Raw genomic sequence first — 57157 nt, forward strand, 5'->3', positions numbered from 1 at the left:
TCGGTGTACATAGTTTGCTTCCCCGCCGCCCGCCCCATACCGTAAGCACACGGGACGGTGTACTTAACACCGTCGTCCCAGGCATGCACGGCACCATCGACCCAAGGGAACGACTATGGGAAAGCTCGACGGCAAGGTCGCGGTCATCACCGGCGCCACCAGCGGCATGGCGCTGGCAGGCGCGAAGCTGTTCGTCGACGAGGGAGCGCACGTCTTCATCACCGGCCGCCGCCAGGACGCCCTGGACGAGGCCGTGAAGCAGATCGGCCGCAACGTCACCGGCGTCCAGGGCGACGCCGCCGACCTGGACGACCTGGACCGCCTGTACGACACCGTCAAGCGGGAGAGGGGCAGCCTCGACGTGCTGTGGGCCAGCGCAGGCGGGGGCGAGCCCGCCCCGCTCGGCGAGATCACCGAGGCCCAGTTCGACACCTGGTTCGGGCTCAACGCCCGCGGCACCCTGTTCACCGTCCAGAAGGCTCTCCCGCTCTTCAACGACGGCGGCTCCATCCTCATGACCGGCTCCAACGCCTCCCTCGGCGCCTTCCCCGGCTGGAGCGTCTACGCCGGCAGCAAGGCCGTCCAGCAGGCATGGGCCCGCATCTGGCTCAACGAGCTCAAGGACCGCCGCATCCGCGTCAACGTCCTGACCCCCGGCCAGGTCGCCACCGCCAAGCAGGAAGAACTCTTCGACGAGGCCGCCAGGCGCCAGTTCGAGTCCCTCATCCCCCGCGGCCAGATGGGCCGCCCCGACGAAATCGCCACCGCCGCCCTCTTCCTCGCCTCCGACGACTCCAGCTACGTCAACGGGATGGAACTCGTCGCCGACGGCGGCACCACCGCCCTCTGAACCGGACAACACACGACCAGGGCAGGACATCTCATGAGCAGCATCAGCATCATCGGCACCGGGAACATGGCCCGCACCATCGGCGCGCGGGCGATAGCGGGCGGCAATACCGTCGAGGTCATGGGCCGCGATCAGTCCAAGGCCGCCGACCTGGCCAAGGCTCTCGGCGGCGGCGCCACGACGGGAGAATGGGGCACCGCCCCGACCGGGGACATCGTCATCGTGGCCCTGTTGTATGACGGTGTCGTTCCGGTCGTCGCCCAGTACGGAGACGCTCTCGCGGGCAAGGTCATCGTAGACATTTGCAATCCCTTCAATTCCACGTTCGACGGGCTGGCCCACCGCGAGGAGACCTCGATCGCGCAGGAAGTCGCCAAAATGGCCCCGGCCGGCGCCAGCGTGGTGAAGGCGTTCAACACCATCTTCCGTCATGTCCTGGAGAAGGGGCGGCCCGACGTCTTCCTCGCCGGCGACAATGCGCAGGCCAAGGCAAGTGTGGAGGCGTTCATCGAGAGCCTCGGGCTGCGCCCGCTGGACGTCGGCGGCCTGAAAATGGCGCACTGGCTGGAAGGAGCGGGCGTGGTCACGGTGGGCCTCGCCAACCACGGGGTGGGGAACTTGAACTTCGCCCTCAGCATCACCGAACTCCCCGCCTGAGCAAACGATTGACGGAGCCTTTTCGGAGCGGCTGCCGATCGGGGGGACGGAGCCGGTGCGAGGGCGGGGTGCGCAACGCACAGGGCTCCCGTGCCGTTGAGGGAGGCGTTCGACGTCTCAACTCAGCAGCACAGGAGCCCTGCTGGTTCCCCACCCGGCCGCACTCGAACTCCCGGACCATCACCATTCTTAAGGGTCACGATGCTCATCGTCATCCGTGAGGGTGACAGGCGCTGCAAACGCTCACCGCACCGGCGCGCACTCGTCGCGCTGGTGTACCTGCACCGCCACGACACCCTCGCCCGGATCGCGGCCGGCTTCGGGATATCCGTCGGCACCGCTCACGCCTACGTCACCACCGTCGCGAGCCTGCTCGCCGACCGGGCCCCGGGCCTACTGAAGACGCTGCGCGAGCACGATCCCGAGTTCGTCCTTCTGGACCCAGTCTCATGGTGCGCGTTGTCTCCATCGTCAACCGCTGTCCCGTGAGGGCGGTTTCGCCTCGCTTCTATGGTCTCAGGCCCCACCGACAATGGTATGTCCATGTTGTCCTGGTTTCCCCGAGCCGGGCCCTGGGGATGTCATGGCTGCCCCTCCCCCGGGGCCTGCGAAGTGTCCGGGCCCGTGCCAGCAGGCGCCAGTGACCCGCCCGAGACCTTGCGGGAGTGCATGTACCTGCGTGTACTGCTTCGCCCGCAAGACGCACAGTTATCTGGACCTCGACACGGGCGTCGGCTTCGACACCCAGATCGTGGTCAAGGTGAACGCGCCCGACGTGCTGCGCCGCCAGCTCGGCGCCGCCAGCTGGCGGGGCGAGCACGTGGCGATGGGCACGAACGTCGACTGCTACCAGCGCGCCGAGGGCCGCTACCGCCTGATGCCGGGCATCATCTCGGCGCTCACCGAGCACGCGAACCCGTTCTCGATCCTCACCAAGGGCACCCTGATCCTGCGGGACCTGGACCTGCTGGTACGGGCGGCCGGGGTGACGGACGTGGGCATCTCGGTCTCGGTCGGCTTCCTCGACACCGAGCTGTGGCGCACGGTGGAGCCGGGCACGCCCGCGCCCGAGCGCCGCCTGGACGTCGTGCGCACCCTCGGCGCGCACGGCATCGGCTGCGGGGTGCTGATGGCGCCGGTCATCCCGTTCCTGAGCGACCGTCCGGACCAACTGCGGGCCACGGTACGGGCGATCGCGGCGGCCGGCGCCACCTCGGTCACACCGCTGACGCTGCATCTGCGCCCGGGCGCCCGGGAGTGGTTCATGTCCTGGCTCGGCCGGCACCACCCGCACCTGGTGCGGCGCTACGAGCGGCTGTACGCGGCGGGCGCCTACGCGCCGACGTGGTACCAGCGCCGGATCACCCGTCAGGTGCACGAGCTGGCACGGGAGTACGGCATCGGGCCCACGCGCGCGGGACTGGCCCGGCGGATCCCCCCGGCGCCCGCCGGCACGGCCCCGGGCGCGCCGGACGCCGCGGCCGAGCCGGTCCAGCTGACCCTCCTGTGACCGGAGCCGGGCGACGGCGTGCACGACCGTGTCCGGGTGGGAGCGTTCGAGGGCATCGGATGGCGCAATCGGGTCACGTACGCCCGTCCTACGTTAGCTCCGGGCCCCTGCGCCGGGACGATGCGGCGAGCGGCGTGATCATCACGGTCCGCCGACCCCGCCGTCCCGGGAGGACCCATGAGAAGACGCGCAGCCGTGCTGTGCGCTGCCGCCGCCGTGCTGGTGGGCTCGGTCACCGCCGCCCCCGCGCACGGGACCCCGGCCGCCCCCGCCGCCGGGCTCGCCTGGAAGACCTGCGGATCCGGCGACTACCCGACGCTCCAGTGCGCCTACCTGAAAGTGCCGCTGGACCACGCGCACCCGCAGGGCCGGCAGATCACGCTCGCCCTGTCCCGCGTCCCGCACACGGCGAAGACCTTCCAGGGCCCGCTGCTGGTCAACCCCGGCGGCCCCGGCGGCAGCGGGCTGCGGCTCGCCGGATTCGTCGCCTCCGCGCTGCCGAAGGACGTCGCCGCCCAGTACGACGTCGTCGGCTTCGACCCGCGCGGCGTCGGAAAGTCCTCCCCCGCGCTGGACTGCCAGCCCGGCCACGCCAAACCGGTGCGACCCGACTCCCTGCCCACGACACCGGCGCTGGAGGAGGCGAACCTCGCGCGCGCGAAGGCCTTCACCGCCGCCTGCTTCCGCAGACACGCCGACGTCCTGCCGTACATCGACACCGTCAGCGCCGTACGCGACATGGACGCCATCCGCGCGGCCCTCGGCGCCCCGAAGCTCAACTACTTCGGCTACTCGTACGGCACCTACCTCGGCGCGGTCTACGCCAAGCTGTTCCCCACGCGGGTGCGCCGCCTGGTGCTCGACTCCATCGTCGACCCGACCGGCGTCTGGTACCGGGACAACATCGGCCAGGACTACGCCTTCGACGACCGCCACCGCGCCCTGATGGCCTGGATCGCCCGGTACGACGCCACGTACCACCTCGGCACGGACCCCGCCGCGGTCGAGGCCCGCTGGTACGCGATGCGCGCCGCCCTGGCGAAGAAGCCGGCCGCCGGCAAGATCGGCGCCGCCGAGCTGGAGGACACCTATGTCCCCGGCGGCTACTACGACGGCTACTGGCCCTACCTCGCCGAGGCGTTCGCGGCGTACGTCCGCGAGGGCGAGACCGGGCCGCTGGTGGAGGCGTACGAGAACCTCGGCGCCGTGGACCACACGGGAGACAACGGCTACAGCGTCTACTCGGCGGTGCAGTGCCGGGACACCTCCTGGCCCGGCTCCTGGAACCGGTGGCGCACGGACACCTGGCAGGTGTACGGCAAGGCGCCGTTCTTCGCCTGGAACAACACCTGGTACAACGCGCCGTGCGCCTTCTGGCCGGGCGCGCGGCGCGCGCCGCTGAACGTCGCCAACACCGAGCTGCCGCCGGCGCTGCTCTTCCAGGCGACCGAGGACGCGGCCACGCCGTACCCCGGCGGTGTCCGGGTGCACCAACTGCTCGCCCGCTCCAGCCTGGTGGTCGAGCAGGGCGGCGGCAACCACGGGATCACGCTGGGCGGGAACCGCTGTCTGGACCGGTATCTGGGCGACTATCTGGCGGACGGCCGGGTGCCGCGCAGTACCACCGACGTGGCCGACGCGGTGTGTGCGAAGTCCGCCGACCCGAAGCCGCTGAAGGGGCGGGCGGCGTCGCCGTCCTCGCAGGGTGCGACGCTTCACCGGTTGCTCGGGACGCGCCCCTAGAGGCGCCGGTGGCGGCCCCTTCCGGGGCGTTGTCAGTGCCGTGGGCCATCATGGACCCATGAGCGAACCGATCCGCATCCCCGCCCCCGAGGGCGTCGCGCCCGCCGCCCAGTACAGCCATGTGGTCAGCGCGAGCGGGCGGCTCGTGGTCGTGTCCGGTCAGCTTCCCCTGGACGAGAAGGGGGAGTTGGTCGGCGCGGGCGATGCCGCGGCGCAGGCCCGGCAGGTGTTCGAGAACCTGCGGCGGTGCCTGGCCGCCGCGGACGCCGGTTTCGAGCACGTCGTCAAGCTGACCTGCTTCGTGACGGACACGGCGCATCTGCCGGCGATCCGCGCGGCCCGCGCCGCCCACATACCCGACGACCGGCTGCCGGCGTCCTCCGCGGTCCGGGTGGCGGGGCTGGTCGCGCCGGAGTTCCTGATGGAGATCGAGGCGCTCGCGGTGGTGGCCGGGTGAGCGCCCGGGGCAGCGACCGCTGACCGTGTGTCATCTCGCCTCCCTCTGCTGGGGAATGCGCGCCAGGGCGTGCACGGCCGCCTCCGCGAGGGCCGGGTGGGCCAGCGCCTCGTTCAGGACCCGGCGGGCGCGGGCATCGCCGAGGGTGCCGAGGCCCTCCACGCACGCGAGGGCGACCCTGCGGTAGGGGTCGTGCGGGCGCAGCCGGCGCTCCAGGGTGGTGATGAGCGCGGGTACGGACTCCGGGGCGCGCAACAGGGCCAGCAGGCGCACCGGGTGCAGGGCGTAGGCGACGCGCAGTTCGTTGGTGGCGAGGGCGGCGGCGGCGCGGGCCGTGCGCGGATCGCCGAGGCGGGCCAGGGCGTGCGCGGCGGAGGCGCAGCGCGGGGGGTCGCGGTGGTTGAGGAGCAGGACCAGCGACTCGAAGGCGCGCCGGTCGCCCGCGCGCCCGAGGCGGAACGCGGCCAGTTCCCTGGCCCACAACGGCTGTCCTGGAGCGGTGAGCACCTCCGCGAGTTCGTCGTCGTCCTGCGTCGCCAGCAGCCGGTCGAACCCCGCCGAGCCGCGCGACTCCTGCCGTAAGCGCTCCGTGAGCGATCGCAACTCTTCGTCCACGAAGTCCAGCGTAGGCGGGTGGCGACCGCGGGGGGAGCTACATCACACAGTCCGATGCGAGCACCCCTCTGGCGCGCTCGATACTGGCCGGTTAAGCTCAGACGAGCGAGTTACCCACTCGCATCTTCCGCTGGCGACGGTTTGGTGACGCAGCCGTCGCACGCGCAGTCGGTTCGGTACGTCAGTACCGATGGACGACCGGGCTCCGGGACAGGGCCGGTCGGACTCCCGCCGTTCGTACGGGCGTTGTGCGCGCCCGTGGCACCGGCAGCACCGGGCGTGTGCGCTCGCAGCCCGGCAACACCCGCATTCCTCACGCCCCGTGGTGCGTCTTCGGCGCACCCGGCGCGCTCCTCGTCGTCACCCTCTTTTCTGGAGTCCCGCGATGGCCACTCCCCTGTCCCCCCAGTCCGCCGCCCCCGCCACGCCGAAGACGATCGCCGTCGTCGGTCTGGGCACCATGGGCACCGGCATCACCGAGGTCCTCGTGAAGGCCGGCCGCGAGGTGATCGGCATCGACGTCAGCGAGGCGCAGGCCGCGCGCTGCGTCGCCGCCCTGGAGTCCTCCACCGCCCGCGCCGTGGAGCGCGGCCGGCTCACCGAGCAGGAGCGCGCCGACGCCCTCGGCCGGCTGCGCACCGGCACCGACCTCGCGGCGGCGGCCGACGCCGACCTCGTCATCGAGGTGGCCCCGGAGTCGTACGAGGTCAAGCACAGCATCTTCCGCGAGCTGGACGGCGTCGTCCGCCCCGACACGATCCTCGCCACCGGCACCAACGCGCTGTCCGTGACCCGGCTCGCCGCCGACTCCGCGCGCCCGGAGCGGGTGCTGGGCCTGCACTTCTTCAACCCGGCGCCCGCGATGAAGCTGGTCGAGGTGGTCTCCTCGGTGCTGACCGCGCCGAGCGCCGTCGCCGCCGTCACCGACCTCGCCGTCGAGCTGGGCAAGGAGCCCGTCGCCGTCGGCGACCGCCCCGGCTTCGTCGCCGACGGCCTGCTGTTCGGCTACCTCAACCAGGCCGCCGCGATGTACGAGGCCCGCTACGCCTCCCGCGAGGACATCGACGCGGCCATGCGGCTCGGCTGCGGCCTGCCGATGGGCCCGCTCGCCCTGCTGGACCTGATCGGCATCGACACCGCGCGCACGGTCCTGGAGGCCATGTACGCCGAGTCCCGCGACCGGCTGCACGCCCCCGCGCCGATCCTGAAGCAGCTCAGCGAGGCGGGCCTGACCGGCCGCAAGTCCGGGCGCGGCTTCTACAGCTACCAGGCGCCGGGCAGTGCCACGGTCGTCCCGGACGCCCTGACCCCGGCGGACGGGGGCACCGGGGCCGCCGGCCGCACCGTCCGCTCGGTCGGCGTCGCCGGCTCGGGCACCATGGCCTCCGGCATCGCCGAGGTGTTCGCCAAGGCGGGCTACGAGGTCGTGCTGGCCGCGCGCAGCGCGGAGAAGGCCCAGGCCGCCAAGGCCCGGATCGGCAAGTCGCTGTCCCGCTCGGTCGACAAGGGCCGGCTGACCGCCGAGGCCGCGGCCCAGGTCCTGGACCTGATCACCCCGGCCGGGTCCTACGACGCCTTCGCCGACGTCGACCTCGCCGTCGAGGCGATCGCCGAGGACCTGGAGGTCAAGCAGCAGCTGTTCCGGACGCTGGACAAGGTCTGCAAGCCCGGCGCGGTCCTCGCCACCACCACCTCCTCGCTGCCCGTCGTCGCCTGCGCCCGCGCCACCTCGCGCCCGCAGGACGTCATCGGCATGCACTTCTTCAACCCGGCGCCCGCGATGAAGCTGGTCGAGGTCGTGCGGACCGTGCTCACGGCCGACGACGTCCACGCCACCGTCCGCGAGGTCTGCGCGAAGGTCAGGAAGCACGCGGTGGACTGCGGCGACCGGGCCGGCTTCATCGTGAACGCGCTGCTGTTCCCGTACCTGAACAACGCCATCAAGATGGTCGAGGAGCACTACGCGTCCCTCGACGACATCGACGCGGCGATGAAGCTCGGCGGCGGCTACCCGATGGGCCCCTTCGAGCTGCTGGACGTGGTCGGCCTGGACGTCTCGCTGGCCATCGAGAAGGTCCTGCACCGCGAGTTCCGCGACCCGGGTCTGGCCCCGGCCCCGCTGCTGGAGCATCTGGTGGCGGCGGGCTGCCTCGGCCGCAAGACCGGCCGCGGTTTCCGCGAGTATGCCCGCCGCTGACGGCGTCGGCGACTGGTCCCACGCGGAGCCGGACTGGGGCGGACTGCTCGACCCCGCTGCGCATCTCCTCTCCACCCGGGCGGGCGGTCCCCCGCCCGTCCCGGGTGGGGAAACCCCCACACCTGCGCAGGGAGCTGCGCACATGCAGTACGTTCGGGGCATGTCCCAGCCCGCCAAGTCCTCACGTACACCAGCTACGCCCGACGCGCCGGAAAGTGCCGCAGGCAGTCGCGCCGCCGCCCAGCGGCTCAAGATGCGCCGAGAGCTGGCGGCCGCAGCCATGGAGCTGTTCGCGACCAAGGGGTACGAGGCGACCACCGTCGACGAGATCGCGGCCGCCGCCGGCGTGGCCCGCCGTACCTTCTTCCGCCACTTCCGCTCCAAGGAAGAGGCGATCTTCCCGGACCACGACGACACGCTGGTCCGCGCCGAGGCGGTCCTCAACGCCGCCCCGGCGCACGAGCATCCCCTTGACACCGTGTGCCGCGGCATCAAGGAAGTCATGCGGATGTACGCGGCGCAGCCGGCGATCTCGGTCGCCCGCTACAAGCTCACCCGCGAGGTGCCCACCCTGCGTGAGGCCGAGATCGCCTCGGTGGCCCGTTACGAGCGCCTGTTCACGCGCTACCTGCTCGGCCACTTCGACGAGCACGCGCATGCCGACGACGCCAACGACGACCCGCTGCTGGCCGAGGTCGCCGCCTCCGCCGTCGTCACCGCCCACAACCACGTGCTACGGCGCTGGCTGCGGGCGGGCGGGCAGGGGGACGTGGAGACGCAGCTCGACCACGCCTTCGCGATCGTGCGCAAGACGTTCGGCACGGGGATCGGGGCCGGCCGCGGCCCGGCGCCGCGCACTCCCGCCGCCCCCGCCACGTCCTCGGTGCAGGGTGAGGTCCTGGTGACGGTGGCACGGACGGACGCCCCGCTGGAGGAGGTCATGCGGACCATCGAGGAGGCTCTGAAGGAGCGCTGAGCGGCTTCTCCTCCCGCCTGCCGGCTGTGATGACGGCCACCCCTCGGGGTGGCCGTTTTGCCATGTCAGGGCCCGTTTTCGAGCAGAATTCCAGACGCGTTCGATCGATCATCGCTCATTTGTTGCGTAAAGATTTCATCTGAGGGCTTGTTCTGGCACTCAGTGCCTTGCCACCTGACACGCGGTGTCATACGTTGAAGGTGTCCGGCCTGTCCCGGCGAGCCCACCAGCTCGTGTGCCGGACGCCTGCGTCACAGGCAACCTCCCGCGCCACAAAGCGCTGCCGAAGCACCACCGCGCCGAACCGACGGCACCTTCTCAGCACCACAGACCCTCAGCAGCACCGACGAACCCTCAACGCCCCTCCCTCAGGGGCGTTCACCGCCGGAGGCAACACCGTGACCGTGAAGGACATCCTGGACGCGATCCAGTCGAAGGACGCCACGTCCGCCGACTTCGCAGCCCTGCCGCTCCCCGAGTCGTACCGCGCGATCACCGTGCACAAGGACGAGACGGAGATGTTCGCGGGGCTCGCGACCCGCGACAAGGACCCGCGCAAGTCGATCCACCTCGACGAGGTGCCCGTGCCCGAACTCGGCCCGGGCGAGGCCCTGGTGGCCGTCATGGCCTCCTCGGTCAACTACAACTCGGTGTGGACCTCGATCTTCGAGCCGCTGTCCACGTTCGGCTTCCTGGAGCGCTACGGCAAGGTCAGCGAGCTCACCAAGCGGCACGACCTGCCGTACCACATCATCGGCTCCGACCTCGCGGGCGTCGTGCTGCGCACCGGCCCGGGCGTGAACGCCTGGAAGCCCGGCGACGAGGTCGTCGCGCACTGCCTGTCCGTCGAGCTGGAGTCGAGCGACGGGCACAACGACACGATGCTCGACCCCGAGCAGCGCATCTGGGGCTTCGAGACCAACTTCGGCGGCCTCGCCGAGATAGCGCTCGTCAAGTCCAACCAGCTGATGCCGAAGCCGGGACACCTGAGCTGGGAGGAGGCGGCGGCCCCGGGCCTGGTCAACTCCACCGCCTACCGCCAGCTGGTCTCCCGCAACGGCGCCCAGATGAAGCAGGGCGACAACGTGCTCATCTGGGGCGCGAGCGGCGGACTCGGCTCGTACGCCACACAGTTCGCGCTCGCCGGCGGCGCCACCCCCATCTGTGTCGTCTCCTCGCCCCAGAAGGCCGAGATCTGCCGGAAGATGGGCGCCGAGCTGATCATCGACCGCAGCGCCGAGGGCTACAAGTTCTGGAAGGACGAGCACACCCAGGACCCGCGCGAGTGGAAGCGGTTCGGCAAGCGCATCCGTGAACTCACCGGCGGCGAGGACGTCGACATCGTCTTCGAGCACCCCGGCCGCGAGACCTTCGGCGCCTCCGTCTACGTCACCCGCAAGGGCGGCACCATCGTCACCTGCGCCTCGACGTCCGGATACAACCACGAGTACGACAACCGCTACCTGTGGATGTCCCTCAAGCGCATCATCGGCTCCCACTTCGCCAACTACCGCGAGGCCTGGGAGGCCAACCGCCTCATCGCCAAGGGCAAGATCCACCCGACCCTGTCGAAGGTGTACGCGCTGGAGGAGACCGGGCAGGCCGCCTACGACGTCCACCGCAACCTGCACCAGGGCAAGGTCGGCGTGCTGTGCCTCGCACCCGGGGAAGGTCTCGGTGTGCGCGACGAGGAGATGCGCGCCCAGCACATCGACGCCATCAACCGCTTCCGCAACATCTGAGGACACGAGGACACCCGGGGTCATAGATGACAGAGCGTCAGCCCGCCGAGAGCAAGCGGGAGAAGGACCGGCCGTGGCTCATGCGCACGTACGCCGGCCACTCCACGGCCGAGGCGTCCAACGAGTTGTACCGGCGCAACCTCGCCAAGGGCCAGACCGGCCTGTCGGTGGCGTTCGACCTGCCGACGCAGACCGGCTACGACCCGGATCACATCCTCGCCCGCGGCGAGGTCGGCCGGGTCGGCGTGCCCGTCTCGCACCTCGGTGACATGCGCCGGCTGTTCCAGGACATCCCCCTGGAGCAGATGAACACCTCGATGACGATCAACGCCACCGCCATGTGGCTGCTGGCGCTCTACCAGGTCGTCGCCGAGGAGCAGGGTGCGGACATCACCAGGCTCCAGGGCACGACCCAGAACGACATCGTCAAGGAGTACCTGTCCCGGGGAACGCACGTCTTCCCACCGGGTCCCTCGCTCCGGCTGACGACGGACATGATCGCGTACACGGTGTCCCACATCCCCAAATGGAACCCGATCAACATCTGCAGTTACCACCTGCAGGAGGCCGGCGCCACGCCGGTGCAGGAGATCGCGTACGCGATGTCCACCGCGATCGCCGTCCTCGACGCGGTGCGCGACAGCGGCCAGGTGCCGCCGGAGCGCATGGGTGACGTCGTCGCCCGGATCTCCTTCTTCGTCAACGCGGGCGTCCGCTTCGTCGAGGAGATGTGCAAGATGCGGGCGTTCGGCCGCATCTGGGACGAGGTCACGCGCGAGCGGTACGGCATCGAGAGCCCCAAGCAGCGCCGCTTCCGCTACGGCGTCCAGGTCAACTCGCTCGGCCTGACCGAGGCGCAGCCGGAGAACAACGTCCAGCGCATCGTGCTGGAGATGCTGGCCGTCACGCTGTCCAAGGACGCCCGCGCGCGTGCCGTCCAACTCCCCGCCTGGAACGAGGCGTTGGGCCTTCCCCGGCCCTGGGACCAGCAGTGGAGCCTGCGCATCCAGCAGGTGCTCGCCTACGAGAGCGACCTGCTGGAGTACGACGACATCTTCGAGGGCTCGAAGGTGATCGAGACGAAGGTGGACCAGCTGGTCTCGGACGCCTTCGCGGAGATCCGCCGGATCCAGGAGATGGGCGGCGCGATGGCCGCCGTCGAGTCCGGCTACCTGAAGTCGCAGCTGGTCTCCTCGCACGCCGAGCGCCGGGCCCGGATCGAGTCCGGCGAGGAGAAGATCATCGGTGTCAACGCCTTCGAGGGCACCGAGCCGAACCCGCTGACGGCCGATCTGGACACCGCGATCCAGACGGTCGACCCGGCGGTCGAGGCCCGCGTCATCGGCGCGCTGCAGCACTGGCGCGACACGCGCTACCAACCGCCCTTCAACCACCCGCGGCCCTGCAAGGCGCTGGAGCGGCTGAAGGAGGCCGCCAAAGGCACCGCGAACCTGATGGAGGCCACGCTGGAGTGCGCCCGCGCCGGGGTCACGACCGGCGAGTGGGCGGGCGCCCTGCGTGAGGTGTTCGGCGAGTACCGGGCACCCACCGGGGTCTCCTCGGCGCCCGTCGCCGTCCCCGTCGAGGCCGGCTCCGCGCTCGCCGACGTCCGCGCCCGGGTCGACACCACCGCCCGCGACCTCGGGGTGGGCAAACTGCGCTTCCTGGTCGGCAAGCCCGGCCTGGACGGCCACTCCAACGGCGCCGAGCAGATCGCGGTGCGCGCCCGAGACGCCGGCTTCGAGGTGGTCTACCAGGGCATCCGGCTCACCCCGGAGCAGATCGTGGACGCGGCACTGGCCGAGGACGTGCACGCGGTGGGCCTGTCGATCCTGTCCGGCTCGCACGCCCAGCTCGTCCCGGACGTGCTCCAGCGGCTGCGTGTGGCCGGTGCCACAGATATACCGGTGATCGCCGGTGGCATCATCCCGAATGGTGACGCCGAGCAGCTCAAGGCCGCCGGAGTAGCCGCTGTCTTCACCCCGAAGGACTTCGACATCACCGGAATCATCGGCGCCATCGTCGACGAGATCCGGAAAGCGAACAAGCTCGACCCCCTGGAGGTCCCCGCATGACGACCGTCAACCGTCTCCGCCCGCGGCGCTCGTGCCTGGCAGTACCCGGTTCGAACCCGCGCTTCCTGGAGAAGGCCCAGGGCCTCCCCGCCGACCAGGTCTTCCTGGACCTGGAGGACGCGTGCGCGCCGCTCGCCAAGCCCGAGGCGCGGCACACCATCGTGAAGTTCCTCAACGAGGGCGACTGGACGGGCAAGACGCGCGTCGTGCGTGTCAACGACTGGACGACCGAGTGGACGTACCGCGACGTCGTCACCGTCGTCGAGGGCGCCGGCCAGAACCTCGACTGCATCATGCTGCCGAAGGTGCAGAGCGCCGAGCAGGTCGTCGCGCTGGACCTGCTGCTGACCCAGATCGAGAAGACCATGGGCTTCGAGGTCGGCAAGATCGGCATCGAGGCGCAGATCGAGAACGCACAGGGCCTGAACAACGTCAACGCGATCGCCCAGGCCTCCCCGCGCGTCGAGACGATCATCTTCGGCCCGGCCGACTTCATGGCGTCCATCAACATGAAGTCGCTGGTCGTGGGCGAGCAGCCGCCCGGCTACCCGGCGGACGCCTACCACTACATCCTGATGAAGATCCTGATGGCCGCCCGCGCCAACAACCTCCAGGCGATCGACGGCCCCTACCTGCAGATCCGCAACATCGACGGCTATCGCGAGGTCGCCCAGCGGGCCGCGGCCCTCGGTTTCGACGGCAAGTGGGTGCTGCACCCGGGCCAGGTCGAGGCGTCCAACGAGATCTTCTCGCCCTCGCAGGAGGACTACGACCACGCCGAGCTGATCCTGGACGCGTACGACTACTACACGTCCGAGGCGGGCGGCAAGAAGGGCTCCGCGATGCTCGGCGACGAGATGATCGACGAGGCCAGCCGCAAGATGGCCCTGGTCGTCTCGGGCAAGGGCCGGGCGGCGGGGATGACCCGTACGTCGAAGTTCGAGATCCCGGAGGCCTGAGCGCGATGCAGTTCGGACGCACGTACGAGGAGTTCGAGGTCGGGGCGACGTACAAGCACTGGCCCGGGAAGACGGTCACGGAGTACGACGACCACCTGTTCTGTCTCCTCACCATGAACCACCACCCGCTCCACATGGACACCAACTACGCCGAGAAGACGACGGACTTCGGCAAGAACGTGGTGGTCGGGAACTACATCTACTCACTGCTGCTCGGCATGAGCGTGCCGGACATCTCCGGCAAGGCGATCGCCAACCTGGAGATCGAGTCGCTCAGGCACGTGGCTCCCACGTTCCACGGGGACACGATCTACGGGCAGACGACCGTGCTCGACAAGTGGCCCTCGAAGTCGAAGAACGACCGCGGGATCGTCTACGTCGAGACCAAGGGCTACAAGCAGGACGGCACGCTCGTGTGCACCTTCCGCCGCAAGGTGATGGTGCCGACCGAGACGTACATCAAGGAGCGCGGCGGCGAGCAGCCGGGCCGCCCCGAGCTCAAGGAACAGGGGAAGTAAGCGATGGCCCGTCTCGCCCAGACCGCCGGTCTGACCGACGTCCAGCAGGAGATCCTCTCCACCGTCCGGGACTTTGTCGACAAGGAGATCATTCCTGTCGCGACCGGGCTGGAGCACCGCGACGAGTACCCGCAAGCCATCGTGGACGGGCTGAAGGAACTCGGCCTGTTCGGTCTGATGATCCCCGAGGAGTACGGCGGCCTGGGCGAGTCCCTCCTGACGTACGCGCTGTGCGTCGAGGAGATCGCCCGCGGCTGGATGTCCGTCTCCGGCATCATCAACACCCACTTCATCGTCGCGTACATGCTCAAGCAGCACGGCACGCAGGAGCAGAAGGACCACTTCCTGCCCCGCATGGCCGCCGGCGACATCCGCGGCGCCTTCTCGATGTCGGAGCCGGGCCTGGGCTCCGACGTGTCGGCGATCACGTCGAAGGCGGTCAGGGACGGCGACGAGTACGTCCTGAACGGCCAGAAGATGTGGCTGACGAACGGCGGCACGTCCTCGCTCGTGGCCGTGCTCGTCCGCAGTGACGAAGGCCACCCGGAGGGCACGGCCCCGCACAAGTCGATGACGACCTTCCTGATCGAGAAGGAGCCGGGCTTCGGCGAGGTCCGCCCGGGCCTCACCATCCCCGGCAAGATCGACAAGATGGGCTACAAGGGCGTCGACACCACCGAACTGGTCATGGACGGCCTGCGGCTGCCGGCCGACCGGGTGCTCGGCGGCGTCACCGGCCGCGGCTTCTACCAGATGATGGACGGCGTCGAGGTCGGCCGGGTGAACGTGGCCGCCCGCGGCTGCGGCGTCGCCCAGCGCGCCTTCGAGCTGGGGGTGAGCTACGCCCAGCAGCGGCACACCTTCGGCAAGCCGATCGCCCAGCACCAGGCGATCCAGTTCAAGCTGGCCGAGATGGCGACCAAGGTCGAGGCCGCCCATGCGATGATGGTCAACGCTGCCCGCAAGAAGGACTCCGGGGAGCGCAACGACCTGGAAGCCGGGATGGCGAAGTACCTGGCCTCCGAGTACTGCAAGGAGGTCGTCGAGGACGCCTTCCGCATCCACGGCGGCTACGGCTTCTCGAAGGAGTACGAGATCGAGCGTCTGTACCGCGAGGCGCCGATGCTGCTCATCGGTGAAGGTACCGCCGAAATCCAGAAAATGATCATCGGCCGCAGGCTGCTCGAAGAGTATCGATTCCAAGGCTGATTGTCCGGGTACGGGGTGTTTTCTTCGAGAAGAAGATCACACCCTGTACTCATTGTTCAGCCGGTCTTCGGCCGCCGACTCGTCTTCCTGGCTTGCCCAGTTGCGGCCCGCGCCCGGTACGATCCCCGGAAAGCCGCCGTCCCCCGTCATACCGCGCGGCATCATCCGCTACGAAGGTCATCCATGCCCCACAGCCAAACCTCTGCACATCGAGACAGCCTGGCCGGCGTACGCCTCGCGCGCGGAGCATCGCCGTGGCTCCTCCCGACCGTCGCCACCGCAGCCCTCAGCCTGGCCCGCGCCCGCCGCTCGGGCGCCGCCAAGGCCGTCGCCGTGCCCGCCACCGCGCTCGCGGCGGGCATGCTGTGGTTCTTCCGCGACCCCGAGCGCGAGATCGCCCGGGGCCGGGTCATCTCGCCCGCCGACGGTGTGGTGCAGAGCATCATGCCGTGGAAGGACGGGCGCACCCGCGTCGCGATCTTCATGAGCCCGCTGAACGTCCACGTCAACCGCGCGCCCCTCGCGGGCACGGTGACGTCCGTCGAACACGTCCCCGGCGGCTTCGTTCCGGCCTTCAACAAGGAGAGCGAGAACAACGAGCGCGTAGTCTGGCATTTCGACACCGAACTCGGCGACATCGAGATGATCCAGATCGCCGGCGCGGTGGCCCGCCGCATCGTGCCCTACATCCCCGAGGGCACGAAGGTCGAGCAGGGCGACCGAATCGGTCTGATCCGCTTCGGCTCGCGTGTCGACCTCTACCTGCCCGAGGGCGTGGAGGTCGCGGTCGAGGTCGGACAGAAGACCGTGGCTGGGGTGACTCGCATTGACCGTGATTGATCCGGAGACCCAGGCGGGCTGGGTGCCCGAGGCCGACGAGGTGGACGAAGAGGAGGAGATGCCTCTCTCCCTCCGTCTGTCGATAGCGGACACCCTCACCCTCGGCAACGCCACGTGCGGCTTCATGGCGGTGTACTTCACCACCACCGGCATCCTGATCCCGCACCTGACGGGCAACGACGAGTCCGCGGGCATGGCGCGGCACAGCGCCGCCACGGCCGTCATCCTGATGCTCTGCGCGGCCGTCTTCGACCTGTTCGACGGACTGGTGGCCCGGAAGCTGCGCTCGTCCCCCATGGGCGCGGAGCTGGACAACCTCTCCGACCTGATCAGCTTCGGGCTCGCGCCGGCGTACTTCGTCCTCGTCTACGGCATGGTCGCCGACGACGCGCACCAGCGGATGGCGGCGCTGGGCGCGATCGTGGTGCTGCTGGCGGTCGTACTCAGACTCGCCCGGTTCTCCTGCGTGACGATGAAGGACGGCATGTTCCAGGGCATGCCGAGCCCGTTCGGGGCGCTGACGGTCGTCTCGATCGTGCTCCTGGAGCTGCCTTTCGTGGCGACGCTGCTGGCGATCCTCGGCACCGCGTGGCTGATGGTGAGCCGCGTGGAGTACCCGAAGCCGCGGGGCCGCCTCGCCGGGGCCATGCTGTCCTGGATCGTGCTGAACATGGGCCTGCTGGCCGCCTGGGCCTTCGACGCGCCCAGCGGGCAGCTGCTGCTCCAGACGGGCTGCGCGCTCCAGCTGGTCATGGGCGCGGTGATCCCGCTGTTCGCCACGGCGCGCCGGGTGAACAACTTCCGCGACAACCGGCGCGAGGCGCGGGCGGCGCAGTTGCCGTAGCGGCGCTCGTACGTGGGGCCCCGGACCGTTTGCCGGTCCGGGGCCCCTTTGCATGTGCGCGCCCCGCCGGGCGCTCAGCGCACGTAGTCCTCGGCGATCCGCGCCGCGACGCGCTCCAGGATCGGGCCCGCGTCCGCGATGCACCTGGCCACGTCCGGCTCGACCGCGGTCAGCGGGTAGGCGCGCTCGATGCCGGCCCGCAGCAGCGCCTCCTCGGGAAGCGCCAGCCGGCCGCACACCGCGACCACGGTCCGGCCCGCGGCCCGCGCCGCCGAGGCGACCCCCGCCGGAGCCTTCCCGTGCAGCGTCTGCTCGTCCAGCGACCCCTCACCGGTGATCACCAGTGAGGCCCGCTCCAGCGCGGGCGCGAAGCCGAGGACGTCGAGCATGACCTCGATGCCGGGGCGGAAACGGGCGCCCAGGAGCAGGGCGCCGTAGCCGATGCCGCCCGCGGCGCCCGCGCCCGGCGCCGCCGCGTGCTCGGCGGCCCGCGGCCCCACGGCCGCCTCCAGCACCTTCGCATAGTGCGCGAGCGCCGCGTCCAGGGTGTCCACGTCGTCCGGCGAGGCGCCCTTCTGCGGGCCGTAGACGGCCGGTGCGCCCTTCGGCCCGGTCAGCGGATTGTCCACGTCGCTCGCCAGGACCAGTTCGACCGAGGAGAGGCGGGGGTCCAGGGCGGACAGGTCGGCGCGGGCCAGGTCGGCGAGGCCGCCGCCGCCCGGGGGCACCGGCTCACCGTCCTCGTCCAGGAACCGGGCGCCCAGCGCCGACAGCATCCCGGCGCCGCCGTCCGTCGTGGCGCTGCCGCCGACGCCGAACACGATGGTCCGCGCGCCCGCGTCCAGCGCGGCCCGCAGCAGCTCTCCGGAGCCGTACGTCGAGGCGGTCAGGGGCGCGAAGACACCGGCCGGCAGGCGCTGGAGGCCGCTGGCCTCCGCCATCTCCACGACCGCGGTCGTGCCGCGCAGCGCGTACGCGGCCGTCACCTCCTGGCTCAGCGGCCCCGCGACCCGCACCTCACGCCGCTCGAAACCGGCCGCGACCGCCGCGTCCACGGTCCCGTCGCCGCCGTCGGCCACGGGCAGCGCCTCGACCTCGACGTCCGGCACGACCCGGCGCAGCCCGGCCGTCACCCGCTCGGCGACCTGCACGGCCGTCAGCGACCCCTTGAACTTGTCCGCGGCGACCAGCACCCGACAGGGCTCGTCCACGCTTGCGTCCGCCACCTTGCTTACCCCTTGCTCTCCGGGCCCCGCGCACGTCAGGGCCAGTCGCGCCGCTGCGACCATAACCGCAAGCGGCCCCCGTCGTCATGCCCCGACCGAAGGCTGGGCAGCAGCTGGGAGGCGGCCGGGAGGGCCCTGGGGAAAACGGGTACACCCCAGCCATGACCCTCCAGCCCGCCTCCGCCCCCCAGCGCACCGGGCCCGGCCTCGCCGACCGCATCCACGGCGGCTGGCTCGGCCGGATCGCGGGCAACATGCTCGGCAAACCGGTCGAACAGGGCGAGGTGTGGACCCGCGACCGCATCGACCGCTATCTGCGCCGGGCCGGGGCGCTGCCGCTCACCGGCTATCTGCCCGAGCCCGTCGACCCCGCCGACCGGGCGGTGCTGCGCCCGGAGTGGCGCGCCTGCGTGCGCGGGCGCATCGAGGGCAGCTGCCGGGACGACGACGTGGACTACACGGTCCTCGGCCTGGACCTGCTGGAGACCCACGGCCCCGGCTTCAGCACCGAGCAGGTGGGCGGTCTGTGGCTCCTCCGGCTGCCGTATCTGCAGACCTTCACCGCGGAGCGGGCGGCGTACCGCAACCTCGTCGCCGGGCTCAGGCCGCCGCTGACAGCGACGTACCACAACCCCTACCAGGAGTGGATCGGGGCGCTGATCCGCGCCGACATCCACGGCTGGGTCTGCCCCGGCGACCCGGTCCGCGCCGCCGGCCTGGCCCGCCGGGACGCGGTGCTCTCGCACACCGGCAACGGGGTGTACGGCGCGATGTGGGCGGCCGCGCTCATCGCGGCGGCGTTCACCGCGCCGAGCGTGCGGGACGCGGTGGAGGGCGGGCTCGGCGTGATCCCGGCGGGCTGCCGGCTCGCCCGGACCGTACGGCGGGTCGCGGCCCTGCACGAGTCCGGGATGTCCTGGGAGCAGACCCTGGCCACGCTGTCCGAGGAGACCGCCGGGCTCGGCTGGATCCACACCGTCCCGAACGCCGCCGTGCTGACCGCCGGGCTGCTGTACGGCGACGACGACTTCACCCGGACCCTCGCCCTGACCGTGCGCGGCGGCCTGGACACCGACTCCAACGGGGCGACCGCCGGCTCGGTGGCCGGGGTCCGCACCGGCGCGGCCGGTATCCCCGCGCCGTGGACGGAGCCGCTGCGGGACACGGTACGGAGCGCGGTGTCCGGCTTCGACGACGTACGGATCAGTGCGCTGGCGGAACGCACCCTGCGCCTGGTGACGGCCGTGCCGTAGCCGTGCCGCGGCTGGTTAGGCTGCCGCAATGACCACGACTGATGACTTCGCCGCGTACATCGCGAGCCTGCCGCGCGTCCTCGCCGGTGCCGCCGTGCTCTTCCGGGACGCCGAGGGGCGGGTGCTGCTCGTCGAGCCCAACTACCGCGAGGGCTGGGCGCTTCCGGGCGGCACGATCGAGTCCGACGACGGCGAGGGCCCGCGCGAGGGCGCGCGCCGCGAGACGCTGGAGGAGATCGGCCTCGACCGGGTGCCGGGCCGGCTGCTGGCCGTGGACTGGGTGCGCGGCGCGGCCCGCCCGCCGCTGGTGGCCTACCTGTACGACGGCGGTGTGCTCACGGAGTCCGACCTGAAGTCCATCCGGCTCCAGGAGGAGGAGCTGCTGTCCTGGCGCCTGGTGGCGCGCGAGGAGATCACCGACCACCTGCCCGGCGCGCTCGGCCGCCGCGTGCTGGTCTGCCTGGACCTCCTCGCGGACGGCTCCGGCACCGCGGAACTGGAGAACGGCGACCGGGTGGCCTGAGGGGTTGCCTCCCGGGTCCTGCTTCCCGGTTTGCGCGCCGGTCCGGCGGAGCCGATGCTGAAGAAGAGGCATGCCGACCGATCGGGTGGACCGAACGCAGGGGCTGCGGAGCGTGCGGGCGACCGCGGCCGCGCAGAGAGCGGGTTCCAGATGAGGCTTGTCGTCGATCTCAACCGCTGCCAGGGATTCGCCCAGTGCGTCTTCCTCGCCCCGGACGTCTTCTCCCTGCACGGGAACGAGGCGCTGCTGTTCTCCCCCCGCTTCGACGAGGCCCAACGCGACCGTGTGGAGAAGGCCGCCGCCGCCTGCCCGGTCCAGGCCATCCTCGTCGACTACTCCGACGAGCCGGTGCAGCAGGCGAAGCGGGTCGAGCCCCATGTCGGCTGAGACGGACGCCGAGGTCCTGCGGCGCCAGGGCCGCATCGTCGTCGTCGGCGCCTCGCTGGCCGGTCTGCGTGCGGCGGAGACCCTGCGCGAGCAGGGCTTCACCGGATCGCTGGCCATGATCGGTGACGAGCCGTACGAGCCCTACGACCGGCCGCCGCTGTCCAAGCAGGCGCTGCTCGGGCGGGCCCGGGCCGAGGACACCGCGCTGCCGCGGCGGCGCGACATCGCCGCAGACTGGCGTCTGGGCGTCGCCGCCGAGAGCCTCGACCGGGACGCCAGGCAGGTACGCCTGGCGAACGGCGACACCGTCCCCTACGACCGTCTGCTGATCGCCACCGGCACCAGGGCGCGGCCCTGGTTCCACCCGGAAGAGGCCGCGCTGGACGGGGTGTTCGTGCTGCGCACCCGCGACGACTCCGCCCGTCTGCACCGCAAGCTGACCGGCGGCGTGTCCCGGGTGCTGGTGATCGGCGCCGGTTTCACGGGCTCCGAGGTCGCCTCCGTCTGCCGGGAGCTGGGCCATGAGGTCACGGTCGCCGAACGCGGCCCGGCTCCCCTGGTGGGCGCACTCGGCGGAGTGATCGGCGCGGTCGCGGACCGGCTGCAGCGCACACACGGAGTGGACCTGCGCTGCGGCGTCAGCGTCACCGCGCTGGAGGGCGACGACGTGGGGCGGCTCAGGCGTGCCCATCTGTCCGACGGCTCGACGGTCGACGTGGAGGTGGCGGTCGTCTCGCTCGGTGCCCTGCGGAACACGGAATGGCTGGCGGGCTCCGGGGTGGCCGCGGGTCCCCGGGGGGTCGCGTGCGACGCCGGGTGCCGGGTGTTCGACGTCAACGGCATCGTCACCGACGACATCTACGCCGCCGGTGACGTCGCACGCACCCCGCACCCGCTGTTCGACTACCAGTTCCTGGCGCTGGAGCACTGGGGCAACGCGGTCCAGCAGGCCGAGATCGCCGCCCACAACATGGTCTGCGCCGGTCCCGAGCGCCGTCCGCACCTGTGGCTGCCCATGTTCTGGTCCTCCCAGTTCGGCGTCAACATCAAGTCGGTGGGCGTGCCCTCGCTGGGCGACCAGATGGTCGTCACCCTGGGAACGCTCACCGGGGAGCGGTTCGTCGCGGTCTACGGGTACGGCGGCCGGGTCATCGCCGCGGCGTCCTTCGACGGGGGCAAGTGGCTGGGGTTCTACGAGCAGCAGATCGCGGCCGGCGCGCCGTTCCCGCCGGAGTACCACACGGTCGACCGGCGCACCGAGAGGCTGCTGCCGGTCGACCCGGAGTTCCCCGACCCCCATCTGCCCAGCCACGGGGCCACCGTCACGCTGACGGGTCACTCACCGAGCGAGCGGCGTGTCGAGTTCGTTCCGTCGCATGCCTGATCACCGGCCCTGTGCCGCCGGAGCCCCGCAGGAGACACCATGACGCCCGACAGCATCTCCGCGCAGATCACCGACTACGCCAACCGGGCCGATCCGTACCCGCTCTACGCGGAACTGCGCAAGACACCGGTCCTGCGGGAGGACGACGGCACCTACCTGGTCAGCACCTACTACGAGGTACGGAGCCTCGCCAACGACCCGCGGCTGAGCAACGACACGCGCAACCGCCCGGCGGGCTACGCCCGCACCGGACAGCCCGCGGAGGAGTCCGGCCTGCCGCCCGGCTTCATCTTCACCGACCCGCCCGTGCACGACCAGCTGCGCGACACGATCAACCGGCCGTTCGGTCCCCCGCACAGCCCCCGATTCCTCGACGGTCTGCGCGGAGAGCTGGCCGAGGTCGTCACCGAGCTGCTCGACGCCTTCGAGGGCAAGGACCAGGTCGACATCGTCGACGACTTCGCCTACCCCCTGCCCGTCACGGCCATCTGCAAGGTCCTCGGCGTGCCGCGCGAGGACGAACCGCGCTTCCACGGCTGGGCCGACGCCCTGGCGTCGGCGCTCGATCCGCAGGCCGGCGAGGAGGGCCAGGAAAAGGGACAGCGGGCACGGCAGGACCTGGGCGCCTACCTGGCCGGCCTGATCGAGACCAAACGCCGCGACCCCGGCCCCGGGATCCTCAGCGCGCTCGCCCCCGACATGACACCGGCGGACCTGGAGGCCACCGCGGTGCTGCTCCTGGTCGCCGGCCACGAGACCACCGTCAACGCGATCACCAACACGACCCTCACCCTGCTGCGCCACCCCGACGTCCTCCAGCGCTTCCAGAAGGAGCCGGACCTCGCCGTCCCGCTCATCGAGGAGGTACTGCGGTACGAGCCCCCGGTGCAGTTCGTCACCTGGACCACCGCCCTGGCCGACATCGACGTCGCCGGCACCACGATCCCCAAGGGCTCGCCGGTCTGGCTCATGCTGGCCGCGGCCAACCGCGACCCGAGGCGCTTCGACGACCCCGACCGGTTCGATCCCGACCGCAAGGACAACGAGCACCTGGGGTTCTACACCGGCATCCACTACTGCTTCGGCGCCCCGCTCGCCCGGATAGAGCTCCATCTGGCGGTGGCCGAGCTGTTCCGCAGGGTCAGCTTCGCCGGACTGCTGGAGGACCCGCCGCCGTACCGTGCCAACGCGGTGCTGCGCGGCCCCCGTCACCTCCCCGTGGCGATCGAGGGCCTCGTGGCCTGAGCGTGGTGCTCACCGGGCCGTGCCGCGTTCGAAGTCCAGCAGGCGGCGCTTGCGGTCCAGGCCGCCGCCGTAGCCGGTGAGGTCGCCGCCCGCGCCGATGACCCGGTGGCAGGGGACGATGATGCCGATCGGGTTCCTGCCGTTGGCGAGGCCGACCGCGCGGGAGGCCCGGGGATTGCCGAGGGCGTCGGCGAGTTCGCCGTAGGAGCGGGTCTCGCCGTACGGGATGCGGGCGAGCTGCTCCCAGACGCTGCGCTGGAACGGCGTTCCGGCCAGGCGCAGTTCGAGGGAGAACTCGGTCAACTCGCCCGCGAAGTACGCCGACAGCTGTTCCTCGGCCGCCGCGAAGGGGGCGTCGCCGAGGCTGCCGGGGCTGCCGAAGGACTCCTCCGGCGGGCGGTGGCGCTGTCCGTCCATGTACAGGCCGCACAGCGCGCCGTCCTCGGCGACGAGCGTGAGGGGGCCGTAGGGGCTGGGGATGACGGTGTGCTGCTTCATGTGTCGCGGTTCCTTGTACGGGGTTCCTTGCACGGGCTCGGAACGGGTTCAGACGGGAAGGAAGTTGATCGGGTGGCTGTCGGTCGCCCACAGGTACTGCACCGCGTACGCCCGCCAGGGCCGCCAGGCCTCGGCGCGGGCGGTGAGGGCGGCCGGGGTGGCCGGCAGCCCCGACTCGGCCGCGGCACGGCGGATCCCGAGGTCGGTGGGGAGGAAGGCGTCGGGGTCGCCCAGGGCACGCATGGCGATGACGTCGACCGTCCAGGGGCCGAAGCCGGGCAGGTCGAGGAGCCGGGCGCGGGCCTCGGACCAGTCGGACTCGACACCCAAGTGGAGTGTTCCGTCGGCGAGTCGGCGGACGAGGGTGGTGAAGGTCGTCCGTCGTGTGCGGGGCATGGCCAGCGTCTCGGGGTCCACGCCGGCGAGGGCCTCGGGGGGCGGGAAGAGGTGGGTGAGGCCGCCCTCGGGGTCGTCCAGGGGCTTGCCGTGCGCGGTGACCAGGCGGGCCGCGTGGGTGCGGGCGGCGGCCGTGGACACCTGCTGGCCGAGGACGGCACGGACTGCGAACTCCGCCTCGTCGACCGTGCGCGGCACCCGGCGGCCCGGCGCCTTGTCGACCAGGGGCGCGAGGAACGGGTCGGCGCGCAGCCGGTCGTCGACGGCGACCGGATCGGCGTCCAGGTCGAGCAGCCGTCGGCAGCGGCTGATGGCCACCGTCAGATCGCGCAGGTCGCCGAGGGTGAGCCGGCAGGCGATGTGGTCGGGGCGCGGGGCGAGGGCGACGATCCCGTGGCCGTACGGCAGGCGCAGCGTGCGCCGGTAGCTGCCGTCGCGCCATTCCTCGACGCCGGGTACGGCGGTGGCGGCGAGGTGGCCGAAGAGGTTGTCGGGGTTGAGCGGGGCGCGGAACGGGAGCCGCAGGGTGAGCGTGCCCGGGGTGCTCGCCGGGCTGCTGCGGGGTGCCTTCGCGCGCAGCTCGCTCGGGGAGAGGGCGAAGACCTCGCGGACGGTGCCGTTGAAGGTGCGGATGGAGGAGAACCCGGCCGCGAAGGCGATCTCCGCCATCGGCAGCGCGCTGGTCTCGATGAGCAGGCGTGCGGTCTGGGCGCGCTGGGCGCGGGCGAGCGCGAGGGGGCCGGCGCCCAGTTCGGCGAGGAGCTGCCGTTCGACCTGGCGGGTGCTGTAGCCGAGCCGGGCGGCGAGTCCGGGCACGCCCTCGCGGTCCACGACGCCGTCGGCGATCAGCCGCATGGCGCGGGCGACCAGGTCGGCGCGCTGGTTCCACTCCGGGGAGCCGGGGCTGGTGTCGGGGCGGCAGCGCTTGCAGGCCCGGAAACCCGCCTGCTGGCAGGCGGCCGCGCTCGGGTAGAACGTCATGTTCTCCGGCTTGGGCGGGACGACGGGGCAGCTGGGCCGGCAGTAGATCCGGGTGGTCAGGACGGCCGTGAAGAACCACCCGTCGAATCGCTCGTCCTTGGACTGCACGGCGCGTACGCAGTGTTCCCGGTCGAGGTGCGTCGCTGTCTGCATGCCTCAAGGATCGACCACGGACAGGGGCCACCGCTGGCGGAAATCCGACACCAGCGTTCCCCGGTGTGGGGCGGGGCCGGTTCCGTCCCGTGCCTAGGAGGTGTGGTTCGTGTCCTCGCCGTGCCGGAAGTCGGCGATCCACTCGGCGGTGCGGCGCAGTCCGCCGAAGGTGTAGAAGTGCACCTTGACCGTGCCGTGCCGCTCGGGGTCGTAGCGCCGGGCGAGGGTGTGCAGGAAGCGGTCGGGGCCGGTCGTGCCCATGAGGTTGGTCAGTGAGAAACCGTACTTGCGGGCGACGGAGGCGCTCGTCGCGACGCCGAACCGGGTGGCGTAGCCGAGCAGCCGGCGGACTCCGGCCGGGCCGGGCACGCCGATGCGGACGGGGAGGTGGATGCCCCGGGCGCGGGTGGCCTCCAGCCAGGTGAGGACCGGGTCGGCGTCGAAGCCGAACTGGGTGATGACGTCACCGCCGAAGCGCTGCGCGCCGATGGCCGCGGCCTTGTCGGTGAGGGCTGACCACAGCGTGCCGTCGGCTATCGCGGGGTGCCCCTCGGGGTAGCCGCTGATGCCGACGTGCCGGACGCCGTGGTGCTGGAGCAGGCCGGTGCGCAGGACGGCGAGGGAGTCCTCGTAGGGGCCCTCGGGGCGGGCGGGGTCACCGCCGACGACGAAGACGTTCTCGGCGGTGCCGTCCTCGGCGAGGGCGGACAGGAACGCGTCGAGGGCGTCGCGGGAGGGCAGGCGGCGGGCGGAGATGTGCGGCACGGGGACGAAGCCGAGCCGCTTGACCGCGCGGGCGGCCGCGCGCCGCATGCCGAGGTCCTCACCGGCGAGGAAGGTGATGTTGATCCGCGTACCCGGCGGAATGCTGTCGCAGGCCTCCTCCAGCCGGGACACGTCCTTCCCGGTCATCTCCAACGAGAAGTCCTCCAGCAGAGCGGCACCGACCGCCGGCATGACGCTGAGACCGGGCTTCATCGCGCTCCTCGTACGGCTGTGGTCCTGACCTCGGCCGATGATGTCACGGGGGTGGGGGGCCGGAGGGAGGGGGCTGGGAGCCGGGCTGGGGGCTGGAGGAGGGTACGGGCCGTCGGGCCGCGGAGGCGACGGTCCTGGCCGGAGGACGCGGTCGCCCTCCAGCCGCTGGTGCCGTGGCGGCGCAGGGACGTCCGCTCGGCGCCGTACGCGCACCGGGCTCAGGGCTGGGGCGGCGCCTGCACAGCGACGCAAGGCCGTCCGCCCACAGCCGTCGGCTTGACGCCGGGCCGGCGTCGGCGGCCGTGGCCGCGGAGAGCCCGCCGCGCGCGCTCGGTGGCGTGCGCGGCGGGCTGTCCCCAGGCCCGCCGCAGGCGCCGAACCGGGGGTGCTGAAGCCGCTGACCGGGAGGCTGCTCTAGCCATCGTGGCCGGCCCACGACAGCGACGCCGCCGACCCAGCACCGCCGGAGCCGCCGACCCATCACTGCCGAACGGCCGACTCGGGAGCACCGAAATGCCAACCCGGGGCCGCGGAACGACGATCCGGGGGGCGCCCCAGCCGCCCGCCGCGAGGCCGCTCACATGATCGCAGCCGCCGAAGCTCTGCGGCGCAGGCGCAAGAAGGATGGCTACGGCGCCGGGTTCAGGGGGTCGTCGAGCACGCCGGCCAGGCGGCCCGCCTCGTCGGTCGGGGCGAGGCCGGGGTCGAGGCCGCCGGCCGCCGTCGCCAGCGCGGTGAGGGCCGGGACCAGGCCGGCGCGCTGGGGTGCGGGCAGACGCTCGACCAGGGCCCGGATCTCCGCGCGGCGGTGGCCGAGAACGCGCTCCACCAGATCCTCACCGGCACCGGTCAGCCGTAGGACGACCTCGCGGCGGTTGTCCGGGTTGACCCGGCGGTCGGTCAGACCGAGCCCCTCCAGGCGTTCGGCCATGCGCAGTGCGGTGGACGGGGTGACGCCCAGGGTCGCGGCCATGGCGGCCAGCTTGATCGGGCCGCAGGTGTGCAGGGCGACCAGAGAGCGCAGTTGAGGGAGGGTCAGCGCAACGTCGACCGAGGCGAGGGCACGGGCGGAGAGGGCGACGATCAGCCGGGAGGCCGCCATCACGGCGACGGTGACCTCCTCCGCCTCCCGGTCCAGCGCCTCCTCCGACAGGCCCGCCCGGCCCCGGACCCGCCCCCGCTCTTGGGCACCCGGCACCGTGTCCCGCCCCGGACTCCCGTGCTCCGTCGTCCGCCCCGGACTCCCGTGCTCCGTCGTCCGCCCCGGACTCCCGTGTTCCGTCGTCCCCCGTTCCGCGGCCCGCCCCCGGGCTTCCGGTTCCGGGGTCTGCCGTGGGCCGGTGTCCTGCTGGGCCATGGCTCCTCGTTCCTCTGGTCCTGTCCACGAACCGGACATCGTCCCTCACCCATGGTGACCATTGCAGAGTGCAATGATAAGCTCCGGTCATCCGGTCCGAGCGGGCGCGACGGAGCCGGTGCCGAAGGTGATGACGATGAGACCCGAGCCGATCCACGAAGCCTATTCCTTCGTGTGTCTGCGCTGCGGGCACGCCTGGGAGGGCGCCTACGACATCCGGCACGTCCGGGATGCCGACGGGCGCCTTCGTGCCGCGTACCGCGTGCGCGGCGGGCTTCGCGTGCCGTCCCCGCTCACGGCGAACACCTGCCGGGTGTGCGGTGGACACCGGGTGCGGATCCTGCGCCCGGGCCGGGTCGACGCCGCCCGCACCGGGGCGGTCGCGCCCCGGCCCCGGTGACGAGCCGACGACACCTCTCGCCCCTCGCCCCCGCCGACACCCTCACCACGTTCTCCCGCGCGGACAGCGTCGCCCGCGCGCCGCCCTCTGCCGCCGTAGCCACATCCGTACGCGACCTGGAGCCACCATGCCCACCTCCGCCCCGCCCCCTCCTGCCCCCGGCCGCCACCGACCCGCCCTGAAGATCCCGCACCTGGGCGACTTCCACGTGCCCCCGCGCGTCGTGTTCATCTCGGCGCTCGCCCTGCCCATAGGCGCCGTCGCCGCGCTCGTGGCGACGGGGCTGCTGAAGCTGATCGCGCTCATCACCGACCTCGCCTTCCTCGGGCGGCCCGGCTTCGGCACCGCCGTTCCCGCGGACACCGCGCACCGCTGGCTGCTGGCCGTGATGCCGGTCGTCGGCGGCCTGGCCGTCGGGTTCATGGCCCGCTACGGCTCGGAGAAGATACGCGGGCACGGCATGCCCGAGGCCATCGAGTCGATACTGGTCGGCGGCAGCCGCGTACAGCCGCGCGTCGCCGTGCTGAAGCCCGCCTCCGCCGCGATATCCATCGGCACCGGCGGTCCGTTCGGCGCCGAGGGACCCATCATCATGACCGGCGGTGCCGTAGGCTCCCTGCTGGCCCAGTTCCTCAAGGTCACCACGGACGAGCGCAAGGCCCTGCTGGTGGCCGGTTCCGCCGCCGGCATGGCCGCGACCTTCAACGCTCCGCTCGCCTCCATCCTGCTCGCGGTCGAGCTGCTGCTCTTCGAGTGGCGGCCGCGCTCCTACCTGCCCGTCGCCGTCGCCGCCGTGACCGCCACGCTCGTACGCGGCCCCCTGCTCGGCACCGAGCCGCTCTTCGCCGGCGCGCACGTGCCCGACCGCATCGGCCTGTCCGCGTACGGGCTGTGCGTCGTCGCGGGGGCCGCGGCCGGACTGCTCGCCCTCGGCGCCACCGCCCTCGTGTACCTCTCCGAGGACCTGTTCGCCAGGCTGCGCGTCCACTGGATGTGGTGGCCCGCGATCGGCGGTGTGATCATCGGCCTCGGCGGGCTCGTCGAGCCGCGTGCGCTGGGTGTGGGGTACGACGTCATCGGCGCGCTGCTGACCGGGCACGCGACGACCGGGCTGATCGTCGGCATCCTGGTCGTGAAGACCCTGATCTGGGGACTGTCGCTGGGCTCGGGCACCTCCGGCGGCGTCCTCGCGCCCATGTTCATGGTGGGCGGCGCGCTCGGCGCGGCCGAGGCCCTGGTCTTCCCGCACGTCAGCCCCGGCTTCTGGGCGCTGGTGTCACTCGCCGGCGTGCTCGGCGGCGTCATGCGCTCCCCGCTCACCGGCATCGTCTTCTGCCTGGAACTCACCCACGAGGTCAACGCCCTGATCCCGATGGTGATCACCGCGTCGGCCGCCTATCTGCTGTCGGTGGTGCTGCTGAAGCGCTCGGTGCTCACCGAGAAGCTCGCCCGGCGCGGTATGCACCTCACCCGCGAGTACTCCGTGGACCCGCTGGAGGTGCATCTCGTACGGCAGTTGGAGACGCCCGTCGGCGTCACGTTCACCGCCGGCCGCGCCGCGGGCGAGGTCACCGCCGAGCTGCGCGCCGCGCACGCCGCGGGCGACCCCGAGGGGCTGCTCGCGCAGCGGCTGTACCCGGTCCTGGACGCGGACGGCACGCTCGCCGGAGTCGTCACGCGCGGCACGCTCGTGCACGCCGATCCCGCCGACCCCACCCCGCTCGGCGAGCTGGCCCGGCCCGCGGTCACCGCACATCCCGACGAGACCCTGCGCACACTCGCCAACCGCATGGCCGAGCACGAGGTCACCCGGCTGCTGGTGGTCACCCGCGAGCCGGAGCCCCGCCTGGAGGGCATCGTCAGCCTGCGCCATCTGCTGGCCGCGCGCCGCATCGACCTGCACGAGGAGCACCACGCCGAGCGGGTCCTGACCCTGCGCACCCGGCGGCGCACCCCGGCTCCGGCCCCGACGACCAGCTGAGATCCGGCCGCTGAATGAAGATGGACGGGGCAATTATTGCAAAGGGCAAGAAAAGGTCCTGTCCAATCCCCATCAACACTGCGTAGTCAGACGATTCCGCAGGGCGACACTGGCTCACGCTGAAGGAAGCGGAACATCCGGCTTCGGAAGGAGTGAGCACGGTGGGACGGCGCGGTGCCCGGCGGGAGGCGGAACGGGTGGCGGCTCTCGCCGCCGAGCAGCTTCTGCGAGCCGGCGGGATACTGCGGCGCACCCCGGCCACCCCGGACGGCAGAGCCGTCTTCCGCACCGATCAGGGCGTCAACGACGCGCCCTACCGGGAGCGTTGGGCGCACGACAGAATCGTGCGCTCCACGCACGGGGTGAACTGCACCGGCTCCTGCTCGTGGAAGGTGTACGTCAAGGACGGCCTGATCACCTGGGAGACCCAGGAGACGGACTACCCCTCGACGGGACCCGACCGGCCCGAGTACGAGCCGCGGGGCTGCCCGCGCGGCGCCTCGTTCTCCTGGTACACCTACTCCCCGACCCGCGTGCGGTACCCCCATGTGCGCGGCGTGCTGCTGGAGTTGTACCGCGAGGCCCGCGCCCGGCTCGGCGATCCCGTGGCCGCGTGGGCCGAGGTCACCTCCGATCCGGTGAAACGGCGGCGCTACCAGTCGGCGCGCGGCAAGGGCGGCCTGGTACGCCTGAGTTGGCAGGAGGCGCTGGAGATCGCCGCCGCCGCGCACGTCCACACCATCGCCGCGCACGGGCCCGACCGGGTCGCCGGGTTCTCCCCGATCCCGGCGATGTCGATGGCCTCGCACGCGGTCGGCGCCCGGTTCATGTCCCTGATCGGGGCGCCGATGCTGTCGTTCTACGACTGGTACGCCGACCTTCCCGTCGCCTCGCCGCAGGTCTTCGGCGACCAGACGGACGTGCCCGAGTCCGGGGACTGGTGGGACGCCGCGTATCTGATGCTGTGGGGCTCCAACGTCCCGGTGACCCGCACCCCGGACGCGCACTGGATGACCGAGGCGCGCTATCGCGGGCAGAAGGTCGTGGTGGTCTCGCCCGACTACGCGGACGCGACCAAGTTCGCCGACGAGTGGCTGCATCCGCACCCGGGCACCGACGGTGCGCTCGCGATGGCCATGGGCCATGTGATCCTCACCGAGTTCTTCGTGCGGCGCCAGGTGCCGTACTTCACGGACTACGTGCGCCGCTTCACCGATCTGCCGTTCCTGGTCGAGCTGGAGGAGCGCGACGGGCGGTGGGTGCCGGGCAAGTTCGTCACGGCGGCCACGCTCGGGCTCGGCGCGCAGGACGGGGAGGAAGAGGCGGAGGAGGCCGCCTGGAAGCCGGTGCTGCTCGACGCGGTCTCCGGCCGGCCGGTGGTGCCGAACGGCACGCTGGGCGACCGCTGGTCCAAGCGCGGCGAGGGCCGCTGGAACCTGGACCTCGGCGACGTCGAGCCCCGACTCACCCTGTACGGCCCGGAGTCGACGCCCGCCGCCGTGCTGCTGCCCCGCTTCGACGGCGCGCCGCCCGCGGTGCGCGGGGTGCCGGTGCGCGAGCTGGCCGGACGCCATGTCACCACCGTCTTCGACCTGCTGCTCGCCCAGTACGGGGTACGCCGCCCGGACCTGCCCGGCGCGTGGGCCACGGACTACGCGGACGCCGGCCAGCCGTACACGCCCGCCTGGCAGGAGGCGATCACCTCGGTGCCGGCCGCGGCGGTGGAGCGCCTGGCCCGGGAGTTCGCCGACACGGCGGCCAGGACCCGGGGCCGCTGCATGATCGTGATGGGCGCGGGCACCAACCACTGGTTCCACTCCGACACCGTCTACCGTGCCTTCCTCACCCTGCTGCTGCTCACCGGCTGCCAGGGCGTCAACGGCGGCGGCTGGGCGCACCACGTCGGCCAGGAGAAGGTGCGGCCGTACACCGGCTGGCAGCAGCTCCAGTCGGCCGCGGACTGGGTGCGCCCGTCCCGGCAGATGGCGGGGACGCCGTACTGGTATCTGCACACCGACCAGTGGCGCTACGACCCGCACGGCGCCGACGCGCTCGCCGCGCCCACCGGCAAGGGGCTGTTCGCCGGGCGGCACACCGCCGACCTGGTGGCGCAGTCGATGCGGCTCGGCTGGATGCCCGCCGCGCCCGCCTTCCGCGCCAACCCGCTCGACCTCGGCCGCGCCGTCCGGGCGAGCGGGCACGAGCCGGACGAGTGGGTGGCGGACCGGCTCGCCGGCGGACAGCTGGAGTTCGCCTGCGAGGATCCGGACGATCCCGCCAACTGGCCGCGGGTGCTGACCGTCTGGCGGGCCAATCTGATCGGCTCGTCCGCGAAGGGCAACGAGTTCTTCCTGCGGCATCTGCTCGGCGCGAGCGACAACGCGGACGCCGAGCAGGCCCCGCCCGGCTCCCGGCCGCGCGATCTCGTCTGGCACGAACAGGCGCCGCGCGGCAAGCTCGATCTGCTGCTGGCGCTGGACTTCCGGATGACGTCGACCACGCTCATGGCCGACCTGGTGCTGCCGGCCGCCACCTGGTACGAGAAGCACGACCTGTCCAGCACGGACATGCACCCGTTCGTGCACGCGTTCTCGCCCGCGATCAGCCCGCCGTGGGAGGCGCGGACCGACTTCGAGATCTTCCACGCGCTGGCCGCCCGGTTCGGTGAACTCGCCGCGGGCCGGCTGGACGTGGCGTACGACCTGGTGGCCACCCCGCACGCACACGACACCCCGGGCGAGACCGCCCAGCCCGGCGGGACCGTGCCGGACTGGCGCGAGGGGCATCCGGTCCGGCCGGGCCGCAACCTCCCGCACTTCACAGTGGTCGAGCGGGACTACACGGCCGTGGCGGACCGGCTCGCCACCCTCGGGCCGCTCGCCGAGGAGCACGGCATGACCGTCAAGGGCGTCACCGTACGGCCCGCCGCGGAGGCGCGCTGGCACCGCCGCCAGCCGCTCCCCCGTCCGGGACCTGATCAGCACCTACCGGATCGCGCTCCCGCTGCACCCGGAGTACCGGACGATGCCGATGGTCTGGTACGTCCCGCCGCTCTCCCCCGTCGTCGACGCGCTCACCCGCAGCGGCCACGACGGCGAGCGGCCGGCCGCCCTGTTCGGCGCGATCGACGCGCTGCGCATCCCGCTCGGCTATCTCGCCGGGCTGTTCACGGCGGGCGACACCGCCCCCGTGGAGGCGGCGCTGTGCCGGCTCGCCGCGATGCGCGCGCACATGCGGCGCGTGAACCTCGGCGAGGAACGGGACCCGTCGATCGCGCACGGCGTCGGCATGACGGAGTCCGGGCTGGAGGCGATGTACCGGCTGCTGGCGCTCGCCAAGTACGAGGAGCGGTACGTCGTCCCGACCACGTACGTCGCCGGTGCGGGCGAGGGCGGGGCGGCCGGGGCGGGGTGCAGCCTGGAGGGGTCCGGCGGGCCCGGCATGTTCGAGGCGGAGGCCTTTCACGGCGCGCTCGTACCGACGGCGGCGGGCTCCCGTGGCGGTGGCACCGACGGCGGCGGTGGCGGTGCGCTGCGCGGGCGGGTGAACCTGCTGAACTGGAACGGCCGCGGCCGGCCCCGGGGCCTGTTCCCCGACCGCGGGGGCGAGGCACGGTGAACCAGCTGCACCGGGCGGTGTACCAGGCCGCCGCCCTGCTGCTCGACTACCCCGGCGAGGACTGGCCGCAGCGCCGGGCCCGGGTGGCCGAGGCGCTCGCACCGCTGGCGACCCCGGCCCCCGGGACCGGGCCCCTGGTGGCGCCGCTGCTGGCCTTCTGCCGGGCCACGGCCGGGATCCCGCCGCTGGAGCTGGGGGCACGCTACGTCGTCACCTTCGACCGCAGCCGCCGCCGTACCCTGCACCTCACCCACTACACCGACGGCGACACCCGGCGCCGGGGCGCCTCCCTCGCCGCGCTCAAGGCCCGCTACCGGCAGCACGGCTGGGAGCCGGCCCGAGGCGAGCTGCCCGACTTCCTGCCCGCCGTGCTGGAGTTCGCCGCGCGCTGCCCCGCACCGGGCCGGGCCGTACTGGCGCAGTACGGCGGCGCGCTCGGCCTGCTCGCCCGGGGGCTCGCCGCCCACGACAGCCCCTACCTGGACGTGGTCCGCGCGGTCCGGGCCACGCTGCCCGCCGCGCCGCCCGCCGCATCGCCCGCGCCGGTTCCGGTGCCGGACCGCCCGGCCCCCGTGCCGTTCCCGCTGCCGCACGACCCGGCCGGCGAAGGAGTCCGCCGCTGATGAACGAGACCCATCTGCAGATCGCGCTGTGGGGCGTCCTGCCCTACCTGTGCCTGGCCGTGCTGGTCGCGGGGACCGTCTGGCGCTACCGCTACGACCGCTTCGGCTTCACCACCCGCTCCAGCCAGCTGCACGAGTCCCGGCTGCTACGGCTCGGCGCGCCGCTGTTCCACTACGCCCTGTTCCTCGTGATCGGCGGCCATGTCACGGGTCTGCTGGTCCCCGAGTCGCTGACCCGGCGGCTGCGCATCAGCGAGGCCCAGTACCACGCGGTCGCGCTGACCATGGGCGGGGCGGCGGGCCTCGCGGCGGCGCTGGGCCTCGGCCTGCTGCTGTACCGCAGGCTGCGGGTGCCCGCCGTGCGCCGGGCGACCAGCCGCAGCGACCGGCTGACCCTGCCGCTGCTGGCGCTCGTCCTGCTCGCGGGCCTGACCGCCACGGCCTCCTCGGTGACCGCCCGCTACGACTACCGGCTCGGGGTGGCCGTGTGGTTCCGCAGCCTGTTCGCCCTCGACCCCGACGTCACCGCGATGGCCCACGCCCCGCTCGCCTACCGGCTGCACGCCCTGCTCGCGCTGGCCCTGTTCGCGCTGTGGCCGTTCGGCCGGCTGGTGCACGCCTTCGCCGCCCCGCTCGGCTACGCCGTACGACCGTACGTGGTGTACCGCTCACGGGGCGGAGCACTGCCCACACGCCGGTGACCACGGGCCCGGCCTCACGGCCGGCCGGCGTCGACCTGCCGGGCGAACGCGTCGTACGCACGGTCGTCGAAGAGGACGAAGCGCACCTCTTCGACGGCGGTCGGGGTGCTGCGCACCGTCTCCACGGCGATGCGCGCCGCGTCGTCCATCGGCCACCGGTACACGCCGGTGGAGACGGCGGGGAACGCGACGGTGCGGGCGCCGAGTTCGTCTGCCACACGCAGGGACTCGCGGTAGCAGGAGGCGAGCAGCTCCGAGCGGTCCTCGCCGGCGCTGTACACCGGGCCCACGGTGTGGATCACCCAGCGGGCGTCCAGAGCGCCCGCCGTGGTGGCGACCGCCCGGCCCGTGGGCAGGCCCTTGCCGTACCGGGAGGCGCGCAGGGCGCGGCACTCCTCCAGGATGGCGGGGCCGCCGCGGCGGTGGATGGCGCCGTCCACTCCGCCGCCGCCCAGCAGCGAGGAGTTGGCGGCGTTGACGATCACGTCGGCGCTCTGCCGGGTGATGTCGCCCCGGACGAGGGTGAGGGTGGTCATGTCGTCGCTCTCAGTCTGCGCCATACGGCCTTGGCCGCGTTGTGCCCCGACATGCCGTGCACACCGGGTCCCGGCGGGGTGGCCGAGGAGCAGAGGAAGACGGCCGGATGGGGCGTGTGGTAGGGGTGCAGGGACAGTCTGGGGCGCAGCAGCAGCTGAAGGCCGGAGGCGGCACCGCAGGCGATGTCCCCGCCGACGTAGTTGGCGTTGCGGGCGGCCAGTTCGGCGGGGCCGGCGGTGGCGCGGGCGAGCACGCGGTCGCGGAAACCGGGTGCGAAGCGCTCCAGTTGGCGTTCCAGGGCGTCGGTGAGGTCGCCGGACCAGCCGTTGGGCACATGGCCGTACGCCCAGAAGACCTGCTTGCCCTCGGGGGCGCGGGTGGGGTCGACGATGCTCGGCTGCACGGTGATCAGGAACGGCCGGTCGGGGGCGCGGCCCTCGCGGGAGGCGGCGCGCAGGGCGGTGCCGATCTCGGCCCTGGTCGGGCCGAGCTGGACGGTGGTGGCGCGGCGGGCCTCGGGCGCGGTCCAGGGCACCGGGCCGTCCAGCGCGTAGTCGATCTTGAAGGCGGCGGCGCCGTAGCGGTAGCGCGCGTAGGTGCCGCCGAAGCCGGCGATGCGGGCGAGTGCGGTGGGCGAGGTGTCGAAGACGTAGGCGCGCGCGGGCGGCAGATCGTCCAGGCGCTTGACCTCGTAGTCGGTGTGCACCGCGCCGCCGAGGTCGGCCAGATACCCGGCGAGGGCGTCGGAGATCGCCTGGGAGCCGCCGCGCGGCACCGGCCAGCCGCGGGCGTGCGCGGCCAGCGCGAAGACCAGGCCGATGGCGCCGGTGGCCAGGCCGTCGAGCGGTGACATCACATGCGCGACGAGACCCGCGAAGAGGGCCTTGGCCCGCTCGTCCTTGAAGCGGCGCATCAGCCACGTGGACGGCGGGAGCCCGGTCAGGCCGAAGCGGGCGAGGGTGACGGGGTCGCGCGGCAGGGCGGTCAGGGGCAGGGACATGAAGTCCCGTACGAGGGTGTCCCAATGGGGGAGGAAGGGCTCGACCAGTCTGCGGTACGCGCCCGCGTCGCGCGGTCCGAAGGAGGCGGCGGTCTCGGCCACCGAGCGGGCCAGCACGGCGGCGCTGCCGTCGGGGAACGGGTGCGCCATGGGCAGTTCGGAGTTCAGCCACTGCAGGCCGTGGCGCTCCAGGGGGAGGGCACGGAACGCCGGGGAGTTGACGCCGAGGGGGTGGGCGGCCGAGCACGGGTCGTGCCGGAAGCCGGGGAGGGTCAGCTCCTCGGTACGGGCGCCCCCGCCGACGGTGGACTTCGCCTCGAACAGGGCGACCGAGAAGCCGCGGCGGGCCAGCTCCACAGCAGCGGTCAGTCCGTTCGGCCCCGCACCCACCACAACCGCATCGAGCATCGACGGCACCTTCGGACCCCTTCGTCAGCCGATGGCCAGTGGGGATCAGGATAGGCGGGCGCCCGGCCGCGGGGTGCGTCACCCCGGTCCGGGCCCGGCGCTCAGGCCGCCGTGCGCAGCAGTTCCACCACGCGACGGGCGGCCGCCGTGTCGCGGGCCGCCGTGAACGGCAGTGCGTTGCCCCCCGTCACCCGGAACGGCTCGCCGCCACGGGTGAGGTGGGCGCCGCCCGCCTCCTCGACCAGCAGCAGGCCGGCCGCGTGGTCCCACGCCGCTTCCCAGGAGAACGCGACGGCGTCCAACTCGCCCCTGGCTATGGCGAGATACTCCAGGCCCGCCGAGCCGCACGGGCGCGGGGCGAGGCCGTCGGTCCACAGCACGCTCAGCGCGCGCTTCTCCTCGTCGGTGGTGTAGTCCGGGTGGGAGGTGGCGACGACAAGGTCGCGGCCCGGCGCGGACGGACCCGCGACCAGGCGTTCGCCGTCGAGGAAGGCGCCCCGGCCGCGGACCGCGGTGGCCATCCGGCCGCGCGCGGCGGCGTAGGTCCAGGACGCCAGGGTCACGCCCCGGTGGGCGAGCGCCACCAGGGTGCAGAAGCCGTCGTCGCCGTGGACGAACTGGCGGGTGCCGTCGACCGGGTCGACGATCCAGACGGGTGCGTCGCCCTGGAGGGCGTCGTACGTCGCCGGGTCGGCGTGCACCGCCTCCTCGCCGACCACGACCGAGCCGGGCAGCAGGGCGCCGAGCGCTTCGGTGAGCCGCTTCTCGGCGAGCCGGTCGGCGTCCGTCACCAGGTCGTGCGGTCCGCTCTTCTGGTCCACGTCGGCCGCGGAGAGGCGGCGGAAGCGGGGCAGGATCTCGGCCGCGGCGGCCTGGCGCACCGCATCCTCCACGTCGGCCGAGCAACGCGTGAGAAACTCGTCGATGGTTTCCGTCATCTGTTCGATCATGTCTCCCATGAGAGCACACCCCACTGACAATCCCCTCCCGCCTGGTGCACACCAGGCGGATTCGGGATGAAGAGCAGAGGCCGCCCGCGCCGTCAGCGGCCCACCGCGTACCCCTGCATCCCGCGCGGGTTCGCCGCCGCCGACAGCACACCCGTCCCAGGGTCCCGGGCGACCGCGCACAGCCGTCCCTCGGACCAGGCGGGGCCGACGGTGACGTCGTGGCCGCGCCGTCGCAGCTCCTCGACCACCCCGGGGTCCGTGCGGGACTCCACGGTCACGCTGCCGGGGCGCCGGCCGCGCGGGTGGAAGGAGCTGGGGAAGCTGTCGTTGTGCCAGTTCGGGGCGTCGACGGCGCCCTGGAGGTCGAAGCCGCCGCGGACGCGGGCGCGCAGCGCGGCGGCGAGAAGGAAGTGCAGCTGCCACTGGTCCTGCTGGTCGCCGCCGGGGGTGCCGAACGCCAGCACCGGTACGCCGTCGCGCAGCGCGAGGGACGGGGTGAGGGTGGTGCGCGGGCGGCGGCCCGGGGTGAGGGAGTTCGGCAGGCCCTCCTCCAGCCAGGCCATCTGCAGGCGTGTGCCGAGCGGGAAGCCCAGCTCGGGCACGACGGGGTTGGACTGGAGCCAGCCGCCGCTCGGGGTGGCCGCGATCATGTTGCCCCAGCGGTCGACGACGTCCAGGTGGCAGGTGTCGCCGCGGGTGGTGCCGTCGTCGGCGACGTGCGGCTCACCGGGGAACTCGGCGACGGTCGGCTCACCGGCGCCCATCGGGTCGAAGCCGCGGTCGTCGCCCTGCACGCGCGCGTACGCCTGCGCGGGCAGCCGCGGGGTGCGGCCGCCGGGGCTGCCGGGCCGCAGCTCCCAGGAGGCCTTGGCGCCGACCAGGGCGCGCCGGCCGGCGTTGTAGTCGTCCGACAGCAGCTCGGCGAGGGGCACCTCGGCGGCGTCGCCGTACCAGGCCTCGCGGTCGGCCATGGCCAGCTTGCAGTTCTCGATCAGCAGATGGACGTAGTCGGCGGAGCCGTAGGCCGGCAACTCCGGCGGCAGCAGGGCGAGTTGCTGGAGGAGGGCCGGGCCCTGGCTCCAGGGGCCGGCCTTGCAGACGGTCCAGCCGTTCCAGTCGTACGTCACGGGGGGCTCGTACGTCGCCGACCAGCCGGCGAGGTCGGCCTCGGTGAGCGTGCCGGTGTGCCGGGCGCCGCTGGTGTCCATGGTGGGCAGCCGGGACCGGCGCAGCATGGCCTCGGCGACGAAGCCGGAGCGCCACACCGCGCGCGCGGCGTCGATCCGCGCCTCCCGGTCGCCCGCGCCGGCGGTCTCGGCCAGCAGCCGCTTCCAGGTGGCGGCGAGGGCGGGGTTGCGGAAGAGCTCGCCGGGCCGGGGTGCCCGGCCGCCCGGCAGGTACACCTCGGCGGACGAGGTCCACTCCGTCTCGAACAGCTTCCGTACGCTCTCCACGGTCGCGCCGAGCTTCTCCACGGGCGCGTGCCCGTGCTCGGCGTATCCGATGGCGTACGCCAGGACGTCGTCGAGGCTCTTGGTGCCGTGGTCGCGCAGGAGCAGCAGCCAGGCGTCGAAGGCGCCGGGCACGGCGGCCGCGAGCGGTCCGGTGCCCGGTACGAGGTCGAGGCCGAGCTCGCGGTAGTGGGCGACGGTGGCGCCGGCCGGGGCGACGCCCTGCCCGCACAGCACGCGTACGTCGCCGCCCGCCGGGGCGAGCAGGATCGGTACCTCGCCGGCCGGCCCGTTCAGGTGCGGCTCCACCACGTGCAGCACGAACGCTCCGGCCACGGCGGCGTCGAAGGCGTTGCCGCCGCCCTCCAGAACCGCCATCGCGGACTGGGAGGCCAGCCAGTGCGTGGAGGACACCATGCCGAACGTGCCTTGCAGGGTGGGCCGGGTGGTGAACACGGGGCGGCTCCTCGGCTCGGGTACGTCTCCCGGGTGATCGTACGAGCGTGCTCGCCGCCGGGGGAACACGGCGACCCGGCCGGCCGTTGATCTCGTACGGGAGACGGCGGACGGAGAGCGGACGGCAACGGCGCGGGACTACGGAGGCCCGGACAGTGCACGGTGAGTACAAGGTGCCCGGCGGCAAGCTCGTCGTCGTGGACGTGGCGGCCGAGGACGGCGTGCTGCGGCACGTGCGCGTGGCGGGCGACTTCTTCCTGGAGCCGGACGAGGCCCTGGACGCGGTGAACGGCGCGCTGGAGGGCGCCCCGGCGGACACGGACGCGGCGGGGCTGGCCGCGCGGATCGACGCGGCGCTGCCCGCGGGGACGGTGATGTACGGCCTGACCTCGCAGGGCGTCGCCGTCGCGGTGCGCCGGGCGCTGGCGCGCGCCACGGACTGGAGGGACTACGACTGGCAGTTGATCCACGAGAGCCCCCAGCCGCCCGCGCTGCACATGGCGCTGGACGAGGTGCTGACCGCCGAGGTCGCCGCGGGCCGCCGCCCGCCGACCCTGCGGGTGTGGGAGTGGGGCGCCCCGGCGGTGATCATCGGCAGTTTCCAGTCACTGCGCAACGAGGTGGACCCGGAGGGTGCCGCGCGGCACGGCATCGAGGTGGTGCGGCGGATCTCCGGCGGCGGCGCGATGTTCGTCGAGCCCGGCAACACGATCACGTACTCCCTGTCGGTGCCCGACTCCCTCGTGCAGGGCCTGTCCTTCCAGGACAGCTACGCCTACCTCGACGACTGGGTGCTGGGCGCGCTCGGCGACATGGGGATCCGGGCCTGGTACCAGCCGCTGAACGACATCGCGACCGACCAGGGCAAGATCGCGGGCGCCGCGCAGAAGCGGATGGTCGGGCCGGACGGGGGCCCGGGTGCGGTGCTGCACCACGTGACGATGTCGTACGACATCGATGCCGACAAGATGCTGGAGGTGCTGCGCATCGGCCGGGAGAAGCTGTCCGACAAGGGCACGCGCAGCGCGAAGAAGCGGGTCGACCCGCTGCGGCGGCAGACGGGGCTGCCCCGTGAGGCGGTCATCGAGAACATGATCGCCTCCTTCCGCAGCCGCTACGGCCTGGCGCCGGGCAAGATCACGGACGGGGAGCTGGCGCGGGCCGAGGAACTGGCCCGGAGCAAGTTCGCGTCCGCGGAGTGGACGGCCCGGGTGCCGTAGCGTCCGCCCGTCGCTCGGACACCGGTTCATCAACGGGTCAAGGGGTGCCCTTGCCCGGACCAAACGGCCGTATGGGTTCCGTGTATGCGAGCTCAGCCGCCCTGACATAGCCGGATTTGCCCCGTTGACCGATGGCTAACGTAGTCGAGCCCAACGGCTATGCAAAACCACGGGGAAGAGGTGAGGGCGGTGGGGGCGCCGATACGTTCACGGCTGCAGGATTTCCTGGAACCGGATCCGGCAGGTGACGGCTTTCCGCAGCAGGCCGCGGAACCGCACCGCTCGGCGCTGCTGGACCTCGCGGAGGCCGCGCCGCCGCCACGGGCCGCCACCGACGACCGGCCCGGGCCCCGGCCGGGCATACCCGATTACCACACGCCGGTGTTCGTGCCGGCGCATCCCCGCTCCGTCGTCGGCACGGGCAGGGAGGGCCGCCCCTCGCGCGTGCCCTTCGTCGTCTTCGAGCTCTTCGACCATCCCGGGCACGGAACCGTGGCTTTCGCGTTCACCACGCTGGAGAAGCTGGTCGACGCCCTCGGCGAGGCACAGCCCTGGGCGGCCACCTCGCTCGGCCCTCTGGCCGAGGCGGTGCGCCAGCAGGAAGTCACGGTCCTCCTGGACCCGCGCGTGGCACCGGGAGAACCCAACTGGCGGCCGGAGGACCTGGCCGCCTACGCACGGGAGGTGAGCCGGTGACGGCCGACTTCAAGGTCGTGTACAGCGATCTGTCCACGTTGGCGAAGACCTTCTACGACGAGGCCGGTAACTACCTCAAGCTGCATCCCGACGTGGCGCCGCCCGTGGTGAGCGGCGGCGATCCGGGGCTCGACTCGGCAATCAAGGAAGTCGCCGATCTCATCGTCTCTCTGCATGTCCTCCTCGCGGACCGGATGGCCGACCACGGAGACAAGGCGGGATACGCCCGCGACTCATTCCACCGACACGACGTGGATGTCCACGGCGTGTTCCAAGACCTGGTGCCGGACGGGGACTGATGAGCGACAGCTGGGTCGGCGGTGACATCGGCGGACTTCGCACGATGGCCGAGACGTACAAGAACGCCAAGGACAAGCTGGACGGCATCGTCAAACCGCTCAGCAACGCCGTGGACAAGCTCGTGGACGACGCGAGCTGGAAGGGTGAGGCGGCCGCGAAATTCCGTGACAAGTGGAGCGAGGACGCGCTGGCTGCCGGTGGCCTCGCCGAGCTGATCCATGCGACGGGTGAAATTCTCGAAACGCTCGCCAACGCTCTGTCCACGTGCGAGACCGCCCTGCACAACGCGCACCACATCGCTGCCAAGAGCGGTGTCACGACGGACCCGACAGGCGCGCCGCCGGAGCTGGCGACGGCGTATCCGCCGAGCGCGGCGGACCAGAAGACCCAGTCCGCGATCACGGAGTACACCACGGCGCGTAACCACATCCTGCACACCGCCCAGCACGCGCGGCTGGAAGCAGCGAAGCAGCTGCAGGATCTGTACGACAAGGCGACGGCGAAGGACGGTGTGTCCCCGAACGACAAGATCACCCTGTACGACGCACTGCGCACCCTGTACGCGTACGACGCCGAGGATGCCCGGGCAGGGGGCATCGAGGCCCGTAAGCACATCGACGCGGCCAAGGCCGAAGCACAGGCGGCAAAGAAGCAGCTCCGCGCCGAACGCAAGACGTTCCAGCAGCAGGGACGCAGGATGCCTGACGACCTGCCCGCCAAGAGCGACTACCGCGACGCGGTCACCAAGGTCGACTCGCTGGAGGAGGCGATCGCCCGCGCCGACAACGGCACCACCAACCTGCCCTACGACCGTGCTCTGAACGTGAAGCTGGCCGACGCCGCCGACGCGCTCCGCATGGGCAAGGGGCTGGAGGCACTGCCGGACGTTTTCAAAGAGCTGCCGGTCCTCGATGTCGCGGCGGCCGGGGCCTGTGGCGTGCTCGAGGCGAAAGGCGATCACGACGAGGGGTGGTCCTGGCAGCATTCCGTCGCTGTCGACGGAACCGCCAACGTCGGTGGTCTGGTCGCGGGCGCGGCGCTGGCCACCGCCCTCCTACCGGCCGAAGCACCCGCCGCCGCCGTCGCCGTGGTCGGCGTGGGGGCTGCGGTCCTCACGACCAGCGTCATCGACCACTCCCTGCACGAGCACTGGAGCGAGGACATTCACGATCATGGTGTGATCGGCGGGGTAGCCGTGGGAACGGGTCACGTCCTGAATGACACGGGCAAAGACATCGGGCGTCTGGGAAAGGACATCTGGCATGGCGTCTCGAGCATCTTCTGAGATGGGTGCCGCACATGGCCACACCGAGATCCCGTCACTGCCGCGGCTCGGCACCACCTGGTACGAACGCGGCACACGTTACTGGCTGTGCCGCGCCCGGATCGCCTTGGGTCTGCTCGTCGCGTCGGCCATCCTGGTCTTCTTCGCACTGAGTCTCTACGGCGGGTTCACCAGCCAGTGGTCACCGACCGCGCGCACGGTGGCGGACTGGACGCAGGCGGCCGGATCGTGCGTGGCCGTGATCTGGGGGTGGCTCAAGCAACGCCGGGACCATCGCGCGGGCGTGCTCGAGCCGCCCACTCCTGCGGACAGCCTCGCGGCCATGAGCGCGCACCGGACGCGTGCTCCGGGACTGTCGGTTACCGGGCGTGGCCTAGTGCTCGTTCTCGCCCCCGTCATGCCGGTCGTAGCAGCGTGGTGCGTCGGCTGGTTCGTCGCGTATGCCAGCGTCCGCGAATACCCGAGCGAGGTCGGCGCCCGACGCTGGCTGGACGACCATTCCACCCGCGCATGACCAAGAACGAGCCCTCCGTCATGATCCCGTCCCTGCCGGGGCTCGGCACCACCTGGTACCGGCGCGGCCCGCGCTACTGGCTGCGCCGTACCTTCAGCGCCCTCCTCCTGCTCACCGCCCTGGCCTTCTTCTGCTACATCGCGCTCAGGCTCTATCTCGGCGCCCCCCGCAGCGACATGCCGCCGGGCATGCGCCGGGTCTGGGACGTGACACAGGTGATCGCGTCCTGCGCGGCCATTGTGTGGGGGTGGGTCAAAGCGCGGCGGGACCTGCGCAGGCAGTTGCTGGATCCGCCCCTGCCTGACGCCTTCCGTGCGGCCAGGCGCGCCGGGGCACCCCGCGCCCGGAACTGGTCGCGTGCAGGTCTCATCCCGTTGCTGCTCGCGGCGCCGGTCCTGCCCCCGCTCGCGGCGTGGTGCGTCGGCTGGTTCGCCGCGAGTCTCACCGTCCGCCATTACCCCAGCGAAGTCGGCGCCCGCCGCTGGCTGGAGGAGCACTCCGCGGGGACCTGAGCGAGCCGTATGCGGGGGAGGAGGTGTTGTGACCATGCAGGCACACAGCGAGTTTTCCCTTCCGCCCCACAGGCGCTCGTGTGACACTGGCGTCCCCGTCCACCCTGCGGACCCCCTCCGCACCCCCTCCCCCACGAGAAGTGCGCCGTGCGTTCTCTTCCTCTGCCGCTCGCGCTCACCGCGCGGATCTCACCGGTCGCCGTGCTCGCCTGCGCCGGCTGGGCGCTGACGTCCGGCCCGGCCGCGCCGGCCGCCGCCGACGGCTCCCCGGCGGGCCAGAAGGCGCCCGCGCAGTCCTCCGCCTCCCCCGGCCCGTCGTCCTCCGGCGGGTCGCAGACGTACGCCGCCGCGCCCACGCCCTGTACGAGCGTGCCCGCGGCGACCGTCACGGCGCTGGTGCCCGGGGCGAAGACGGCGGGCAAGGAGATCCCGTCGACGGACACGAAGGTGCGCCGCACCTGCTCCTGGAACGCCCTGAAGGGGTACAGCTACCGCTGGCTCGACGTGTCGTTCGAGATCAGTGGGTCGCAGCAGGAGGCGAAGCAGGACTACCAGCAGCAGGTCGGCGAGAAGAGCGGCGGCGGTGCCGTGCCGGGGCTCGGGGACAGCGCCTACTCCGTCGTGAACCTCACCACCGAGGACAAGCAGCAGACCCGCGAGGGCGTCGTGATGGTCCGGATCGCCAACGCCATGGTGGTCGTCACCTACAACGGCAGCGACTTCGACACGAAGAAGGCCCCCGGCACGGACGAGATCAACCAGGGCGCCATCAAGGCGGCGCGGGCCGCGGTCGGCGCGCTCGGGGGCGGGCAGTCCGGGTAGCCGGTCGCCCGCCCCTCATCCTTTCGGGTCCTTCTACGTCCGGCTGCGGGACGTCACCAGCGTGAGTGCCAGGTAGAGCACCAGGGACGTGCCGAGGCCCACCGCCCAGCCGTAGTCCGCGAGGGGGGACAGGGCGGGGATGGGACGGCCGTCGAGCAGGGGCTTGAAGCTGGCGCCGCCGACGGCGAGGACGCCGCCCACGAGGAAGGCGACGACGGCCCGCCAGTTCCAGCCGGCCGCGTACCAGTAGCGGCCGCCCGCGCGGTACAGGTCGGCGAGGTCCAGACGGGTGCGGCGCAGCAGCCAGTAGTCGGCGACGAGGATGCCCGCGACGGTGCCGAGCAGGCCGCCGACCAGGCCGAGCCAGGTGAAGATGTAGCCCTGCGGGTCGGAGTACAGCTTCCAGGGCATGATCACCACCGCCAGGACCGCGGTGATGAGTGCTCCGGTGCGGAAACTCACCTTTCTGGGCGCCACGTTGGAGAAGTCGAAGGCCGGGGAGACCAGGTTGGCCGCGATGTTCACCGAGAGGGTGGCCACCAGGACCGTGACGAGGGCGTAGAGCAGACCCACCACGTTGTCGGTCTTGGCGGCCAGTTGCACCGGGTCCCACACCGGTCGGCCGTAGACCGCCTGCGAGCCGGACGTCACCAGGACGGAGAGGAAGGCGAACAGGGTCATCGTCGTCGGCAGGCCGAGCGCCTGGCCCCGGGTCTGGGCCTGCTGGCTCCTGCCGTAGCGGGTGAAGTCGGGGATGTTCAGCGACAGGGTGGACCAGAAGCCGATCATGCCCATCAGAGAGGGCCAGAACAGCTTCCAGAAGTGGCCGCCCCAGCCGAGCCGGGACGTCTGGTCGAACAGCGGGCCTACGCCGCCCGCCTTGCTGCTCATCCACCCGAGCATCACCAGCGCGCCGACGATCACGAACGGCGCCGCCCAGTTCTCGAAACGGCGGATGGTCTCCATGCCGCGGTAGATGATCGCGACCTGGAGCAGCCAGAACAGCGCGAACGACAGCCACATGGTCCAGGCGTAGCCGCCCGCGTGCGCGGCGTTCGACCAGCTGTCGCCGATCAGCTTGCCGGCGAGGAAGTAGATGGCCTCGCCGCCGATCCAGGTCTGGATGCCGAACCAGCCGCACGCCACCAACGCCCTGACGACGGCGGGAAGGTTGGCGCCGCGCACCCCGAAGGAGGCGCGGGCGAAGACCGGGAAGGGGATGCCGTACTTGGGGCCCGCGTGCCCGGTGAGCAGCATCGGGACGAGGACGACCAGGTTGGCGAGGGCGATGGTGAACACCGCCTGTTTCCAGTCCATCCCGACGGCGATCAGCCCGGAGGCGAGCGTCCAGGAGGCGGTGTTGTGGGCCATGCCGACCCACAGCGCGGAGAAGTTGTACGTCGTCCAGGTGCGCCCGGCGGCGGGGACCGGGAGCAGGTCCTCGTTGGCGTACGGCCCGCTGGGCGGCGGGGTGCCGGGGGCGAGCTCGACGCGGCCGTCGGGGAGGGTGACCTGAGGGGACGGGGGTATGGCTGCGGGGGCGGTGTCGGTCATGGGCGGTCCCGGAGGGGTGAGACGGGTCGGGGAGTGCCGTGCGGGCGGCGCGATGGGGGGGGTGCGCGGGCGGGCGCCCTGTGACCCCCTTCCCGGGACGGCGGAAAGGGGGAGACCAACGGGGAGGCGGCGGTCAGGAGTTGACGGCGGGGATCACCCGGGAGCCGTAGGCGTCGATGGTGGCTTCCCGGGCGTCGTGCATGTCGTACACCGCGAACTGGTCGACGCCCAGCGCGCGCAGCGCCTTCAGCTTCTCGACGTGCTTGTCGACGGGGCCGATGACGCAGAAGCGGTCCACGATCTCGTCGGGCACGAACGCGGTGTCGGGGTTGTCGGCACGGCCGTGGTGGGAGTAGTCGTACCCCTCGCGGGCCTTGATGTAGTCGGTGAGTTCCTCGGGGATGCGGCCGGAGTGCTCGCCGTAGCGGGCGACGAGGTCGGCGACGTGGTTGCCGACCATGCCGCCGAACCAGCGGCACTGCTCGCGGGCGTGGGCGAGCGCCTCGGGCGAGTCGTCCTCGGTGACGTACGCCGGGGCGGCGACGCAGATCGTCACCTCGGACGGGTCGCGGCCGGCGGCGGCGGCCGCGTCCTTCACGGCCTTGACCATGTACTCGGTGAGGTAGAGGTCGGACAGCTGGAGGATGAAGCCGTCGGCCTCCTCGCCGGTCATCCTCAGCGCCTTGGGGCCGTACGCGGCCATCCAGACGGGGAGTTCGGCGCCCTCCTTGATCCACGGGAAGCGGATCTTCGTGCCGCCGAGGTCGGCCTCCTCGCCCCGGCCGAGGGCGCGGATGACCTTCATCGCCTCGCTGATCCGGGCCAGCGTGTTGGGCTTGCGGCCCGCGACGCGCATCGCGGAGTCGCCGCGGCCGATGCCGCACACGGTGCGGTTGCCGAACATGTCGTTGAGGGTGGCGAAGGTGGAGGCGGTGACCTCCCAGGTGCGGGTACCCGGGTTGGTGACCATCGGGCCGATCTTCAGCTTCTGCGTGTTGGCGAGGATCTGGCTGTAGATCACGAAAGGTTCCTGCCACAGCACGGAGGAGTCGAAGGTCCAGCCGTACGTGAAGCCGTTGCGCTCGGCGCGTTTCATCAGGCTGACGACGCGGGAGGCCGGCGGGTCGGTCTGGAGGACGAGTCCGAAGTCCATGGGCGCCACTCCTCGTTCGATTAGTTGAGGTACTGACAGGTGGAGCGCGGGGTGTAGACGCCGTGACCGGCGTGTCCGGTGTACTCCCGCCCGGTGATGACGGGTACGCCGCGCGAGAGCACGGTCTCGACCCGGCCGGTGATCCGCTTGCCCTCGTAGGCCGAGTAGTCGACGTTCATGTGGTGCGTCGCGGCCGAGAGGGTCTGCTCGGCGTGCGGGTCGTAGACGACGATGTCGGCGTCGGCGCCCGGGGCGATGGTGCCCTTCTTCGGGTACAGGCCGAACATGCGGGCCGGGGTGGCGCAGGCGATCTCGATCCAGCGGCGGCGCGAGATGTGTCCGTCGACGACGGCCTGGTGGAGGAGGTCCATGCGGTTCTCGACGCCCGGCAGACCGTTGGGGATCCTGGAGAAGTCGCCGCGGCCCAGTTCCTTCTGGCCGGTGAAGCAGAAGGGACAGTGGTCGGTGGAGACCACCTGGAGGTCGTTGGTGCGCAGCCCCCGCCACAGCGCCGCCTGGTGCTCCTTCGGCCGCAGCGGCGTGCTGCACACGTACTTCGCGCCCTCGAAGTCCGGTTCGGCGAGGTTGTCGGTGGACAGGAACAGGTACTGCGGGCAGGTCTCGCCGAAGACGGGGAGCCCCTCGTCGCGCGCCCGCGTCAGCTCGGCGACCGCCTCCTGCGCCGAGACGTGCACGACGTACAGGGGCGCGCCGGCGACCTGGGCGAGCCGGATGGCGCGGTGGGTGGCCTCGGCCTCCAGCAGGGCCTTGCGGACCTCGCCATGGTAGCGCGGGTCCGTCTCACCGCGGGCCAGGGCCTGCTGGACCAGGACGTCGATGGCGATGCCGTTCTCGGCGTGCATCATGATCAGCCCGCCGTTCTCGGCGGAGCGCTGCATGGCGCGCAGGATCTGCCCGTCGTCGGAGTAGAAGACCCCCGGATACGCCATGAACTGCTTGAAGGAGGTCACCCCCTCCTCCACCAGCAGGTCCATCTCCTTCAGCGTCCCGTCGTTCACGTCGGCGACGATCATGTGGAAGGCGTAGTCGATCGCGCAGTTGCCCTCGGCCTTGGCATGCCAGGCGTCGAGGCCCTCGCGCAGGGTGCGGCCGACACTCTGGATGGCGAAGTCCACGATCGTGGTCGTCCCGCCCCAGGCGGCGGCGCGGGTGCCGGTCTCGAAGGTGTCGGCGGCGGTGGTGCCGCCGAACGGCATCTCCATGTGCGTGTGGCCGTCGACACCGCCCGGCACGACGTACTTCCCGGTGGCGTCGATGACCCTCCCCCACCCTCCGGGCGGGGGTGCCCCCATCTCGCTTCGCTCGGCGGTGAACGCCTCGGCGGCGGGGGTGCCGGACGCCGCCAGGGCGGCGACGCGGCCGTCCTCGACGAGGACGTCGGCGTGGAGTTCGTCGGAGGCGGTGATGACGAGACCACCGCGGATGATTGTTCGGCCGCTCATTGGCTCTCCTTCGTCGGCACGTGCGGGCCGTCTGTGGCTGGTCGCGCAGTTCCCCGCGCCCCTGACGGGGCACTCCTCACGGCGCCGTCAGCGGCTCGTACGCCCCCGGCGCGCGGTCCCGGTAGAACTGCCAGCGGTCGCGGACCTCGCGGAGTTTGGCCAGGTCCAGGTCGCGGACGACGAGTTCGGTCGCCTTGTCGCTCGCGACCTCGCCGACGAACTGGGCCTCGGGGTCCACGAAGTAGGTCGTGCCGTAGAAGTCGTTGTCGCCGAGGTCCTCCACGCCGACCCGGTTGATCGCGCCGACGAAGTACTCGTTGGCGACGGCCGCCGCCGGCTGCTCCAGCTGCCACAGGTAGCGGGACAGGCCGCGGGAGGTGGCCGAGGGGTTGAAGACGAGCTCGGCACCGGCGAGGCCCAGCGCCCGCCAGCCCTCGGGGAAGTGACGGTCGTAGCAGATGTAGACGCCGATCCTCCCGACGGCCGTGTCGAAGACGGGCCAGCCGCTGTTGCCCGGGCGGAAGTAGAACTTCTCCCAGAATCCCTGGACCTGCGGGATGTGGGTCTTGCGGTACTTGCCGAGGTAGGAACCGTCCGCGTCGATCACCGCGGCGGTGTTGTAGAGGACGCCCGGCTGCTCCTCCTCGTACATCGGCAGGACGAGGACGATGCCCAGCTCGCGCGCCAGGCGCTGGAAGCGCTGGACGGTCGGGCCCTCGGGGATCCGCTCGGCGTACTCGTAGAAGGCCTTGTCCTGCACCTGGCAGAAGTAGGGGCCGTAGAACAGCTCCTGGAAGCAGAGGACTTGGGCGCCCTGGGCGGCGGCGTCGCGGGCCGCCTGCTCGTGCACCTGGATCATGGATTCCTTGTCGCCGGTCCACGCGGTCTGGAACAGGGCGGCACGGATCACTCGGCTCATCGGGACCTCCGTCGGCTCGGTGTGCGGTGAGCCTAGAAAGCGCGCAGCGAGCCTTCGACGGGCAGCGTGTCACGTCTGCGGGCCCGCGGCGTGCCACCGTGTCACGTGTTGCCTGCCGCATGTTTCACCGCCGTTTTCCCAGGTCGTCGTGTGTTTCACCGCTGTTGCGCATCGTGCGCGAGGAGCGCGATGTGGACGGAGGCCGCCTGTTCGAAGTCGTCCAGGTCGACGCCGAGGCGGGTCTGTATGGCCTCCAGGCGGCGGTAGAGCGCGGGCCGGGAGACATGGTGGAGCTGGGCGGTACGGGACTTGTTGCGGCCGGTGGCGAGATAGGTCCGCAGGACGCCCAGCAGCTCCGGCTCGGCCGCGCACAGCAGCCCGTCCAGCTCCCGCTCGGCGAAGGACTGCACATGCGGGTCGTCGCGCAACAGCCGTACCAGCCCGCGCAGATGGACGTCCCCGAGCCGGACCACGTCGGGCAGGTCGAGGGCGCGGCAGGAGTCGGCGACTGCGTCGGCGACATGCCGGGCCTCGCGCAGCCCGGCGGGCACCTCGTCCCATGCGGTACGGGCATCGGCGGCGGCGACCACGGCCCCGGACCCGGCGCGCAGCCGGGCCGCGAAGTGGCCGGTGAGCGCCACCGCGTCCTGGTCCCGGGCGAGGCTGAGCAGCACGGCGGCGGCCCCGTCGGCGAGTTCGGCGACGAGTCCGGACAGCCCCAGCAGCCGTAGTACACGGTCGAGTTCCTCGGGACCGAGACCGAGGACGACGAGGGGCACGAAGGTGCGCCGGTTGACCGGGAGCCCGGCCGCGCGGGCCCGGGGCAGCAGGGTCCGGGCCGGTACGACACCGGAGACGAGGTCGGTCAGCAGCCCCTGCGCGGACTGCTCCTCCCAGCTCGCCGCGCTGGCGCCGCCGAGCATGCGGTGCAGGACCAGCGCCTCGGCGGCCCGGTCGGCGAGCAGCCGCCCGGTGGCGGCGCCGCCCCGGTGGCCGCACAGCAGCAGCCGGCCCCAGCGCTCCCCGCGCCCGCCCAGTTCGGCGCTGATCCAGCCGTCGCCGTGGGCACCGCCGGCCTGCCGGGCGATGCGCTCCCAGTCGCGCAGCACGTCGTCCACGGCCGGCCGCTCCCCCGCCGTGGCGAGGACGCGGTGGGCGAGGTTGGTGACGACGACCGGGCAGCCGCTGTGCACGGCGACCTCGTCGAGCAGCCGCTGCAGGGGGGCACCGGCCGTGATGAGGCCGGTGAGGGCGGTACGGACCGACTCCGAGAGGCTGACGGCGGCGAACTTCCGCCGCACCAGCCGGGACTGGACCTCCTCCGTCAGCTCGGCGAAGGGGAAGGGGCGGTGCAGGACCACCATGGGCAGCCCGCAGCGGTCCGCCGCGCGCCGCATCGCCTCGGGGGGCGCGGGAAAGGCGCGGCCCAGGCCGAGGACGACGGCGGCCGCCTCGGCCCGGTGCAGCGACTGGACGTACTCGGCCTGCTTGGCCTCGTCACCGGCGAGCAGCACGCCGGTGGTGAGGACCATCTCGCCGCCGCTGAGCATGACCCCGACGTCGGCGGCCTCGGCGACGTGCACCCAGCGCACCGGCCGGTCCAGCTGCCCGGCACCGGCCACCACCTCGGGTTCCCCGGCGAGCACCCGTTCCAGGGAGAGCACCTGGCGCACGGAGAGCACGGGCTCCCAGCCGTGCGGGGTCTGCGAGGCGGTGGTCATGGGCCGTGCACCTGTCTCTCTCGTCCGTGCGCCGTTTCCCCCTGGGCGTTGCCTAGTACGCGCTGCGCAGGGCCCGTTCCAGGATCGCTGCGCCCTCCTCGGCCTCCGCGACGGTCAGCGACAGCGGCGGGGCGATGCGCAGGGCGCTGGTGTTGTGGCCGCCGCCCTTGCCGATGAGCAGCCCGCCCTCGCGGGCCGTCTCCAGGACGGCGGAGGCCGACCGCGGGTCCGCCTCGTCCGTGCCCGGCCTGACCAGCTCGACGCCGATCATCAGCCCGCGCCCGCGCACCTCCCGGACCCCCGGCAGCTGGGCGGCGACCGTCCGCAGCCGCTCGATGAGCATGCCGCCGACCCGGCGGGCGTTGCCCTGGAGGTCGTGTTCGAGGAGGTAGGCGAGATTGGCGAGGCCGGCCGCCATGGTGACCTGGGTGCCGCCGAACGTCGAAATGCTGTTGGCGTCCAGGCAGTTCATGATCTCGGCGCGGGCGATCACGCCGCCGACGGACGTGCCGTTGCCGATGCCCTTGGCGAAGGTGACGATGTCCGGCGGACCGCCCTGGGCGTGCGCCTGCCAGCCCCAGAAGTGCTCGCCGGTACGGCCCCAGCCGGTCTGCACCTCGTCGGCGATCCACAGGATGCCGTGCTCCTTCAGGACCTCGCGGAAGGCGGCGTAGAGGCCGTCGGGCGGCGAGGTGAAGCCGCCGACGCCCTGGACGGGCTCGGCGATCAGCGCGGCGGGCGGGCGGGTGTGCCCGAGGATGTCCTTGAGGTCGGCGACGCACGCGGCGATGAACGCGCGGTCGTCCAGCTCGGCGAACGGCCCCCGGGTGCGCACCCCGCCGTGCACGTAGAGGGTCTGGAGCGGGGACAGCGAGGTCGGGGACCAGCTGCGGTTGCCGGTGATGCCGACGGTGCTGAAGGAGCGGCCGTGGTAGCTGTTGCGCATCGCGAGGATCGTGTTGCTGCGCCGGTACGCGGTGGCGAGCAGCAGGGCGGTGTCGTTGGCCTCGGTGCCGGAGGTGGTGAAGAAGACCCGGGCGTCGGGGATGCCGCTCAGCTGGGCGATGCGCTCGGCGAGTTCGACCATCGGCCGGTTCAGGTACAGGGTGGACGAGTGGATGATCCGCCCGGCCTGCTCGCCGAGGGCCTTGGTGACCTCGGGCAGGGCGTGGGCGGTCATCGTGGTCAGGATGCCGCCGAAGAAGTCCAGGTACTTGTTGCCGGCGGAGTCCCAGACGTGGCGCCCCTCGCCGTGGGTGATCTCGATCGGCTCGTCGTAGTAGAGGGCCAGCCAGTCGGGCAGGACCTGGCGGTGGCGGGAGTAGAGGTCGGTCACGGCTGGATCAGTCCTTCGTAGGCGTCGGGGCGGCGGTCGCGGTAGAAGGCCCACTGCTGCCGCACGTCGTCGATCAGGCCGAAGTCGAGATCGCGGACGAGCAGTTCCTCGGACGTGTCGCTCGCTGTCTCCCCCACGAACTGCCCACGTGGATCAACGAAGTAACTGGTCCCGTAGAAGTCGTTGTCCCCGTACTCCTCCCGGCCGACCCGGTTGATGGCGGCGACGAAGTACTCGTTGGCGACGGCCGCGGCGGGCTGCTCCAGCTGCCACAGGTAGGCGGACAGGCCCCGGTGGGTGGCCGAGGGGTTGTAGACCAACTGGGCGCCGTTGAGCCCGAGTTGACGCCACCCCTCAGGGAAGTGCCGGTCGTAGCAGATGTACACGCCGACCTTGCCGACGGCGGTGTCGAAGACGGGCCACCCGAGGTTGCCGGGTTTGAAGTAGTACTTCTCCCAGAAGCCCTTGACCTGCGGGATGTGGTGCTTGCGGTACTTGCCGAGGTAGGTGCCGTCGGCGTCGATCACGGCGGCGGTGTTGTAGTAGAAGCCGGACTGCTCGACCTCGAAGACCGGCACGACGGTCACCATGCCGGTCTCGCGCGCCAGCTCCCGCATCCGGCGCACGGTCGGCCCGTCGGGCACCGGCTCGGCCCAGCGGTAGTGCCCGGGTTCCTGGACCTGGCAGAAGTAGGGCGCGTTGAAGACTTCCTGGAACCCGATGACCTGGGCGCCCTGGCGGGCCGCCACACGGGCGTGCGCCTCGTGTTTCGCCACCATGGACTCGGTGTCGCCGGTCCAGGTGGCCTGGACCAGTGCAGCGCGTACGACGTTGGCCATGAGCTGCTCCTTCGACGGGACACCAGAGCCTCTACACCCGTAGAGCAGGCCGTAGAGGGACGAAAGTAGGCCTCCTGGAGGCCCTTGCCAAGACCATCGTCGTCAACAGGCGGAGTCGATCACGTTTCACACGCCGATGGGCGAGCGGGCGATCCGCGCGACGGGGTGAAAGGGAACATACCGGGAGGAGGTCACCCCGCCTCCTCTCACGCCCCGTACCCGGCGACACGCAGGGCGTGCACGAGGTCCCAGTGCCGCTCCTCGGAGACGCCGCGGGCGGCGTCGAGCAGCAGCGGCACGAGCCGCCGCGGCTCGGGGGCGACGGTCCGGGCGGCCTCCTGCGCCGTCCGCCCGCGCACACAGGCGTCCAGCAGGGCCCGCGCCTCGCGCTGCCGCCCGTCGTCCGTCAGCCGCAGCACGGCGGACCCGACCTGCTCGGCGGGCCGGGCCACGCCCTGCCGCAGCAACTGCCGCCCGTCACCGTCCCGCCCTGCCGCGGCGAGCGCGTCGGCGACGCCGACCAGCCGCTGCGCGGGCAGCGAGGCGGCCTCCCACAGCAACGTCGCCCAGTCGGCCCCGAGCCCGGCCCGCCGCAGGGCATCGGCGAGCAGGGGGAAGCGGGGCGGGGGCCACTGCGCGACCTCGGCCAGCAGCGCATGCGCCTCGCCGCTGCGCCCCTCGGCCCGCAGCCGCGCCAGCCGCCCGACGGCTTCGGCGACCGCCGCGTCCGCCCCGGCATCGACGTGCTCGGCGCTCACCGTCCGCGCCTCGACGGGCCGCTCCGGCGCCCCGGCGAACCGGGCCCCTCGGGGCCGGGCGGACTCGCCCGCCTGCGGCACCCGGGCCACCGGCAGGGGCGTCTGCGGTACGACGACGGGGGCGGCCTCGTCCTCGGCCATCCCGGCGAACCGGGCGCTGCCGCGCCGGCGTTTCCGGGGAGCGGCGCCCGAATCGGGGGGTGGCTCCGCGGCGGAGGGGGGAACGTGCCGGCCGGGCGACGGCGAGAGGACGGGGTCCGCTTCCGGGACCACGACGGCCGGGGAGACGGGGGCGAACGGAGCGGGAGTGAAGGGGGCGGGAGTGAAAGGGGCGGGAGTGAAGGGGGCGGGGTCAAACGGGGCGGTGCCCACCGGCGCCTGCACCGCACCGGCACCACCTGGCACCTCCGCCGAACCGGCACCGTGACGCACAGGCACCTCCGCCCGACCGGCACGATCACCCACCCACGCCTCGGCCCCGCCTCCGTCAACCACCGGCACCTCCGCCGAACCGGCACCACCGCCCGACGACACCTCCGCCGAACCGCGGTCGCCACGCACAGGCGCCTCGGCCCGGCCTCCATCGGCCATCGGCACCTCCACCCGGCCGGGTCGGCCGGCCGACGGGTTCCTTCCCGGAGCCGGCCGTTCCCGCACGGGCACCGTCGGGTGGACCGAAGCGCGACGGTCCAACTCCGCCAGGCGGCCCCGGAGTTCCTCGCACCGCGCGGTGGCACGGGCGTGGTCGTCATGGGCCCAGGCAAGGTCGAGGCGGAGGGAGTCGAGGTCGGCATCCGAGGCGCCCGGGGCGCCCACGGTGAGCAGACGGGTCAGTTCGGTCCGGCGTTCGGCCGCACAGCGCCGTTCGCGGAGCATGACGTCGAGCCGGTCGGCCAAGGTCGCGCGTGCCCCGGGGCAGGCGTCGTACGAGGCGAGAGCGGCCCGGTACAGACCGCGGGCCCGGGTCCGTTCGGCGTCCGCCGCGGCCGTGCCGTACACCGCCGCGAGGTCGTCCAGCAGTGCCTCCACGACATCCCAGGGCAGCACCTCGCGCCCCTCCAGGCAGGCCCGCATGCCCTCGGGGTCACGCTGCCAGAAGACGCCGCTCCAGCCCTCCCCCTGGTCCAGACGGGCCAGCAGGCCGTCCAGAAGGCCCGCGAACTCCCGCACCGGACCGGGGAGTCGACCCACCGCCATCGCCCAGCTCCCGCCCGACCGCCGACACTACGGCCAACCAGGCAACACCAGTCGTGTTACGGCTCTGCTACGCAGCGTTTTCCGGCAGTGCGCGTGCCCCTCACCCCGGGCCGAGGGTCACGCGGCGACGAGTGCGCAGCGTGTGACCAGTTCGTCCATCGACAGCCCGAGCGCCGCGGCCAGAGCCGCCACGGTGAAGAAGGCCGGCGTCGGCGCCCGGCCCGTCTCGATCTTGCGGAGCGTCTCGGCCGAGACGCCCGCCGCCGCCGCGATCTCGGTCATGCTCCGGCCGCCGCGCGCCTCGCGCAGCAACTGCCCGAGCCGCTCGCCGCGTTCACGCTCTTCGGGGGTGAGGGGGGTGCGCACCATGCCGCCATTCTAATACCGGCCACCCGGTGCACCCCATTCAAATACCGGTACCGCAATCGGCGCGACGGTACGGACGTCGAACCCGTCGATCGACGCGATGCACGGCGACCTGCTGCCGGTCGACCGCGGCGCCGTCCTGGACGGCTGGGCCGCGACTGCGCGCTCAGCCTCGCGGTGGGCCGGCCACGCCCGGCGGACGTGCGGCTGACCGGCACCGCCGAGCGGGCCCAGGCGGCGGGCATCGCGGCGGCCGCCCCGGGCAGCCGCGTCGGCGGCATCGGGCACGCCGCCGGCGAGGTCTGCCGCGCGGCCGGTTACGGCATCCCGCAGGGCTTCGGCGGCCACGGCGTGGGCTGCCGTATGCACGAGGACCCGGAAGTCCCGAACGGGGGCCGGGCCGGCCGGGGGCTTCCCCCGCGCACGCGCGACTGCTCCCGCGCGGCCCACGCGGAGCACACGGTCGCGATCACGGAGACCGGCCCGAGGTTCGCACCGCGCGGGGCCAGGGGGTGCCGCCAGGGGCGGCGGTACGGGTGACGCGGGAACCGCGCGTACGACCACCGCGCGCCCACAGCCGCCCGCCGAACGGCGCCCCGCTCCCCCGCAGGCGAACATGCCCGCCCCAACGGATCGTGTCATCGTGGGCATGAACAGCCAGCGAGGAACGGAACGCCATGACCAACGGCTACCCTCCCGACCCCTTCGGCGATTTCCTGGCCCGCTTCTTCGGCGGAACCGGCTCAGCCCCCGGCCCCCGCCACATCGACATCGGCCGCCTGCTCAGCCAGCCGGCCCGGGAGC

Annotated in this window: 50 protein-coding genes and 4 pseudogenes (1 of these 54 running past the window's edge); 35 read left to right on the top strand and 19 right to left on the bottom strand. The window is 72.3% G+C overall.

The window, feature by feature from the left end:
- Positions 1-115: 115 nt before the first annotated feature.
- The 6 genes and pseudogenes from BIV25_RS14965 to BIV25_RS14990 all read left to right on the top strand — a co-directional run bounded on the left by BIV25_RS14965 (position 116) and on the right by BIV25_RS14990 (position 5217).
- Positions 116-850, top strand: coding sequence for an SDR family NAD(P)-dependent oxidoreductase (locus tag BIV25_RS14965; protein ID WP_071372785.1), 735 nt, complete (start codon positions 116-118; stop codon positions 848-850).
- A 33-nt stretch (positions 851-883) separates the two neighbouring features.
- Positions 884-1507, top strand: coding sequence for an NADPH-dependent F420 reductase (locus BIV25_RS14970; RefSeq protein WP_071372786.1), 624 nt, complete (start codon positions 884-886; stop codon positions 1505-1507).
- A 142-nt stretch (positions 1508-1649) separates the two neighbouring features.
- Positions 1650-1948: pseudogene (locus BIV25_RS14975) on the top strand (transposase family protein); the annotation flags it as partial.
- 220 nt (positions 1949-2168) lie between these two features.
- Positions 2169-3017, top strand: a pseudogene (locus tag BIV25_RS14980) (radical SAM protein); the annotation flags it as partial.
- 177 nt (positions 3018-3194) lie between these two features.
- Positions 3195-4760, top strand: coding sequence for an alpha/beta fold hydrolase (locus BIV25_RS14985; protein ID WP_071372787.1), 1566 nt, complete (start codon positions 3195-3197; stop codon positions 4758-4760).
- 58 nt (positions 4761-4818) lie between these two features.
- The gene (locus BIV25_RS14990) at positions 4819-5217 is read left to right on the top strand and encodes a RidA family protein (protein ID WP_071372788.1); all 399 of its coding nucleotides are present in this window, start codon (positions 4819-4821) and stop codon (positions 5215-5217) included.
- Between the two features lie 30 nt (positions 5218-5247).
- Here the strand turns inward: BIV25_RS14990 and BIV25_RS14995 are convergent, their stop codons facing one another.
- Positions 5248-5832: an adenylosuccinate lyase gene (locus BIV25_RS14995; protein WP_071372789.1), complete on the bottom strand. Its 585-nt coding sequence runs from the start codon at positions 5830-5832 to the stop codon at positions 5248-5250.
- A 385-nt stretch (positions 5833-6217) separates the two neighbouring features.
- Here BIV25_RS14995 and BIV25_RS15000 point away from each other — a divergent pair, with 385 nt between their 5' ends.
- The 9 genes from BIV25_RS15000 (at position 6218) to pssA (ending at position 17192) form a co-directional block, all read left to right on the top strand.
- The gene (locus BIV25_RS15000; RefSeq protein WP_071372790.1) at positions 6218-8029 is read left to right on the top strand and encodes a 3-hydroxyacyl-CoA dehydrogenase family protein; all 1812 of its coding nucleotides are present in this window, start codon (positions 6218-6220) and stop codon (positions 8027-8029) included.
- 142 nt (positions 8030-8171) lie between these two features.
- A complete protein-coding gene (locus BIV25_RS15005; protein ID WP_256255820.1) occupies positions 8172-9005 on the top strand; it encodes a TetR family transcriptional regulator in 834 nt (277 codons plus the stop codon).
- A gap of 404 nt (positions 9006-9409) precedes the next feature.
- Entirely contained in the window at positions 9410-10747 is a 1338-nt protein-coding gene (gene ccrA, locus BIV25_RS15010; protein ID WP_071372898.1) for a crotonyl-CoA carboxylase/reductase, read from the top strand.
- A 26-nt stretch (positions 10748-10773) separates the two neighbouring features.
- The gene (locus tag BIV25_RS15015; protein ID WP_071372792.1) at positions 10774-12822 is read left to right on the top strand and encodes a protein meaA; all 2049 of its coding nucleotides are present in this window, start codon (positions 10774-10776) and stop codon (positions 12820-12822) included.
- Complete coding sequence (locus BIV25_RS15020) at positions 12819-13781, top strand: CoA ester lyase (protein WP_071372793.1); 963 nt, start codon at positions 12819-12821, stop codon at positions 13779-13781. Before BIV25_RS15015 ends, BIV25_RS15020 begins: the two co-directional genes overlap by 4 nt.
- Positions 13782-13786: 5 nt before the next feature.
- On the top strand, positions 13787-14299 hold the full coding sequence (locus BIV25_RS15025) for a MaoC family dehydratase (protein ID WP_071372794.1): 513 nt from the start codon (positions 13787-13789) through the stop codon (positions 14297-14299).
- A gap of 3 nt (positions 14300-14302) precedes the next feature.
- Positions 14303-15508, top strand: coding sequence for an acyl-CoA dehydrogenase family protein (locus tag BIV25_RS15030; RefSeq protein WP_071372795.1), 1206 nt, complete (start codon positions 14303-14305; stop codon positions 15506-15508).
- Between the two features lie 183 nt (positions 15509-15691).
- Complete coding sequence (locus tag BIV25_RS15035; protein ID WP_071372796.1) at positions 15692-16348, top strand: phosphatidylserine decarboxylase; 657 nt, start codon at positions 15692-15694, stop codon at positions 16346-16348.
- Positions 16349-16370: 22 nt separating this feature from the next.
- Complete coding sequence (gene pssA, locus BIV25_RS15040; protein WP_071372899.1) at positions 16371-17192, top strand: CDP-diacylglycerol--serine O-phosphatidyltransferase; 822 nt, start codon at positions 16371-16373, stop codon at positions 17190-17192.
- 74 nt (positions 17193-17266) lie between these two features.
- Here the strand turns inward: pssA and BIV25_RS15045 are convergent, their stop codons facing one another.
- Positions 17267-18418 (bottom strand): glycerate kinase, encoded by a 1152-nt coding sequence (locus tag BIV25_RS15045; RefSeq protein WP_256255821.1) that lies wholly within the window; start codon positions 18416-18418, stop codon positions 17267-17269.
- Positions 18419-18579: 161 nt separating this feature from the next.
- Here BIV25_RS15045 and BIV25_RS15050 point away from each other — a divergent pair, with 161 nt between their 5' ends.
- The 5 genes from BIV25_RS15050 to BIV25_RS15070 all read left to right on the top strand — a co-directional run bounded on the left by BIV25_RS15050 (position 18580) and on the right by BIV25_RS15070 (position 23210).
- Positions 18580-19671, top strand: a complete 1092-nt coding sequence (locus BIV25_RS15050; RefSeq protein ID WP_071372798.1) for an ADP-ribosylglycohydrolase family protein — start codon at positions 18580-18582, stop codon at positions 19669-19671.
- Positions 19672-19699: 28 nt separating this feature from the next.
- Positions 19700-20194 carry an NUDIX hydrolase gene (locus BIV25_RS15055; RefSeq protein WP_071372799.1) on the top strand — a complete coding sequence of 165 codons (495 nt, stop codon included), beginning with the start codon at positions 19700-19702 and terminating at the stop codon, positions 20192-20194.
- Positions 20195-20344: 150 nt separating this feature from the next.
- Positions 20345-20581 carry a ferredoxin gene (locus tag BIV25_RS15060; protein WP_071372800.1) on the top strand — a complete coding sequence of 79 codons (237 nt, stop codon included), beginning with the start codon at positions 20345-20347 and terminating at the stop codon, positions 20579-20581.
- Positions 20571-21965, top strand: a complete 1395-nt coding sequence (locus tag BIV25_RS15065; RefSeq protein WP_071372801.1) for an NAD(P)/FAD-dependent oxidoreductase — start codon at positions 20571-20573, stop codon at positions 21963-21965. The genes BIV25_RS15060 and BIV25_RS15065 overlap by 11 nt, the downstream gene beginning before the upstream one ends.
- A gap of 39 nt (positions 21966-22004) precedes the next feature.
- Positions 22005-23210 carry a cytochrome P450 gene (locus BIV25_RS15070; RefSeq protein WP_071372802.1) on the top strand — a complete coding sequence of 402 codons (1206 nt, stop codon included), beginning with the start codon at positions 22005-22007 and terminating at the stop codon, positions 23208-23210.
- 9 nt (positions 23211-23219) lie between these two features.
- On the opposite strand, the gene BIV25_RS15075 is transcribed toward BIV25_RS15070, so the two are convergent.
- From BIV25_RS15075 to BIV25_RS15090, 4 genes are all read right to left on the bottom strand, one after another.
- Complete coding sequence (locus BIV25_RS15075; RefSeq protein WP_071372803.1) at positions 23220-23708, bottom strand: methylated-DNA--[protein]-cysteine S-methyltransferase; 489 nt, start codon at positions 23706-23708, stop codon at positions 23220-23222.
- Positions 23709-23756: 48 nt separating this feature from the next.
- Positions 23757-25238, bottom strand: coding sequence for an AlkA N-terminal domain-containing protein (locus BIV25_RS15080; RefSeq protein WP_071372804.1), 1482 nt, complete (start codon positions 25236-25238; stop codon positions 23757-23759).
- Positions 25239-25331: 93 nt separating this feature from the next.
- Positions 25332-26216 (bottom strand): methylenetetrahydrofolate reductase, encoded by an 885-nt coding sequence (locus BIV25_RS15085; RefSeq protein WP_177235283.1) that lies wholly within the window; start codon positions 26214-26216, stop codon positions 25332-25334.
- Between the two features lie 628 nt (positions 26217-26844).
- A complete protein-coding gene (locus tag BIV25_RS15090) occupies positions 26845-27573 on the bottom strand; it encodes a MarR family winged helix-turn-helix transcriptional regulator (protein WP_371273022.1) in 729 nt (242 codons plus the stop codon).
- A gap of 136 nt (positions 27574-27709) precedes the next feature.
- On the opposite strand from BIV25_RS15090, the gene BIV25_RS15095 reads away from it, so the two are divergent.
- The 6 genes and pseudogenes from BIV25_RS15095 (at position 27710) to narI (ending at position 34896) form a co-directional block, all read left to right on the top strand.
- Positions 27710-27973 carry a hypothetical protein gene (locus tag BIV25_RS15095; protein WP_071372901.1) on the top strand — a complete coding sequence of 88 codons (264 nt, stop codon included), beginning with the start codon at positions 27710-27712 and terminating at the stop codon, positions 27971-27973.
- A gap of 127 nt (positions 27974-28100) precedes the next feature.
- Complete coding sequence (locus BIV25_RS15100) at positions 28101-29954, top strand: chloride channel protein (protein WP_079176647.1); 1854 nt, start codon at positions 28101-28103, stop codon at positions 29952-29954.
- Positions 29955-30316: 362 nt separating this feature from the next.
- Positions 30317-32830, top strand: a pseudogene (locus BIV25_RS15105) (nitrate reductase subunit alpha); the annotation flags it as partial.
- A 154-nt stretch (positions 32831-32984) separates the two neighbouring features.
- Entirely contained in the window at positions 32985-33572 is a 588-nt protein-coding gene (locus tag BIV25_RS46940) for a hypothetical protein (RefSeq protein ID WP_256255834.1), read from the top strand.
- A gap of 17 nt (positions 33573-33589) precedes the next feature.
- Complete coding sequence (gene narJ, locus BIV25_RS46945) at positions 33590-34195, top strand: nitrate reductase molybdenum cofactor assembly chaperone (RefSeq protein WP_371273025.1); 606 nt, start codon at positions 33590-33592, stop codon at positions 34193-34195.
- Positions 34195-34896 (top strand): respiratory nitrate reductase subunit gamma, encoded by a 702-nt coding sequence (gene narI / locus BIV25_RS15110; RefSeq protein ID WP_071372806.1) that lies wholly within the window; start codon positions 34195-34197, stop codon positions 34894-34896. The genes narJ and narI overlap by 1 nt, the downstream gene beginning before the upstream one ends.
- Before the next feature lie 14 nt (positions 34897-34910).
- Here narI and BIV25_RS15115 read toward each other — a convergent pair whose 3' ends face one another.
- From BIV25_RS15115 to BIV25_RS15130, 4 genes are all read right to left on the bottom strand, one after another.
- Complete coding sequence (locus BIV25_RS15115) at positions 34911-35432, bottom strand: O-acetyl-ADP-ribose deacetylase (protein WP_071372807.1); 522 nt, start codon at positions 35430-35432, stop codon at positions 34911-34913.
- Positions 35429-36850 (bottom strand): NAD(P)/FAD-dependent oxidoreductase, encoded by a 1422-nt coding sequence (locus tag BIV25_RS15120; RefSeq protein WP_177235284.1) that lies wholly within the window; start codon positions 36848-36850, stop codon positions 35429-35431. Before BIV25_RS15120 ends, BIV25_RS15115 begins: the two co-directional genes overlap by 4 nt.
- A gap of 92 nt (positions 36851-36942) precedes the next feature.
- Positions 36943-37791 carry an inositol monophosphatase family protein gene (locus BIV25_RS15125; RefSeq protein ID WP_071372809.1) on the bottom strand — a complete coding sequence of 283 codons (849 nt, stop codon included), beginning with the start codon at positions 37789-37791 and terminating at the stop codon, positions 36943-36945.
- Positions 37792-37883: 92 nt separating this feature from the next.
- Positions 37884-39698, bottom strand: coding sequence for a gamma-glutamyltransferase family protein (locus BIV25_RS15130; protein WP_071372810.1), 1815 nt, complete (start codon positions 39696-39698; stop codon positions 37884-37886).
- Between the two features lie 155 nt (positions 39699-39853).
- On the opposite strand from BIV25_RS15130, the gene BIV25_RS15135 reads away from it, so the two are divergent.
- From BIV25_RS15135 to BIV25_RS15165, 7 genes are all read left to right on the top strand, one after another.
- The gene (locus BIV25_RS15135; protein ID WP_071372811.1) at positions 39854-40918 is read left to right on the top strand and encodes a biotin/lipoate A/B protein ligase family protein; all 1065 of its coding nucleotides are present in this window, start codon (positions 39854-39856) and stop codon (positions 40916-40918) included.
- Between the two features lie 189 nt (positions 40919-41107).
- A complete protein-coding gene (locus tag BIV25_RS52735; RefSeq protein WP_256255822.1) occupies positions 41108-41614 on the top strand; it encodes an SAV_915 family protein in 507 nt (168 codons plus the stop codon).
- Positions 41611-41913 carry a DUF6317 family protein gene (locus BIV25_RS15145; protein ID WP_071372812.1) on the top strand — a complete coding sequence of 101 codons (303 nt, stop codon included), beginning with the start codon at positions 41611-41613 and terminating at the stop codon, positions 41911-41913. The genes BIV25_RS52735 and BIV25_RS15145 overlap by 4 nt, the downstream gene beginning before the upstream one ends.
- Positions 41913-43199 carry a WXG100 family type VII secretion target gene (locus BIV25_RS15150; protein ID WP_071372813.1) on the top strand — a complete coding sequence of 429 codons (1287 nt, stop codon included), beginning with the start codon at positions 41913-41915 and terminating at the stop codon, positions 43197-43199. The genes BIV25_RS15145 and BIV25_RS15150 overlap by 1 nt, the downstream gene beginning before the upstream one ends.
- Before the next feature lies 1 nt (position 43200).
- Positions 43201-43713, top strand: a complete 513-nt coding sequence (locus tag BIV25_RS15155) for a hypothetical protein (protein ID WP_256255824.1) — start codon at positions 43201-43203, stop codon at positions 43711-43713.
- On the top strand, positions 43710-44225 hold the full coding sequence (locus tag BIV25_RS15160; protein WP_071372815.1) for a hypothetical protein: 516 nt from the start codon (positions 43710-43712) through the stop codon (positions 44223-44225). The genes BIV25_RS15155 and BIV25_RS15160 overlap by 4 nt, the downstream gene beginning before the upstream one ends.
- Before the next feature lie 147 nt (positions 44226-44372).
- Positions 44373-45047 (top strand): hypothetical protein, encoded by a 675-nt coding sequence (locus BIV25_RS15165; RefSeq protein WP_071372816.1) that lies wholly within the window; start codon positions 44373-44375, stop codon positions 45045-45047.
- A 33-nt stretch (positions 45048-45080) separates the two neighbouring features.
- On the opposite strand, the gene BIV25_RS15170 is transcribed toward BIV25_RS15165, so the two are convergent.
- The 9 genes from BIV25_RS15170 to BIV25_RS15210 form a co-directional block, all read right to left on the bottom strand.
- Positions 45081-46601, bottom strand: coding sequence for an NCS1 family nucleobase:cation symporter-1 (locus BIV25_RS15170; RefSeq protein ID WP_071372817.1), 1521 nt, complete (start codon positions 46599-46601; stop codon positions 45081-45083).
- A 133-nt stretch (positions 46602-46734) separates the two neighbouring features.
- Positions 46735-47754: a TIGR03842 family LLM class F420-dependent oxidoreductase gene (locus tag BIV25_RS15175; protein ID WP_071372818.1), complete on the bottom strand. Its 1020-nt coding sequence runs from the start codon at positions 47752-47754 to the stop codon at positions 46735-46737.
- A 20-nt stretch (positions 47755-47774) separates the two neighbouring features.
- Positions 47775-49217: a dihydropyrimidinase gene (hydA, locus tag BIV25_RS15180; protein WP_071372819.1), complete on the bottom strand. Its 1443-nt coding sequence runs from the start codon at positions 49215-49217 to the stop codon at positions 47775-47777.
- A 76-nt stretch (positions 49218-49293) separates the two neighbouring features.
- Positions 49294-50136, bottom strand: coding sequence for a nitrilase-related carbon-nitrogen hydrolase (locus tag BIV25_RS15185; protein WP_071372820.1), 843 nt, complete (start codon positions 50134-50136; stop codon positions 49294-49296).
- A 155-nt stretch (positions 50137-50291) separates the two neighbouring features.
- The gene (locus BIV25_RS15190; protein WP_071372821.1) at positions 50292-51857 is read right to left on the bottom strand and encodes a PucR family transcriptional regulator; all 1566 of its coding nucleotides are present in this window, start codon (positions 51855-51857) and stop codon (positions 50292-50294) included.
- Between the two features lie 52 nt (positions 51858-51909).
- The gene (locus BIV25_RS15195) at positions 51910-53193 is read right to left on the bottom strand and encodes an aspartate aminotransferase family protein (protein ID WP_071372822.1); all 1284 of its coding nucleotides are present in this window, start codon (positions 53191-53193) and stop codon (positions 51910-51912) included.
- The gene (locus tag BIV25_RS15200) at positions 53190-54032 is read right to left on the bottom strand and encodes a nitrilase-related carbon-nitrogen hydrolase (protein WP_071372823.1); all 843 of its coding nucleotides are present in this window, start codon (positions 54030-54032) and stop codon (positions 53190-53192) included. The genes BIV25_RS15195 and BIV25_RS15200 overlap by 4 nt, the downstream gene beginning before the upstream one ends.
- A gap of 206 nt (positions 54033-54238) precedes the next feature.
- On the bottom strand, positions 54239-55987 hold the full coding sequence (locus tag BIV25_RS15205; protein WP_071372824.1) for a hypothetical protein: 1749 nt from the start codon (positions 55985-55987) through the stop codon (positions 54239-54241).
- Between the two features lie 117 nt (positions 55988-56104).
- Positions 56105-56356 (bottom strand): helix-turn-helix domain-containing protein, encoded by a 252-nt coding sequence (locus BIV25_RS15210; protein WP_071372825.1) that lies wholly within the window; start codon positions 56354-56356, stop codon positions 56105-56107.
- 103 nt (positions 56357-56459) lie between these two features.
- On the opposite strand from BIV25_RS15210, the pseudogene BIV25_RS15215 reads away from it, so the two are divergent.
- Together BIV25_RS15215 and BIV25_RS15220 are read left to right on the top strand one after the other, a co-directional pair.
- Positions 56460-56893 (top strand): annotated as a pseudogene (locus BIV25_RS15215) (M24 family metallopeptidase); the annotation flags it as partial.
- Between the two features lie 137 nt (positions 56894-57030).
- Positions 57031-57157: the 5' end (the start) of an ATP-dependent Clp protease ATP-binding subunit gene (locus tag BIV25_RS15220; protein ID WP_071372827.1), read on the top strand. The gene runs 2411 nt beyond the window's last position; 127 of the gene's 2538 nt are visible here — the first part of the coding sequence; it begins with the start codon at positions 57031-57033; its stop codon lies beyond the right edge, outside the window.

The organism is Streptomyces sp. MUSC 14 (assembly GCF_001866675.1).
Taxonomy (GTDB): Bacteria; Actinomycetota; Actinomycetes; order Streptomycetales; family Streptomycetaceae; genus Streptomyces.

What these genes read in the sequence shown, in the direction of transcription:
- BIV25_RS15000 (WP_071372790.1), top strand. Translation starts at nt 6,218, where the DNA reads ATGGCCACTCCCCTGTCCCCCCAGTCCGCCGCCCCCGCCACGCCGAAG.
- BIV25_RS15160 (WP_071372815.1), top strand. Translation starts at nt 43,710, where the DNA reads ATGACCAAGAACGAGCCCTCCGTCATGATCCCGTCCCTGCCGGGGCTC.
- BIV25_RS15150 (WP_071372813.1), top strand. Translation starts at nt 41,913, where the DNA reads ATGAGCGACAGCTGGGTCGGCGGTGACATCGGCGGACTTCGCACGATG.
- BIV25_RS15205 (WP_071372824.1), bottom strand. Translation starts at nt 55,987, where the DNA reads ATGGCGGTGGGTCGACTCCCCGGTCCGGTGCGGGAGTTCGCGGGCCTT.
- narI (WP_071372806.1), top strand. Translation starts at nt 34,195, where the DNA reads ATGAACGAGACCCATCTGCAGATCGCGCTGTGGGGCGTCCTGCCCTAC.
- BIV25_RS15100 (WP_079176647.1), top strand. Translation starts at nt 28,101, where the DNA reads ATGCCCACCTCCGCCCCGCCCCCTCCTGCCCCCGGCCGCCACCGACCC.
- BIV25_RS14965 (WP_071372785.1), top strand. Translation starts at nt 116, where the DNA reads ATGGGAAAGCTCGACGGCAAGGTCGCGGTCATCACCGGCGCCACCAGC.
- BIV25_RS15190 (WP_071372821.1), bottom strand. Translation starts at nt 51,857, where the DNA reads ATGACCACCGCCTCGCAGACCCCGCACGGCTGGGAGCCCGTGCTCTCC.
- BIV25_RS15155 (WP_256255824.1), top strand. Translation starts at nt 43,201, where the DNA reads ATGGGTGCCGCACATGGCCACACCGAGATCCCGTCACTGCCGCGGCTC.
- BIV25_RS15075 (WP_071372803.1), bottom strand. Translation starts at nt 23,708, where the DNA reads ATGAAGCAGCACACCGTCATCCCCAGCCCCTACGGCCCCCTCACGCTC.
- BIV25_RS15030 (WP_071372795.1), top strand. Translation starts at nt 14,303, where the DNA reads ATGGCCCGTCTCGCCCAGACCGCCGGTCTGACCGACGTCCAGCAGGAG.
- BIV25_RS15085 (WP_177235283.1), bottom strand. Translation starts at nt 26,216, where the DNA reads ATGAAGCCCGGTCTCAGCGTCATGCCGGCGGTCGGTGCCGCTCTGCTG.
- BIV25_RS14985 (WP_071372787.1), top strand. Translation starts at nt 3,195, where the DNA reads ATGAGAAGACGCGCAGCCGTGCTGTGCGCTGCCGCCGCCGTGCTGGTG.
- BIV25_RS15015 (WP_071372792.1), top strand. Translation starts at nt 10,774, where the DNA reads ATGACAGAGCGTCAGCCCGCCGAGAGCAAGCGGGAGAAGGACCGGCCG.
- BIV25_RS15125 (WP_071372809.1), bottom strand. Translation starts at nt 37,791, where the DNA reads ATGATCGAACAGATGACGGAAACCATCGACGAGTTTCTCACGCGTTGC.
- BIV25_RS15185 (WP_071372820.1), bottom strand. Translation starts at nt 50,136, where the DNA reads ATGAGCCGAGTGATCCGTGCCGCCCTGTTCCAGACCGCGTGGACCGGC.
- BIV25_RS14970 (WP_071372786.1), top strand. Translation starts at nt 884, where the DNA reads ATGAGCAGCATCAGCATCATCGGCACCGGGAACATGGCCCGCACCATC.
- BIV25_RS15200 (WP_071372823.1), bottom strand. Translation starts at nt 54,032, where the DNA reads ATGGCCAACGTCGTACGCGCTGCACTGGTCCAGGCCACCTGGACCGGC.
- BIV25_RS15090 (WP_371273022.1), bottom strand. Translation starts at nt 27,573, where the DNA reads ATGGCCCAGCAGGACACCGGCCCACGGCAGACCCCGGAACCGGAAGCC.
- BIV25_RS15005 (WP_256255820.1), top strand. Translation starts at nt 8,172, where the DNA reads ATGCAGTACGTTCGGGGCATGTCCCAGCCCGCCAAGTCCTCACGTACA.
- BIV25_RS15170 (WP_071372817.1), bottom strand. Translation starts at nt 46,601, where the DNA reads ATGACCGACACCGCCCCCGCAGCCATACCCCCGTCCCCTCAGGTCACC.
- BIV25_RS15095 (WP_071372901.1), top strand. Translation starts at nt 27,710, where the DNA reads ATGAGACCCGAGCCGATCCACGAAGCCTATTCCTTCGTGTGTCTGCGC.
- BIV25_RS15070 (WP_071372802.1), top strand. Translation starts at nt 22,005, where the DNA reads ATGACGCCCGACAGCATCTCCGCGCAGATCACCGACTACGCCAACCGG.
- hydA (WP_071372819.1), bottom strand. Translation starts at nt 49,217, where the DNA reads ATGAGCGGCCGAACAATCATCCGCGGTGGTCTCGTCATCACCGCCTCC.
- BIV25_RS15060 (WP_071372800.1), top strand. Translation starts at nt 20,345, where the DNA reads ATGAGGCTTGTCGTCGATCTCAACCGCTGCCAGGGATTCGCCCAGTGC.
- BIV25_RS15210 (WP_071372825.1), bottom strand. Translation starts at nt 56,356, where the DNA reads ATGGTGCGCACCCCCCTCACCCCCGAAGAGCGTGAACGCGGCGAGCGG.
- BIV25_RS14990 (WP_071372788.1), top strand. Translation starts at nt 4,819, where the DNA reads ATGAGCGAACCGATCCGCATCCCCGCCCCCGAGGGCGTCGCGCCCGCC.
- BIV25_RS15020 (WP_071372793.1), top strand. Translation starts at nt 12,819, where the DNA reads ATGACGACCGTCAACCGTCTCCGCCCGCGGCGCTCGTGCCTGGCAGTA.
- BIV25_RS15065 (WP_071372801.1), top strand. Translation starts at nt 20,571, where the DNA reads ATGTCGGCTGAGACGGACGCCGAGGTCCTGCGGCGCCAGGGCCGCATC.
- BIV25_RS15025 (WP_071372794.1), top strand. Translation starts at nt 13,787, where the DNA reads ATGCAGTTCGGACGCACGTACGAGGAGTTCGAGGTCGGGGCGACGTAC.
- BIV25_RS46940 (WP_256255834.1), top strand. Translation starts at nt 32,985, where the DNA reads ATGGTCTGGTACGTCCCGCCGCTCTCCCCCGTCGTCGACGCGCTCACC.
- BIV25_RS15035 (WP_071372796.1), top strand. Translation starts at nt 15,692, where the DNA reads ATGCCCCACAGCCAAACCTCTGCACATCGAGACAGCCTGGCCGGCGTA.
- BIV25_RS15115 (WP_071372807.1), bottom strand. Translation starts at nt 35,432, where the DNA reads ATGACCACCCTCACCCTCGTCCGGGGCGACATCACCCGGCAGAGCGCC.
- BIV25_RS15175 (WP_071372818.1), bottom strand. Translation starts at nt 47,754, where the DNA reads ATGGACTTCGGACTCGTCCTCCAGACCGACCCGCCGGCCTCCCGCGTC.
- BIV25_RS15055 (WP_071372799.1), top strand. Translation starts at nt 19,700, where the DNA reads ATGACCACGACTGATGACTTCGCCGCGTACATCGCGAGCCTGCCGCGC.
- BIV25_RS15080 (WP_071372804.1), bottom strand. Translation starts at nt 25,238, where the DNA reads ATGCAGACAGCGACGCACCTCGACCGGGAACACTGCGTACGCGCCGTG.
- BIV25_RS15050 (WP_071372798.1), top strand. Translation starts at nt 18,580, where the DNA reads ATGACCCTCCAGCCCGCCTCCGCCCCCCAGCGCACCGGGCCCGGCCTC.